The sequence below is a fragment of the Corynebacterium sp. ACRPJ genome, from assembly GCF_022347345.1.
Classification (GTDB): Bacteria; Actinomycetota; Actinomycetes; order Mycobacteriales; family Mycobacteriaceae; genus Corynebacterium; species Corynebacterium tuberculostearicum_D.
In genome coordinates this window covers 1-56,621 of sequence record NZ_JAKRNC010000010.1, presented here as the reverse complement: position 1 = coordinate 56,621, position 56,621 = coordinate 1, and the positions used below count along the sequence as shown (strand labels likewise).

50 protein-coding genes, 5 tRNA genes and 1 pseudogene are annotated in these 56,621 nt (G+C 60.3%); 22 read left to right on the top strand and 34 right to left on the bottom strand.

What is annotated here, in order from left to right; translation table 11 throughout:
• The first annotated feature begins 66 nt into the window (after nt 1-66).
• Nucleotides 67-648: an NADPH-dependent FMN reductase gene (locus tag MHY08_RS08090; protein WP_239236231.1), complete on the top strand. Its 582-nt coding sequence runs from the start codon at nt 67-69 to the stop codon at nt 646-648.
• Nucleotides 649-821: 173 nt separating this feature from the next.
• Here the strand turns inward: MHY08_RS08090 and tig are convergent, their stop codons facing one another.
• The 3 genes from tig to MHY08_RS08075 form a co-directional block, all read right to left on the bottom strand.
• Entirely contained in the window at nt 822-2,180 is a 1,359-nt protein-coding gene (gene tig, locus MHY08_RS08085) for a trigger factor (protein WP_239236230.1), read from the bottom strand.
• A 90-nt stretch (nt 2,181-2,270) separates the two neighbouring features.
• Nucleotides 2,271-2,344, bottom strand: a tRNA-Pro gene (locus tag MHY08_RS08080).
• 134 nt (nt 2,345-2,478) lie between these two features.
• Nucleotides 2,479-3,303, bottom strand: coding sequence for a DUF1542 domain-containing protein (locus MHY08_RS08075; protein ID WP_239236229.1), 825 nt, complete (start codon nt 3,301-3,303; stop codon nt 2,479-2,481).
• 122 nt (nt 3,304-3,425) lie between these two features.
• Here MHY08_RS08075 and MHY08_RS08070 point away from each other — a divergent pair.
• The 5 genes from MHY08_RS08070 (at nt 3,426) to MHY08_RS08050 (ending at nt 5,863) form a co-directional block, all read left to right on the top strand.
• Nucleotides 3,426-3,500, top strand: a tRNA-Gly gene (locus MHY08_RS08070).
• Between the two features lie 118 nt (nt 3,501-3,618).
• Nucleotides 3,619-4,128, top strand: a complete 510-nt coding sequence (locus MHY08_RS08065; protein ID WP_239236228.1) for a nitroreductase family protein — start codon at nt 3,619-3,621, stop codon at nt 4,126-4,128.
• The gene (locus MHY08_RS08060; protein ID WP_239236227.1) at nt 4,026-4,310 is read left to right on the top strand and encodes a nitroreductase family protein; all 285 of its coding nucleotides are present in this window, start codon (nt 4,026-4,028) and stop codon (nt 4,308-4,310) included. The genes MHY08_RS08065 and MHY08_RS08060 overlap by 103 nt, the downstream gene beginning before the upstream one ends.
• Before the next feature lie 68 nt (nt 4,311-4,378).
• Nucleotides 4,379-5,011: a hypothetical protein gene (locus MHY08_RS08055; protein ID WP_239236226.1), complete on the top strand. Its 633-nt coding sequence runs from the start codon at nt 4,379-4,381 to the stop codon at nt 5,009-5,011.
• 18 nt (nt 5,012-5,029) lie between these two features.
• On the top strand, nt 5,030-5,863 hold the full coding sequence (locus tag MHY08_RS08050) for an aldo/keto reductase (RefSeq protein WP_239236224.1): 834 nt from the start codon (nt 5,030-5,032) through the stop codon (nt 5,861-5,863).
• A gap of 90 nt (nt 5,864-5,953) precedes the next feature.
• Here the strand turns inward: MHY08_RS08050 and MHY08_RS08045 are convergent, their stop codons facing one another.
• Nucleotides 5,954-6,427 (bottom strand): ribose-5-phosphate isomerase, encoded by a 474-nt coding sequence (locus MHY08_RS08045; RefSeq protein WP_239236221.1) that lies wholly within the window; start codon nt 6,425-6,427, stop codon nt 5,954-5,956.
• A gap of 116 nt (nt 6,428-6,543) precedes the next feature.
• Between MHY08_RS08045 and MHY08_RS08040 the strand changes: the two genes are divergently transcribed.
• Nucleotides 6,544-6,948, top strand: a complete 405-nt coding sequence (locus MHY08_RS08040) for an MFS transporter (protein ID WP_239236219.1) — start codon at nt 6,544-6,546, stop codon at nt 6,946-6,948.
• Here MHY08_RS08040 and MHY08_RS08035 read toward each other — a convergent pair.
• The gene (locus MHY08_RS08035; protein WP_204611136.1) at nt 6,945-7,568 is read right to left on the bottom strand and encodes a disulfide bond formation protein DsbA; all 624 of its coding nucleotides are present in this window, start codon (nt 7,566-7,568) and stop codon (nt 6,945-6,947) included. The genes MHY08_RS08040 and MHY08_RS08035 overlap by 4 nt on opposite strands.
• Nucleotides 7,569-7,665: 97 nt before the next feature.
• On the opposite strand from MHY08_RS08035, the gene pepN reads away from it, so the two are divergent.
• Nucleotides 7,666-10,182 (top strand): aminopeptidase N, encoded by a 2,517-nt coding sequence (gene pepN / locus MHY08_RS08030; RefSeq protein WP_239236218.1) that lies wholly within the window; start codon nt 7,666-7,668, stop codon nt 10,180-10,182.
• Here the strand turns inward: pepN and MHY08_RS11800 are convergent.
• The 7 genes from MHY08_RS11800 to MHY08_RS07995 all read right to left on the bottom strand — a co-directional run bounded on the left by MHY08_RS11800 (nt 10,179) and on the right by MHY08_RS07995 (nt 18,151).
• On the bottom strand, nt 10,179-10,958 hold the full coding sequence (locus tag MHY08_RS11800) for a GntR family transcriptional regulator (RefSeq protein ID WP_239236217.1): 780 nt from the start codon (nt 10,956-10,958) through the stop codon (nt 10,179-10,181). The genes pepN and MHY08_RS11800 overlap by 4 nt on opposite strands.
• Before the next feature lie 75 nt (nt 10,959-11,033).
• A complete protein-coding gene (locus MHY08_RS08020; RefSeq protein WP_204611133.1) occupies nt 11,034-11,750 on the bottom strand; it encodes an SDR family oxidoreductase in 717 nt (238 codons plus the stop codon).
• Between the two features lie 65 nt (nt 11,751-11,815).
• On the bottom strand, nt 11,816-13,030 hold the full coding sequence (locus MHY08_RS08015) for an alkylhydroperoxidase domain protein (protein ID WP_239236216.1): 1,215 nt from the start codon (nt 13,028-13,030) through the stop codon (nt 11,816-11,818).
• A gap of 29 nt (nt 13,031-13,059) precedes the next feature.
• On the bottom strand, nt 13,060-14,682 hold the full coding sequence (locus MHY08_RS08010) for an ABC transporter ATP-binding protein (protein ID WP_239236215.1): 1,623 nt from the start codon (nt 14,680-14,682) through the stop codon (nt 13,060-13,062).
• Complete coding sequence (locus MHY08_RS08005) at nt 14,682-15,494, bottom strand: ABC transporter permease (RefSeq protein ID WP_005324024.1); 813 nt, start codon at nt 15,492-15,494, stop codon at nt 14,682-14,684. The genes MHY08_RS08010 and MHY08_RS08005 overlap by 1 nt, the downstream gene beginning before the upstream one ends.
• Nucleotides 15,491-16,492, bottom strand: coding sequence for an ABC transporter permease (locus MHY08_RS08000; protein ID WP_239236214.1), 1,002 nt, complete (start codon nt 16,490-16,492; stop codon nt 15,491-15,493). The genes MHY08_RS08005 and MHY08_RS08000 overlap by 4 nt, the downstream gene beginning before the upstream one ends.
• Before the next feature lie 3 nt (nt 16,493-16,495).
• Nucleotides 16,496-18,151, bottom strand: coding sequence for a TIGR04028 family ABC transporter substrate-binding protein (locus MHY08_RS07995; RefSeq protein ID WP_239236213.1), 1,656 nt, complete (start codon nt 18,149-18,151; stop codon nt 16,496-16,498).
• 202 nt (nt 18,152-18,353) lie between these two features.
• Here MHY08_RS07995 and MHY08_RS07990 point away from each other — a divergent pair, with 202 nt between their 5' ends.
• Nucleotides 18,354-20,222 (top strand): FAD/NAD(P)-binding protein, encoded by a 1,869-nt coding sequence (locus MHY08_RS07990; RefSeq protein ID WP_204611126.1) that lies wholly within the window; start codon nt 18,354-18,356, stop codon nt 20,220-20,222.
• 35 nt (nt 20,223-20,257) lie between these two features.
• Here the strand turns inward: MHY08_RS07990 and MHY08_RS07985 are convergent, their stop codons facing one another.
• On the bottom strand, nt 20,258-21,415 hold the full coding sequence (locus MHY08_RS07985; RefSeq protein WP_239236212.1) for a cystathionine gamma-synthase: 1,158 nt from the start codon (nt 21,413-21,415) through the stop codon (nt 20,258-20,260).
• A 142-nt stretch (nt 21,416-21,557) separates the two neighbouring features.
• Between MHY08_RS07985 and MHY08_RS07980 the strand changes: the two genes are divergently transcribed.
• On the top strand, nt 21,558-22,568 hold the full coding sequence (locus MHY08_RS07980) for a mechanosensitive ion channel family protein (RefSeq protein ID WP_204611122.1): 1,011 nt from the start codon (nt 21,558-21,560) through the stop codon (nt 22,566-22,568).
• The gene (locus MHY08_RS07975) at nt 22,569-22,952 is read left to right on the top strand and encodes a globin (protein WP_204611121.1); all 384 of its coding nucleotides are present in this window, start codon (nt 22,569-22,571) and stop codon (nt 22,950-22,952) included. It abuts the gene before it with no gap.
• Nucleotides 22,953-23,047: 95 nt separating this feature from the next.
• On the opposite strand, the gene ald is transcribed toward MHY08_RS07975, so the two are convergent.
• The 6 genes from ald to MHY08_RS07945 all read right to left on the bottom strand — a co-directional run bounded on the left by ald (nt 23,048) and on the right by MHY08_RS07945 (nt 30,187).
• On the bottom strand, nt 23,048-24,139 hold the full coding sequence (gene ald / locus MHY08_RS07970) for an alanine dehydrogenase (protein ID WP_204611120.1): 1,092 nt from the start codon (nt 24,137-24,139) through the stop codon (nt 23,048-23,050).
• 256 nt (nt 24,140-24,395) lie between these two features.
• Complete coding sequence (locus MHY08_RS07965) at nt 24,396-25,034, bottom strand: hypothetical protein (protein WP_204611119.1); 639 nt, start codon at nt 25,032-25,034, stop codon at nt 24,396-24,398.
• Nucleotides 25,035-25,076: 42 nt separating this feature from the next.
• Nucleotides 25,077-25,493, bottom strand: a complete 417-nt coding sequence (locus tag MHY08_RS07960; protein WP_204611118.1) for an acyl-CoA thioesterase — start codon at nt 25,491-25,493, stop codon at nt 25,077-25,079.
• A 25-nt stretch (nt 25,494-25,518) separates the two neighbouring features.
• The gene (ettA, locus tag MHY08_RS07955; protein WP_204611117.1) at nt 25,519-27,189 is read right to left on the bottom strand and encodes an energy-dependent translational throttle protein EttA; all 1,671 of its coding nucleotides are present in this window, start codon (nt 27,187-27,189) and stop codon (nt 25,519-25,521) included.
• Nucleotides 27,190-27,308: 119 nt separating this feature from the next.
• Complete coding sequence (locus MHY08_RS07950) at nt 27,309-27,953, bottom strand: single-stranded DNA-binding protein (RefSeq protein ID WP_198491965.1); 645 nt, start codon at nt 27,951-27,953, stop codon at nt 27,309-27,311.
• Nucleotides 27,954-28,135: 182 nt separating this feature from the next.
• On the bottom strand, nt 28,136-30,187 hold the full coding sequence (locus MHY08_RS07945; RefSeq protein WP_239236210.1) for a cytochrome c oxidase assembly protein: 2,052 nt from the start codon (nt 30,185-30,187) through the stop codon (nt 28,136-28,138).
• Nucleotides 30,188-30,253: 66 nt separating this feature from the next.
• On the opposite strand from MHY08_RS07945, the gene MHY08_RS07940 reads away from it, so the two are divergent.
• The 3 genes from MHY08_RS07940 to cmrA all read left to right on the top strand — a co-directional run bounded on the left by MHY08_RS07940 (nt 30,254) and on the right by cmrA (nt 32,180).
• Entirely contained in the window at nt 30,254-31,171 is a 918-nt protein-coding gene (locus MHY08_RS07940; protein WP_239236208.1) for a LysR family transcriptional regulator, read from the top strand.
• 39 nt (nt 31,172-31,210) lie between these two features.
• Nucleotides 31,211-31,284, top strand: a tRNA-Arg gene (locus MHY08_RS07935).
• A 95-nt stretch (nt 31,285-31,379) separates the two neighbouring features.
• Nucleotides 31,380-32,180, top strand: a complete 801-nt coding sequence (cmrA, locus tag MHY08_RS07930) for a mycolate reductase (RefSeq protein WP_239236206.1) — start codon at nt 31,380-31,382, stop codon at nt 32,178-32,180.
• Here cmrA and MHY08_RS07925 read toward each other — a convergent pair.
• Entirely contained in the window at nt 32,177-33,724 is a 1,548-nt protein-coding gene (locus MHY08_RS07925; protein ID WP_239236204.1) for a sodium:alanine symporter family protein, read from the bottom strand. The genes cmrA and MHY08_RS07925 overlap by 4 nt on opposite strands.
• Nucleotides 33,725-33,935: 211 nt before the next feature.
• Between MHY08_RS07925 and orn the strand changes: the two genes are divergently transcribed.
• Together orn and MHY08_RS07915 are read left to right on the top strand one after the other, a co-directional pair.
• Nucleotides 33,936-34,583, top strand: coding sequence for an oligoribonuclease (orn, locus tag MHY08_RS07920; RefSeq protein ID WP_005327280.1), 648 nt, complete (start codon nt 33,936-33,938; stop codon nt 34,581-34,583).
• Nucleotides 34,584-34,632: 49 nt separating this feature from the next.
• A tRNA-His gene (locus tag MHY08_RS07915) sits at nt 34,633-34,708 on the top strand.
• A 28-nt stretch (nt 34,709-34,736) separates the two neighbouring features.
• Here MHY08_RS07915 and MHY08_RS07910 read toward each other — a convergent pair.
• Both MHY08_RS07910 and MHY08_RS07905 read right to left on the bottom strand, forming a co-directional pair.
• Nucleotides 34,737-35,693 (bottom strand): MsnO8 family LLM class oxidoreductase, encoded by a 957-nt coding sequence (locus tag MHY08_RS07910; protein WP_239236202.1) that lies wholly within the window; start codon nt 35,691-35,693, stop codon nt 34,737-34,739.
• A 29-nt stretch (nt 35,694-35,722) separates the two neighbouring features.
• Nucleotides 35,723-36,952 carry an Ig-like domain-containing protein gene (locus MHY08_RS07905; protein ID WP_239236200.1) on the bottom strand — a complete coding sequence of 410 codons (1,230 nt, stop codon included), beginning with the start codon at nt 36,950-36,952 and terminating at the stop codon, nt 35,723-35,725.
• 212 nt (nt 36,953-37,164) lie between these two features.
• On the opposite strand from MHY08_RS07905, the gene MHY08_RS07900 reads away from it, so the two are divergent.
• Nucleotides 37,165-37,240: transfer RNA gene (locus tag MHY08_RS07900), tRNA-Lys, on the top strand.
• Nucleotides 37,241-37,291: 51 nt separating this feature from the next.
• Here MHY08_RS07900 and MHY08_RS07895 read toward each other — a convergent pair.
• The 5 genes from MHY08_RS07895 to MHY08_RS07875 all read right to left on the bottom strand — a co-directional run bounded on the left by MHY08_RS07895 (nt 37,292) and on the right by MHY08_RS07875 (nt 41,959).
• The gene (locus MHY08_RS07895; protein ID WP_239236197.1) at nt 37,292-38,053 is read right to left on the bottom strand and encodes an ABC transporter ATP-binding protein; all 762 of its coding nucleotides are present in this window, start codon (nt 38,051-38,053) and stop codon (nt 37,292-37,294) included.
• Nucleotides 38,044-39,099: an iron ABC transporter permease gene (locus tag MHY08_RS07890; protein WP_239236195.1), complete on the bottom strand. Its 1,056-nt coding sequence runs from the start codon at nt 39,097-39,099 to the stop codon at nt 38,044-38,046. Before MHY08_RS07890 ends, MHY08_RS07895 begins: the two co-directional genes overlap by 10 nt.
• Entirely contained in the window at nt 39,099-40,262 is a 1,164-nt protein-coding gene (locus tag MHY08_RS07885) for an ABC transporter substrate-binding protein (RefSeq protein WP_204611102.1), read from the bottom strand. The genes MHY08_RS07890 and MHY08_RS07885 overlap by 1 nt, the downstream gene beginning before the upstream one ends.
• Nucleotides 40,263-40,352: 90 nt before the next feature.
• Nucleotides 40,353-41,630 (bottom strand): glutaminase, encoded by a 1,278-nt coding sequence (locus MHY08_RS07880; RefSeq protein WP_204611101.1) that lies wholly within the window; start codon nt 41,628-41,630, stop codon nt 40,353-40,355.
• Nucleotides 41,631-41,680: 50 nt separating this feature from the next.
• Entirely contained in the window at nt 41,681-41,959 is a 279-nt protein-coding gene (locus MHY08_RS07875) for a DUF3618 domain-containing protein (protein ID WP_005323988.1), read from the bottom strand.
• 96 nt (nt 41,960-42,055) lie between these two features.
• On the opposite strand from MHY08_RS07875, the gene bcp reads away from it, so the two are divergent.
• The 3 genes from bcp to MHY08_RS07860 all read left to right on the top strand — a co-directional run bounded on the left by bcp (nt 42,056) and on the right by MHY08_RS07860 (nt 44,215).
• Entirely contained in the window at nt 42,056-42,523 is a 468-nt protein-coding gene (bcp, locus tag MHY08_RS07870; protein ID WP_005327287.1) for a thioredoxin-dependent thiol peroxidase, read from the top strand.
• A 3-nt stretch (nt 42,524-42,526) separates the two neighbouring features.
• Nucleotides 42,527-43,153 carry a TetR/AcrR family transcriptional regulator gene (locus tag MHY08_RS07865; protein ID WP_239236192.1) on the top strand — a complete coding sequence of 209 codons (627 nt, stop codon included), beginning with the start codon at nt 42,527-42,529 and terminating at the stop codon, nt 43,151-43,153.
• Nucleotides 43,154-43,228: 75 nt separating this feature from the next.
• Nucleotides 43,229-44,215: an HNH endonuclease signature motif containing protein gene (locus tag MHY08_RS07860; protein ID WP_239236190.1), complete on the top strand. Its 987-nt coding sequence runs from the start codon at nt 43,229-43,231 to the stop codon at nt 44,213-44,215.
• Nucleotides 44,216-44,236: 21 nt separating this feature from the next.
• On the opposite strand, the gene bioD is transcribed toward MHY08_RS07860, so the two are convergent.
• Together bioD and MHY08_RS07850 are read right to left on the bottom strand one after the other, a co-directional pair.
• Nucleotides 44,237-44,896 (bottom strand): dethiobiotin synthase, encoded by a 660-nt coding sequence (gene bioD, locus MHY08_RS07855; RefSeq protein WP_239192248.1) that lies wholly within the window; start codon nt 44,894-44,896, stop codon nt 44,237-44,239.
• Entirely contained in the window at nt 44,893-46,164 is a 1,272-nt protein-coding gene (locus MHY08_RS07850) for an adenosylmethionine--8-amino-7-oxononanoate transaminase (RefSeq protein ID WP_239236187.1), read from the bottom strand. Before MHY08_RS07850 ends, bioD begins: the two co-directional genes overlap by 4 nt.
• Before the next feature lie 43 nt (nt 46,165-46,207).
• Between MHY08_RS07850 and MHY08_RS07845 the strand changes: the two genes are divergently transcribed.
• Nucleotides 46,208-47,638: a peptide MFS transporter gene (locus tag MHY08_RS07845; protein WP_239192244.1), complete on the top strand. Its 1,431-nt coding sequence runs from the start codon at nt 46,208-46,210 to the stop codon at nt 47,636-47,638.
• 131 nt (nt 47,639-47,769) lie between these two features.
• On the opposite strand, the gene MHY08_RS07840 is transcribed toward MHY08_RS07845, so the two are convergent.
• From MHY08_RS07840 to pflB, 4 genes and pseudogenes are all read right to left on the bottom strand, one after another.
• On the bottom strand, nt 47,770-48,918 hold the full coding sequence (locus MHY08_RS07840; RefSeq protein ID WP_204611096.1) for an SPFH domain-containing protein: 1,149 nt from the start codon (nt 48,916-48,918) through the stop codon (nt 47,770-47,772).
• 59 nt (nt 48,919-48,977) lie between these two features.
• Nucleotides 48,978-50,216: an alpha/beta fold hydrolase gene (locus MHY08_RS07835; protein ID WP_239236184.1), complete on the bottom strand. Its 1,239-nt coding sequence runs from the start codon at nt 50,214-50,216 to the stop codon at nt 48,978-48,980.
• A gap of 11 nt (nt 50,217-50,227) precedes the next feature.
• Nucleotides 50,228-51,097: a pyruvate formate-lyase-activating protein gene (pflA, locus tag MHY08_RS07830; RefSeq protein WP_204611092.1), complete on the bottom strand. Its 870-nt coding sequence runs from the start codon at nt 51,095-51,097 to the stop codon at nt 50,228-50,230.
• Nucleotides 51,098-51,099: 2 nt separating this feature from the next.
• A pseudogene (gene pflB, locus MHY08_RS07825) lies at nt 51,100-53,478 on the bottom strand (formate C-acetyltransferase).
• A gap of 316 nt (nt 53,479-53,794) precedes the next feature.
• Here pflB and MHY08_RS07820 point away from each other — a divergent pair.
• Nucleotides 53,795-55,705 (top strand): solute carrier family 23 protein, encoded by a 1,911-nt coding sequence (locus tag MHY08_RS07820; protein ID WP_239236182.1) that lies wholly within the window; start codon nt 53,795-53,797, stop codon nt 55,703-55,705.
• Here MHY08_RS07820 and MHY08_RS07815 read toward each other — a convergent pair whose 3' ends face one another.
• Nucleotides 55,706-56,248, bottom strand: coding sequence for a hypothetical protein (locus tag MHY08_RS07815; RefSeq protein ID WP_239236179.1), 543 nt, complete (start codon nt 56,246-56,248; stop codon nt 55,706-55,708).
• Nucleotides 56,249-56,621 lie beyond the last annotated feature (373 nt).

Below are 56,621 nucleotides of genomic sequence, written 5' to 3'. Positions count from 1 at the left end.
TTTGGCTGCAAGCCTTTTCTCCCTTGACCACGTCTCCCTACACCCAACTAAGAAAGAAGGTTTACCATGACCACCCCACGTATCAGCGTTATCGTCGGCAGCCTGCGCCGAGAGTCATTTGCCCGCAAGATTGCACACGAGGTGCTCACGATGATCCCTGAAGGCTACGAGGCAAACATCGTGGAAATCCGTGACTTGCCGCTCTATGACTTCGACTACGATGACCCCGCCGTCACGGACAAGCCCACTCCGGCTGAGTACACCACCTTTCGCGAGACCATCAAGAACTCGAGCGGGATCCTCTTCATTACGCCAGAGAACAACCGCACTATCCCTGCCTGCCTCAAAAACGCAGTGGACATCGGCTCTAAACCCAACTCAGATGTGGCGTGGAAGAACCTTCCCGCAGGTATCATTAGCCACTCTGTAGGCCGCATGGGCGGCTACAGTTCACAGAAGAACCTTCGCCTCGCTCTGTCCTACTTCGACATGCCGCTCCCTGGTCAGCCCGAAGTATTTCTGGGCCAATCCCCCACCCTTTTCGAAGAGTCCGGACATCTCAATCAACGTACCGCAGACTTTGTCAAGGATTACGTTATGCGCTTCCTGCAGTTGACCGACGAGGTCTTTAGAGCCAAGAACGGCTAGCGGTATCCCCAGCCAACACACATCACGCCCTCTTCGAAGTACTCAAAGACTCCTAGAGGGCGTTCACAATGACACAAACCCCGGATTCAGGCTCATCCTTGAGTTACCTGAATCCGGGGTTTCATGCGCGCTCGCCACCACACATGTGGCAGCAGCGCGTTACAAGCGGGAGATTACTTCTCCTCGGAAGCTTCTGCAGCGTCCTCTTCTTCGATTTCACCGAAGTACTGGTCAACGTCCACGTCGTTGCCTTCTTCATCCTTGACGGTGGTGCGGCAGATAGCGGCAGCCAGTGCCTTGCCACGGCGCACGTCAGAGAAGAGGTTAGCGATCTGGCCGTTGGACTGCAGCTGCTGGATGAACTGGTTCGGGTCCATGCCGTAGGACTGAGCAGTGAACAGGATGTGGTCGGTCAGCTCCTGCTGGGAAACTTCCGGCTCTTCCTTCTCTGCTACAGCGTCGAGGAACAGCTGGGTGCGGACGGACTCTTCTGCCTGCTCGCGAGTCTGCTTATCAAACTCCTCGCGAGAGGTGCCCTGCGCCTCAAGCAGCTGAGCCAGTGCCTTCTCGTCGTGAGCCAGCTGGCCCAGGATCTGGTGCAGCTGGGAGTGAGCCTGCTCGTCAACTACGGACTGCGGCAGCTCGAATTCAACCTCGGACAGTGCGGACTTCAGAACCTCATCGCGGATCTGTGCAGCCTGCTCAGCCTTCTTGGTCTCCTCCACCTGGGTCTTGGTGGATTCACGCAGCTCGTCCATCGTGTCGAACTCAGAAGCCATCTGAGCGAACTCATCGTCCATAGCCGGCAGCTTGCGCTCCTTGGACTGCTGGACGTGGACCTTGATGGTGGCCTCTTCATCCTTGTGCTCACCGGACTGGATGGTGGAGGTGAACTCGTTATCCTCACCGGTCTTCATGCCGCGCAGGGCGGTATCCAGACCCTTGATGAGGTCATCGTCACCGATGCGGTAGGAAAGACCCTCGGTGGAAGCGTCTTCAATCTTCTCGCCGTCGATCTCAGCGGTGATGTCGATGATGGCGTAGTCGCCGGTCTTCATCTTGCGCTTGGTGTCCTTGAGCTCACCGAAGCGCTCTGCCAGTTCCTCCAGAGCCTTGTCGACGTCCTTTTCGTCAGCCTTCAGGGCCGGGACGGTAACGGAGATCTTGGAGAAGTCCGGGATCTCGAACTCAGGGCGGATATCAACCTCGGCGGTGAACTCCACGAAGTCCTTGTCTTCGATCTTGGAAATGTCAACGTCCGGCTGGCCAATGACCTTCAGATCGTTTTCCTTGACTGCCTGCTCGTAGCGGGAAGGCAGCATGTCGTTGACAACCTGCTCCAGGATGGGGCCGCGGCCGAAGCGTGCGTCAATAAGCTGGCGCGGTGCCTTGCCCTTACGGAAACCTGGAATAGAAACCTGCTGCGCGATTGCCGCGTAAGCTTGATCGATTTCCTGGTCCAGCTCCGCAAACGGAACGTTGACGGTGAGCTTAACGCGGGTATCGCTCAGCTTGTCTACGGTGGTCTTCACGAGTGAATCTCCCTGGCTTCATTGTTTTACGTACATAAACTTAAAGGGGGTCCGGAAATCCTTATTAGGGCATTTCCAGACCCCCATACGTCGGGGCGACAGGATTTGAACCTGCGACCCCCTGCTCCCAAAGCAGGTGCGCTACCAAACTGCGCCACGCCCCGTATGTAGGCCACCAAGTTGCCTTGGCTGCGTTGCATACCTGAGACAGTGTACCGTGTCCGTTTTAAATCTCCTAAACGGACCCCCACTTAATGGAATCAACGCAGCACAGAGGCCACTTTTGACAGTCTAGCGGCTAGAAATCGAAATCAAACATTCCGTCAAAGAATCCGCCGCCATCGCCATCGCCAAGGCCATCAAACAGGCCGCCGCCGTCATCGCCGCCGCCCATGTCACCGGCGTCGCCAGCATCGCCAGCGTCACCGCCCATGTCGCCGGCATCGCCCATGCCATCACCGCCACCCCAGTCGCCGCTTTCAGCAGCGGCCGCGGAATAGCCAATGCCAGACATACCGGAGAACAGGGCATTAAACATCATGGAGTAGCCAACCATCCACACGCCGGTCTGCAATGCATCAGCCCACCACGGACGCGAGTACCACCCTGCCGGAACTGGGCGCCCTGCGACGGTTCCGCCTGGGTAGTAGTTCGGGGTATCCGCGGAAGCATACGGCGAGGCAGTAATCTGCTGGCCATTCGCTTCCACCGTGCGCTTTTCCGTCACCTTGCCGGCGGCGCGCTGCCCCTCGAGCGGCGGCAGCTCTGGGCCTGGGTTCATGCCCATAATCTCGCGCGCGGCATCCACATAGTGCATGCCTTCCAAGGCCGACTCGCGCGCTAGGTTCGCCTGCTTTGCGGTGGTGGCGCGCGAAATCGCCGAGTTAGCTGCCGTGAAACGCTCGGACGCATCGGCCATTGCCTGCTGGGAGGCAGAGTCTGTGCCAGAAATCTGCATTACTTGGCCGCCCAGGCGTTCAATCCACCGGCGAGCGTCAGCTTGTGCATCGGCCAATTGCTGTGCTTCTCGTTCCTCGCGGCGTTTTTGGGAGTTGTGCGAAGACATAAACCACGCGCCTCCGCCGACTGCCAGCACAAGGAGCAAAATTCCCACTACGATCATCGCTTTCTATTGGTAGGGCCATTCCTCTTATAACAACGGCTCAAGCGCCACCCTAGTTCCCTATTTTCATTTTTGCCCCCGCGTGCGCTAAAGTATGGCGCAGCGTTTCAATAGCGCGCTGTGGGAATGTCGTATAGTGGCTAATACCTCAGCCTTCCAAGCTGAAGACGCGGGTTCGATTCCCGTCATTCCCTCCATTTTTCGCCCATCGTTCAGATGGGCGATTTTTCGTTTTACCTACCCCAGACCCGCTCACCCGCGCTGGCCACGCTTGGTGTAAGGCGGACACATGCGGCGATGTGTATGGTGGCGCGCATGACTTCATCCAATAAGTATTCCGAATTCATCCGCAGTCGCCATTCTCCTCGCGCGTTCCTGCCGGAGCCCATGCCGGTAGAAGACATCAAACAGGTCTTGGAGGACGCTCAATCCGCACCGTCCAACTCCAATACCCAGCCGTGGAACGTGCACGTAGTGGGCGGAGAAGAGCTCAAGGAGCTTAGCGCCGCACTGATCAAGGAATTCGATACCAACGGCCTTAGCCCAGACTTCACCACCGATTATGGTGAGGGCATCCATCCCCAGCGTTCCCAGGAACTGGCCGCCAAAATGTACGGTCTGCTTGGCATTAAGCGCGAGGATAAAGAAGGCCGCATGGAGTTCATTCGGGAAACCTGCGCTTCTTTGGTGCGCCCCATGCGGTGCTGCTTTTTATCCCGCCGATGGGAGACCGCATCCGCGCCGCCTTTGACCAGGGAACTTACACCGAAAACTTCCTGCTTTCCCTCGAGGCACATGGTTATCACGGCATTCCACAGGGCATGATTTCCCTGATTGCGCCAACCGCACGTGAATTCCTCGGCGTGGACGAGGACTACAAGCTGGTCACCGCCATTACCTTTGGTACGGCCGATGAATCTAGCCCAGTCTTTAACACAGCTCCAGGCCGCGCGCCGCTCTCAGAGACCGTAACGGTGCACGGCATCGAGGGTCTTGAGCTCAACTAGAACCGCGGCGGTGATTTCTGTGGGCAAAGTTGGCCGAAGGGGGCGTCGGCAAGCCTAGAATTGAGTCCATGGATATCACTCTTGCGACCTTTGACCATGCGCCGGAAACCGCACTGCGCGGCGTTCGTTTTAAAAACACGTGGGTGCCTTCGGAAACCTATGCGGACTCCCGCCGCGGCACCCTGACCGGCCAGTACCCGCAGCGACAGGCCACCACGCGCATCAACGAGGTTTTTGCTGGGGTGGGCTATGAGGTCCGCGAAGACACGCAACCGGCCGGTGAAGACGTCTTTCGCTTGCTAGAACAGCCCAGCCTGGAGGAACTCGACCAGGTTGAAGGCGTCATTGCCGTCTGCTCCCTGCTAGGTGGAAATGCCCCGATGTCGGTGCTATGGCCGGGCGTGGCGGAAAGCGGGGAGAATAACGAGCTGGTCTCCCCTATTGACTTGGCTCCTACCCTCGCCGCCATTGCCGGGCTGGATGTGCGGCCTAATGCGCGCCTGTCCTTCGATGGGTTGAACTTGGTTCCGGTACTGCGCCATGGCGCTTCGGGGCACGCCGCGTTGTTCTTTGACAATGGCGTGCGCATGATTGACGCCGCGCTTATCGACGACACCGCTACCCCACCCCACGAACGCGCCCGCCTGCAAGATGAGTGGGATACGTGGAATAAATTCATCACGCTCGGCCCACTGCAGTAGGCAGGTAGTCTGGGGCGCATGAGCGTACCTAACATCACCCTTAATGACGGCAATACCATCCCGCAGCTGGGCTTTGGCGTATTCCAGATGGATCCGGATAAGACCGAAGAGCTGGTAGCCGAGGCCCTGCGCGTGGGCTATCGCCATATCGATACCGCCGCTATCTATGGCAATGAAGAAGGCGTAGGTAAGGCTATTGCGAAGTCCGGCATCCCGCGCGAGGAACTTTTTGTCACCACCAAGCTGTGGAATGACCGCCAGACCGATGCCGCCGCAGCTCTTGATGAGTCTTTGGACAAGCTCGGCCTAGAGTATGTGGATCTCTACCTCATCCATTGGCCGACCCCGGCGAAGGGAACCTACGTCGAGGCCTGGCAGCAGCTCATCGAGTTGCAGAAGCAGGGCAAGGCAAAGTCCATCGGCGTCTCCAACTTCGAGCTCGAGCACCTGGACCAGCTGGAGCTCAAGACCGACGTTAAGCCGGCGGTCAATCAGGTCGAGCTTCACCCTTACCTGCAGCGCTGGCGCGAGCTGGATGCCTTCCGCGCCCACACCGTAGCTATTGAGGCATGGGGGCCTTTGGGCCAGGGCAAGAGCGATATTTTGGATGCCCCCGAGGTCACCGACGCCGCTGCGGCGCACGATGTCAGCCCAGCGCAGGTCGTCATCCGTTGGCACCTGCAAAATGGCGTCATCCTCTTCCCTAAGTCCGCCACGCCATCGCGCATCGCGGAGAATTTCGACGTCTTCGGCTTTGAGCTCACCGAGGACGAGATGTCTGCCATCACCGCCTTGGATGAAGGCGAAGAGGGACGCGGCGGTCCGCACCCGAATGACATGAATGACGCCTAAGGCTTAGCGCCCGTCTCGGCCGACCCGGCCGGTGCGCACACAGAAACGCCGCGAAACCAACTTTGGTCCGCGGCGTTTCTTCTGCTGGGCTTAAGCCTCCGGCAGCTCTGGGGCGATGCCGGTGCGCTCGTATTCCGCCAAGATGTCGATGCGGCGCTGGTGGCGCTCCGCGCGGGACCATTCTTGGTCCAGGAAGGCGTCGACGATTTCCAGTGCTTGCTCCTCGGTGTGCATGCGGCCACCGATGCCGATGAGCTGGGCATTGTTGTGCTCGCGGGCAAGGCGGGCGGTCTCTGCGGACCACGCCAGTGCGCAGCGAGCACCCTTGACCTTATTGGCGGCAATCTGCTCGCCGTTGCCGGAGCCGCCCAGCACGATGCCCAGGGAGCCTGGGTCATTGATGGTGCGTTGTGCCGCTTCGATGCAAAATGCCGGATAGTCATCCTCGGCATCGTAGATATGGGCGCCGCAGTCAATGACTTCGTGGCCCTGCTTGGTGAGGTGTTCAGCGATCAGGTTCTTGGTTTCGAAACCTGCGTGGTCTGCTCCTAGATATACGCGCATGGCCCACATCCTACCGGCCCGGCGCGCCTTGAGGAGGCTTAGCGCCCACCCTGTTTCGTATTACATTGTCCTGATAAGCTCGCGGGCAACCACTATCGCTATAAAGGAGGAAAGCCATGCCTATAACCAAACCAGTCCTCGCGCTCTACGGCGGGAGCCTTCTCGCCTGCATCATTATGCTTGGTGTTCAGGTTTCCGGCAGCGGGGGCTTCCTCCTCCCGCTTATCGCGAGCATTCTCGCCACTTTGGCTCACCTGGGCCTGGGAGTCTGGTGGATTGCGCAAAAGGTGCGCGGGAATCCGCGGGCCAACGGGGGCGCAATTGCGGCCGGCATTATCGCGCTTCTTGCCGGTGCCTCGTGGGCATCCTGGGCACTGGTCGCGTGGGACGACTTTCGGGCTGGCATGGAACTTCCCTCTATCAATATCGCAGGTCTGCCGGCATTCATCTTGACCCCGCTGACCATCGCACTGTGCGTCGGCGCTGCGATTCAGCTGCGCCGACGTAAAAAGACCGTTTAGTTTTCCTCCACCTGGGGCATCTCAGTGCGGGAGCGCTTGAGCTCGAAGAAGTAGGGGTACTGGGCAAGGCGCAGGGAGGCGTCGAAAAGCTCGCCTGCTTCTTCACCGGTAGGGATGCGGGTAATAACTGGGCCAAAGAAGGCGGTCTCGCCCAGCTTGATAACCGGGGTGCCTACCTCATCGCCCACAGCGGAAATGCCGTTGTGGTGGTACTCGCGCAGCTTCTCGTCATAGTCCTCGGTATTAGCTACCTCGGCGAACTCGGCTGGGAGGTCTACCTCCGCTAGGGCTTGGGCGATGATGTCATCATAAGCGCCAAAACCGGTGCGCATACCGTTGCCCTTGGCGTGAATCAGGGTGCCCATTGCGGTGTAGAGCTCGTCTACTTTTTCCGGGCGCTCGGCCTTGACCTTGGCAAAGACGCGGGCTGGGCCCCAGTTAGCCTTCATCATGTCCATATAGGTGGAGTCAAGATCGCGGCCGTCATTGAGCACGGACAGGGACATAGGCTCGAACTCGACCTCAATGTCGCGCACCTTTTCTACTTCCTTAATCCAGCGCGAGGTGGCCCACGCGAAGGGGCAAGATACGTCGAACCAGAACTTTACTGCGTCAGCCATAAATACTCCTTTGATTGAAAAAGTTTGCCCCACCAGCCTAGGTGCACGACTACTGTGGATGCAGAACTATTTTCGGCTTAGAAGGAGAATATAGGCCATGACCTCTATAAACCTGACTCGCGAGGAAGCGGTTCAGCGCTCCCGAATGATCGAGGTGGACCACTACGATGTCACTTTAGACCTCAAGTATTCGGACACCCACTTCCTGTCCACCACGAAGGTGAGCTTTACCTCGCAGGAGATCGGCTCCACCTTTATTGATCTGCGCGCCGAGGAAATCCAGGAGGTACGCCTCAACGGCAATCCCCTGCCCACTGAGTCCTATAACCCCACCTACGGCATTCCACTGTCTGGCCTTCAGGTAGCCGATTACACGCTGGAAGTCACCGCCAAAATCCCGTACTCCCGCACCGGTGAGGGCCTGCACCGCTTTGTCGACCCCGCCGATGACAAGGTCTACCTTTATACCCAGTTTGAAACTGCCGATGCCAAGCGCGTCTTCGCCTGCTTTGACCAGCCGGATATGAAGGCCACCTACGCGCTGCATTTCAAGGCGCCCGAAGAGTGGACCATCATTAGCAATGGCCCGGTGAGCTGGGAGGGCGATGTGGCCAGCACGACTATTGACTACCCGTTGTCCACCTACCTGGTAGCCCTCTGCGCCGGCCCGTACCACGAGGTCACCGATACCTGGCGCGGCGAGCTGACCGCACACCCAGAGGGCAAGCCGGCCCAAAAGCTCGAGGTGCCACTCGGCATCTACTGCCGCGCTTCGCTCGCCCACGCGCTGGATGCCGAGCGCCTATTTACTGAGACCAAGCAGGGCTTTGATTTCTACCACCGCAACTTCGGCTTCCCCTACCCCTTTGGCAAGTATGACCAAATTTTCGTGCCGGAGTTCAACGCCGGCGCGATGGAAAATGCCGGCTGCGTCACCATCCGCGATGAGTACGTCTTTACTTCCCAGGCCACGCACTATAAATATGAGCTCCGCGCCGATACCGTCCTGCACGAGTTGGCCCATATGTGGTTCGGTGACCTGGTCACCATGCAGTGGTGGGACGATCTGTGGCTCAATGAGTCCTTCGCCACCTGGTCCGCCGCCATCTCCCAGGCAGAGGAAACCGAATACGATACCGCGTGGGTCACCTTTGCCAATGTGGAAAAGTCCTGGGCGTATCAGCAGGATCAGCTACCGACCACCCACCCGATTTCCACCGATGCCAGCGATATCGAAACGGTGGAGCAAAACTTCGATGGCATCACTTACGCCAAGGGCGCTTCAGTGCTGAAGCAGCTGCAGGCTTATGTCGGCCGCGAGAACTTCCTGGCCGGTGTGCGCCGCCACTTCGCCGCCCATGCATGGGGCAATGCCACCTTTGATGATCTGTTGCGCCACCTGGAAGAGGCCTCCGGCCGCGACCTTTCCTTCTGGGCGCAGCAGTGGCTCAAGACCTCCGGCATCAATACGCTCAGCGTAGCGCTCAACGCGGATGAGTCCGGCACGATTACCCATGCTTACCTCACCCAGGCCGGCGATACCCTGCGCACCCACCGCGTGGCGGTAGGCCTGTATAACCTGCAGGATGGCAAGGTGGTGCGCACCGATCGCATCGAGATGGATATCGATGGCGCGTCTACCGAGATTCCAGAGCTCATCGGCCGCCAGTTGGCAGACATTGACTTCCTGCTACCCAACGACGATGACCTGACCTATTGCCTCATCGAGCTGGACGCGGGTTCCCTGCAATTCCTGCTGGATAATATTGATAAGTTCGCCGATCCCATGGCCCGCACCCTGTGCTGGTCTACCGCTTGGGAGATGACCCGCGCCGGTATTATGCGCGCCCGCGATTTCATCCAGCTGGTTGCCCGCGGCATGCAGGCGGAGACGGAGCTCGCCGTCCTCGAACGCATTGTCCTGCAGGCCTCTAGCGCGCTGAAGAACTATGCCGATCCACAGTGGGCGGCTCAGAGCACCCTGCTTGCCGACGCCCTCCTCGACGGCGCCCACAGCCCCGATGCCCAGCGCTCCATCATCTGCACCCAGGCCCTGGCGAAGATTCGCCTGCACGATAGCGCGCGCGACTATCTGCGCGGCGTGCTCGAGTCCTCCGCGGATGCGGGGCTGCGCTGGTCCGCACTGGCGGCACTTGCCGCCGATGGCGCGGTAGAGGACGTCCCTGCTGCCGCGGATGCGCAACTCGAGCGCGATAACTCCGCCACCGGCTACTACTCTTCCCTGCGTGCCCGCGCAGCCGTGGCAACCGCCGAGAACAAACGCGCGGTATGGGAAGAAATCGTGGCGGGTAATCTCACCAACCGCGAGCTCACCTCCAAGCTGGAAGGCCTGCTCTACCCACATAGCGATGAATTCCTGCCCACCGCGGAGTTCTTCGATATCGCAGAAAAGGTATGGACTTCCCAATCCTCCGAGGTGGCACTGACCACCGTGACGGGTCTCTTCCCTTCCTGGGATATCACGCACAAGGGCCTGGACCGCGCCGATGCCTTTTTGAAGAAGGATCTGCCGGGTGGTCTGCGCCGCACGGTCACCGAGCAGCGTGACCGCGTGGCCCGCGCGCTGCGCAATCGCCAGGTAGACGCTAGCTAAGCCGGCTTTCCCGCGCCGTTGCCCTTGCCCGGTAGGGGTTGCGGCGCGGGATCCTCTCCCAGGATAACCTCGACGTTGGCGATATCAGAGCGCAGCGACTCTTCAACATAGGCAAAGACCGCGCCCGACTTAGTCTTTAGCAGCCGCACGAACCGAAGCAGCGGGTGCGATCGGCTCACGTGCAAAAGTTTCTGCTCTTCGGTGCGAGCGGTAGCGGCACGCATGCTCTCGCGCTTAAAGACGGGCTTGAGGTTGTAGCCAGCCAGGATTTCCATAATGGGCTCGCGCAGATCGTGCTGATTGAGATCGGGAGCCATATCTACCGGGATGGTGTAGCGCGAAAGGATGACGGGCTTGCCATCGACGGTATAGAGGCGCTTGATATCCCACGCAAAGGTGGAATCGCTAACACCCAGTACCGCTGCCACATGCTTGGGCACGTGGGCCTTGTTCACGGAGACCACGCGCACGGCGGTGTCGTGCCCGCGCTCGCGCAGCTGGGTGACAATATTGTCCTTGTTGGTCAGGCTCAGTGTAGGGGGAACCGTGCGCACATAGGTGCCGCCACTGCGCCCGCGGCGGCGGTCAATGAGGCCTTCTACTTCCAAAATGTCTAAGGCATGGCGCACGGTCATGCGCGCGACATGGAATTCCCGGACCAATTCGCGTTCGGTAGGAAATTTCTGACCGGGTTCTAGTTCGTTGCGTTCGATCTTGTCGCGTAGGGCATCCGAGATACGGAGATAGGCGGGCCGTTTTCGGCTTTGGGAAGTCACAGCCCCCGAGTGTAATGGACACCCCTGGAGACCAACCCCATTAATGTGTGATGTCCATTACCACAACTTGCGTTCCTACTTGCGCAGATGTAACTCGATTCGCGGCCTGACCTGGATTTCCGTCAGCTGGGTGGTGGGGCCTGCCTCTACCACGGTACGAATGGCACGAGCCACCTCAGCCGGGGCAATGACCTGGGAGGGATCATAATCCTGCAGACCCTTCAGCATCGGGGTATCGGTAGGCCCCGGAGCCACCGTGGATACGCGGATACCCGGCTCAGAGATGCGCAGTCCATCGGCGAGTGCATACAACGCGTGCTTGGTCGCCGCGTAGATGACGTTATCGCCGTAGCTGTGGCGTCCAGCGCCAGAGTTGATAAAGACCACGGTGCCTTCCGCTTTGCGTAGCTGCGGCAGCAAGGCGCGGGTCAGTTCAGCAGGGGCATGCACGTTGAGGTCCATGTGCGCGCGCCAATTTTCCGGCGTGGCTTCCTCCACGGAGTACTTGGTAGCTCGTGCAGCAGCGTGGACGAGTACGTCCACGCGGTCTAGCTCCGGCAGCTTCATACCTTCATCGAGGCCGGCGACGAGGTCGATGGCCACCGGCGTAATGGAGTCCGATTCGGGCAGTTCCGCCGCGCTACGGCCCAGTGCATACACGTGGTAATCACCGGCCAGGTCAGCGATGATTTCGCGGCCCATGCCGCCGGTAGCGCCGGTGACGACGGCGACCTTCTGCGGGGCTTCGCTCTCCGAGAGTGCTGGTGCGGTGGCGTTCTTTGTATCAGTCATGCCGCCCCATCATAGGGATCCTTTGCTCTAAGCGTCGCACCGAACCAGTCACCGGCGGTAGCCGATTAACGGAAGCGCTTAGGCACGTCCGGCTGGCCCAGGGTGAGCATCAAACGATTAGCCCAGTTGAAGAAGGAGGAAGCATAAATCAGGTCCAGGATGGACTGATCATCGAATCCGGCCGCACGCAGGTCTGCGCATAGGGCCGCATCGAAGGCAAACGGGGTTTCCGTCAGCGCCACTGCGGCGCGACGGATAAGGTCCCATTCCTTTGAGCCAAGGTCGGTGTCGATGCCCTCGTCCAAGAGGCGGTCTACGATTTCACGGTCGCCGCCTTCCTGGACGCACCGCGCCTGGTGCACGGAGGCACAGTACTCGCAGCCGTTGTAGCGCGAAGCCACAGTAGCGGCGAGCTCGCGGTCCGCACGGGAGAGGCCGCCCTCGGTGTTATAGAAGATGTCCAGGTCAGTCAGCGTGCGCGCCTTCAAGGCCGCAGGGTCGCGGGCAAGCAAGCGGAAGTACTCGGAATCGATGCGCTCTGGATTAATGAGGGCATCGGTATGCACCGCGGTGAAATCCTCCTTCGCCAGCGCCTCTACCCAGGGCTTCCAGCCCAGGGAGTGGTTGGCAAAGCGATCAGGCAGCACGGTATCGGGCTGCAACGTAGTCGCAGTAACCTCCCAACCCGGATCGGCCACGCCGGCGGCGCGCTCGGCTGCGGGGTGGGATGCGGGATCCTCGCCAGAAAGTACACGCAGGCCGTGGACCACGCGCAGCTGGAAGGCCAAAAATGCCACCAGCTGGGACAGGCTGACGATATCCGTGGCGGACCATCCTGCGGCATCGAGGTGCCCGATGGCCTGCGGGGAGGCATCCTTGGGGTGGAAGGCCAGAAGGTGCGCCCAATCAAAGGCCGCAGCTAGGCGCGTGCCCAGCGCGGCTTCCGCTGAGGTATCGCCGAAGATAAGGAAATCACCCTGGTGATACGGGCCGGTGGACACGCCGCGCTGGCTCGCGGCGCGCACGGCGGCAACAAGGTCCTCGTCGGCCTCATCTTCCAGCAAGTCGAAGTAGAAATCCGCAGCCTCGCTCGCTTGGTAGATTGCAGCGGTAAAAGCCGCAACGGCATAGCGCTCCGTATAGGAGAACTCGCCTGGTTCTGCAGGCTCGAGCAAAGCGCTAAAGCTCAGTTGCGCATTGTCCTGCGCATCATGGCGCGCACGGCGCAGCTGTTGCACCTCGGCGCTGGCGTGGGAGAGCTCATTAATAATGTCAGTCATATTTTCAGTCCAACCTTTCTGGGGCGCGGTTATAGCCCCAAGTTTAGGTCTCCGGCACGATAGCGGGAGCCGGGGATGGCGTCAATTAGCTGGCGCGTGTACTCGGTTTCCGGATGCGCAAAGACCTGCGCGGTAGGTCCGGATTCCACTTGCGTGCCGTGGGAGAGCACGGAAACGGTATCGGAAATTTGATTAACTACCGCCAGATCGTGGGAGATGAAGATATAGGTAAGCTCCAGCTCGCGCTGCAGCTCGTCGAGCAGCCGCAGGATCTGCGCCTGCACGGTGACGTCGAGCGCGGACACGGCCTCATCGAGCACCACGAGATCGGGTTCGATGATCATGGCGCGGGCGATGGCCACGCGCTGGCGTTGACCACCGGAGAGCTCGCGGGGGCGCCGGGAAGCCATGGAAGAATCCAAGGCCACCAAATCAAGAAAGTCGCGTGCTTTGGCACGCGCATCACGTTTGGAAGCGCCGGTGAAATTGCGCACCGGTTCGGCGATGGTATCGCCGATGCTCAAGCGCGGATCCAGCGAGCCAAACGGATTTTGGTAAACCATCTGGATAGAACGGCGCAGCTCACGACGGCGCTTGCCACGGGCAGAGCTAATGTCTTCCCCGCCCAAGCGAATGCTGCTGGAGGTGGGCGTGCTCAACAAGGAAATGGCGCGGCCGGTGGTGGTCTTACCGGAGCCAGACTCCCCCACCAATGCATGGGTGGTTCCGCGGGCCACGGAAAAGTTGATGTCTTCCACCGCGGTGAAATCCCCGAAGCGTTGGCTCAGCCCCTCCACCTCGAGCAAGGTTTCGCGTTGTGCGGGCGCGGCGGCCCGCACAGGAGATGCGGCCTGGGAGGAAGTGGGGGCGGTGAGCGAGGGGGCGTCGGCAAGCAGGCGCTTGGAGTAGGCGTGCTGGGGGTCGGTGAGGACGCGGGCAGCAACGCCCGACTCGCGGACGGTACCCTTTTCCATCACCACGATGTTATTGGCACGGTCGCCCGCCACGGCCAGATCATGGGTAATGAAAAGGATGCCCATGGTGAGCTCTTCGCGCATCTCATCCAGGAGGTCCAGGATGATCTTCTGCACGGTGACATCGAGCGCGGAGGTGGGCTCATCGGCGATGATGAGCTCCGGCTCCAATGCCACGGCCGCGGCAATGAGCACGCGCTGCTTCATGCCGCCGGATAGCTCATGCGGGTACTGGTGATAGCGGCGCTGCGGATCATCAATGCCCACGCGCTCCAAAAGCTCCAGTGCACGCTTCTTCCGGGAGGCCTTATTGCCCTGCCCGTGGATGGCCATGCCTTCCTCCACCGAGGCACCGATGGTCTTGAGCGGGTTAAGCGAGTTATTGGGATCCTGCGGAATCAGACCGATGCGGCGACCGCGCAGCTCCCGCCATTGCTTTTGAGAATATTGGGTCACGTCCCGGCCGTCGAAAGTAATGGTGCCGGAAACGATCGACGCATTGTCTGGCAGCAGGCCAATGGCGGCCATGGCGGAAGTGGACTTGCCGGAACCGGACTCGCCCACGATGGCGGTCATTTCGCCAGGGTTTACCTCGAGCTCAATGCCGCTGACCGCTTCTACCTCACCGTGCGCGGTGCGGTAGGTAATGGATAAATCACTAATGCTAAGCAGGGACATTAGGCCGCCTTTCGCAGTGTCTGGCTGAGGTGGTTGGCCGCGAGGACCACGGCGACGATCACAATGCCCGGGGCGATGGTCAACCAGCCGGCCGTGGCGATGTAATCGCGCGATTCAGAGATGAGAAGACCCCATTCCGGAGTTGGGGGCGGTGCGCCATAGCCCAGGAAGCCTAGGGTGGCTAGCTGCAAAATGGCCAGGCCAAATTGCAGGGCTGCTACGGCGAAGACCGCGGTGAGTGAATTGGGAAGAATATGGCGCACGAGCACCTGGAAGGAAGAACCGCCGGAGCCATAGGCGGCCTCGACGAAATCGGAGCCGGCAACGCTAAGCACCTGGGAGCGTGCAAGGCGCGCAAAGGTGGCCACGGAGGTGATACCTACGGCGATGGCGGCATTGAAGATGCCGTGGCCCAGCACGATGATGACGGACAGGGAGAGCAAGAGTCCGGGGATGGACAGCAGCACGTCCACGATGCGCATGATGACGGCATCGACCCAGCCGCGGCGCACGCCGGCGATGATGCCCAAGATGGTGCCGACGATGAGGCCGAAAAGAACGGCCAGGAGCGCGCCGAGTAGGGATTGGCGCGCGCCATAGACCACGCGGGTATAGAGATCGCGGCCAACGGCATCGGTGCCGAACCAGTGTTGGAAGCTGGGTTGCAAGAGCGCCGTGGTGTCCCCGCCCTGGTTAGGGTCCTGGGAGGTAAATAGTTGGGGGAACAGCGCGCAGAGCACCGCCAGGCCCAGCACAATCAGCGAGATGATGGTGCCCGGGGTGAGCTTCAGCTGTGTGGATTTAAGCTTCATGCTTGGACCTTCTTCTCGTTCGTTGCGGTGGTATCGGCGGTGGCGGAGCTAGATACGGTCTCGTGCTCGCGCTCGCGCAGGCGCACGTCAAGCACTGGGTAGAGCAGGTCCACAATCAGGTTGATAAGGACAAAGACGGCGGCGGCCAGCACCACAATGGCCAGCAGCACCGAGGTATCGCGGTTAGCCACCGCATCTACGGTCAGCGCACCGATGCCGTGGCGGGCGAAGACCGCCTCCGTCACCACGGAACCGCCGACGAGCTCACCAAAGGTAAGGCCGGCCATGGTCAGCGCCGGCAGCAGCGCATTGCGCAGGACGTTGCGCCACAACAACCAGGCACCGCTAGCACCCTTGGCACGCACAACCTGCACGAAGGACATATCCATGACCTCATCGATGGAGCGCAGCAGCACCTGCGCCAGCGGTGCGGCCACGAAGATGGCCAGGGTAATTACCGGCAGGATGAGGCTTTGGGCATCGCTTGCGCCGATGACCGGCACCCAGCCCAAGCCAAAGGAGAAAATCTGGATCAAAATGATGCCGATCCAGAAGGTGGGCAGGGAAACCATCACGGAAGGCAGGCTGCGGAAAAAGCTGCGCAGCCAAGAAAATGGGCCAAAGGTGGAGACAATAGCCACCAGGAAGGCCAGGACCACGCCTACAAGGAAGGCGAAGACCGCCAGCGCCAGCGTGGAGGGAAGGGCATCTGCCAGCATCTCCGATACGGCGGTACCGGTGGCGACGGAAAAGCCAAAATCACCGGTGAGGAATCCGCCGAGCGCGCTGAAGTAGCGGCTTAAGATCGGCTCATCGGCACCATAAACCTCGCGGATGGCGGCCAGCTGCTCGGCGTTGAGCCCCAAGTTGGGGTTGTCATAGCGGGTCGCGACGGCGTCACCAGGCAGTGCCGCCAAGAGGATGAAAGAAAGGGTAAAAGTTGCCCAGATAACGAGCACGGCTTGGCCGATGCGCAGGGCAATAGTTTTCAGGCTCATGGTTTAGTCCTCCCCTTCTGCGGGGTTGATGTCTACCGCATAGAACGATGGGCGGCCGATGGCCTCGGTGCTAAAGCCCTCGATATAGGGCTGGAAGCCATAGACCTGCGGCTCTTCAAACATGGGCAGGATATAGGCCTGTTCGGACAGATAGTCCTGCATGCGGCCGGTCATGGCTAGGCGATCCTTTTCACTGCTGAGGTCGAAGTAATCCTCCACCAGTTTCTGCAGTTTCTCATCACCAAAGCTATCGGTCTTCTCGTCGTAGTTGAGGAAAGAATTGCGCCCGGTGCCATCCAGCCACGTGGCCAAGGTGTCCACATTGGCACGGCCGGTCATGGTATGGCGTACCTGCACGGTGTCTTGGTCCTTCATGGCCTTTTGCTGCGCAGAGCGGTCACCCGGGTTGAGGTTGGCCTCGATACCGACGTTCTTGAGCATCTCTTGAGCCTTGGTGAACATCTCTTTAGAGCGCGGCTGTGGGACGGCTTCATTGAAGGTCACGGACAGGCGCTTGCCGTCCTTTTCGCGAATGCCATCTTCACCTGGGCGCCAGCCGGCCTCATCGAGCAGGCGCTTGGATTCTTCCGGATCGAAGGCATAGTTCGCGGACTGATCCTTATAGCCAATAGCCGTCTTGGCCAGGATCGATGTTCCCTTGGGGTAGGAATCAGAAAAGAGGGTGTCCAGGATGTTATCGCGGTCAATGGCATGGATGATGGCCTGGCGCACGCGCTTGTCTTCCAAGAGTGGATGGCGGAAGTGGAAGTGGAAGCTATTGTTCACGCCACGAGTGGGGGCGGCAAAAATCTGCAGGTTTTGATCCTTCAGGTGCTTCTCATCGGGGGCTTCGATCTGGCGCGCGACATCGGACTGGCCGGCTACAAGCGAGCCCACACGCACGGAGTCTTCGGCCGCAAGCACGATTTTGATGCCCTCGATATCGGCCGGGCCTTGGTGATCCTTTCGGGCCGGGGGCGCCCAGTCATAGTCCTCGCGCTTCTTGAGCACCAGCTTGGTGCCCAGCTCTTCTTCCTCAATGACGAAGGGACCAGAACCGGAAATCGCGGTGGCATTGCCCGGCGCGAAGCCGGTGTCATCCAAATCCAGGGTGGCATTAGAAAGCAGGCCCTGGTTCATCACGGAGGTGGACTGCGGGAAGCCCGGGGAAGGCTCGCTGAAGTAGAACTTCACCGTGTAGTCGTCGATGACCTCGGATTTTTCATAATTGGGCAGCTGCTCCGATGGAGTGAGCATGCGATCTTCGTCGCCCAGGGCATAAAGGTCATAGTTCTTCTTCACGTTCGCGGCATCCAGGCGGGAACCATCGGAGTAGGTCACGCCCTTGCGAATCTTGAAGGTGAACTCAGTATTGTCCTTGTTTGCCTTGGGCATCTCCTCCGCAATCCACGGGTGCAGCTCGAGGGTATCCGGGTCCTGCCAGAGCAGGCGGTCCGTGATGTTATTGAGCACACCACCGTTGGGGTAATAGCCGCCGGAGGGCGGATAGAGGTTGTTGAACATATTGGGCTCGACATAGGTGACCATGCCATCTTCCGCGGCGTGGGAAGTAGAGGCGCACGAGGTAAGCGAGAGAGCTAGCGCGCCGCTGGCCAGGACCGCGGCCACGGGCCGCAGGAGCCGAGAAAGTTGCTTCATAAAAGCTCGAGTTCCTTTAAGTCTTAAGTAGTACTCGCCCATTAGACCACACTCATACCCCCAATTACAAGACTGGACAGTCTACCGCATTACCTGCCAAAACGGCGCCATGACAAGAATACCGTAGACCGACTAGTCTATTTTATTCTAACTGCCAGGTCCGATGATCCTGAAAGGGCCTGAATGTGGCACGATAGGAGGTATGTCTACTCCAGCAATCGCGATCGTCGGCATGGGCCCACGCGGCATTTCCATCTTGGAACGCCTCTCCGCCCGCATGGACGATTCCAGCGACCCCATTACCGTCCACCTCATCGATGATGCCCAACACGGCGCCGGCCGCATCTGGGAAACGGATCAAACCAAGACTCTGTGCATGAATACTCGCGCCGGCGCGGTCACCCTCTTTACCGAGCCCGGCTCCACCGTTGATGCCCCGGTGCTCGAGGGACCCATCCAGTACGAATGGATTCAGCTCCTGCGCGGCGATGGTGAGAATATCTCCGCCGCCAAGCGCGAGCTTTTCGAGCAGCACCCACCGGCCGCACATATTGCCCAGGACTACCGCGAAGAGCTCGCGGCAACCCGCCCCGAGTCCAACCCTTCGCGCGCACTGTATGGCGAGTACCTGCGCTGGGTCTATGACGTGGTCATTGCGCGCCTGCCCAAGAGCATTTCCACCGTGAATCACTTCAGCCGGTTGGAAACCATCGCCGAGGACGGTCACCAAGACGTCCTCCACCTGGCTGATGGCTCCGAGGTGCACGCCGATGCCACGGTACTGGCCTATGGCTGGATGATTCCGGAATACACCGAACAAGAAAAGCAGTTGGCCGCTTCCGGTTTGAACTGGATCGCCCCTAATAACCCGGTAGAGCAGGACTACGCCGCCATTCCGGGCGGCGAGGACGTGCTGGTGCGCGGTCTGGGCATGGGCTTTTATGACATCCTGGCGCTGACCACCATCGAGCGCGGCGGCACATTCGTGGAGGATCCTTCCGCGCGTTCCGGCCTGCGCTATGAGCCTTGCGGCCAGGAGCCCCACTTCATCATTTCCTCCGGCCGCGGCTACCCCTACCACCCCAAGTCCGAATACGGTGAGCTGCCGCCTACCATGCCGCGCCGCCGCCTGAAGAATGTCATTGCGGAGCTCAGTGGCACCCAGGACATCGACTTTGACGCCCAGGTTTGGCCCGCCATCGCGCGCGATAGCTACGAGGCCTATATCACCACCTTGGAACGCGTGCGCCCGGATTCCCTCCTGCGCCCGCGCGCGGAAATCCTCGAGGTCATCGATGCCACCGCCCCCGATGAGCTGGGCGCAGCCATTGCGCCCATGGTCACCGAACCATGGGACATGAACGATCTCATGTACCAGATTGCCGGGTTTACCGGGGACATCGCTGAGCTCACCGAGCACATTGCCCAATCCATGGAAGGCGATATTCGGGAGGCCGCCGCCGGCCACGACTCCCCCATCAAAGCCGCGCTGTGGTCGCTTTCGCAATCGCGCAAGCCGGCCTCCATCCTCGGCGCAGAGGGCCGCTACACCCGCGAGTCTCGCACCGGCCGCTACGGCCAGGTCATGTCCTTTGGCCAGATGATCGGCTCCGGCCCGCCGCTCTTCCGCGTGCGCCAGTTGCTCGCGCTTGTCGATGCCGGCCTGGCCCACTTCCTAGGCGATCACCCCACCGTGTCCATCGAGGCTGATCACTTCACCTTGACCTCCGGCCCGCGCTCGGCTTCGGCGCCCACGCTTGTCGACGCCTTTATGCACCGCCCCGACATCCGCACCGCCGGCGATGCCATGACGCGCTGCTTGGTGGATTCCGGCCGCGTGCGCCCCTTCCCCGATCACGGCCAGCCCACCGGTTCGCCGGAAACGGATGGGGCCACCCGCCGCACCGTCCACCCAGACGGCGAGTTGGATGCACGCCTGCATATCGTGGGCATCCCCACCTATTCCCAGTGGCCGGACACCACCATTTCCCCCATGCCGGGCACGGACCCGCTCATGCTGCAGGAAACCGACAAGGCCGCCGGTTCCCTCCTTGCCGTGGTGCGCTCCTAGCCACCGCACCTGCGCTATGGGCCCAGTGCCGCGGCCTATAGAGCGTCGAGGGCCTGCTCCAAGTCCGCGAGCAGGTCATCGATGTCTTCGATACCGATGGAGATACGCACCAGATCCTCCGGCGGCACCAGCTCGGACCCTTCCGCGGATACGTGTGTCATATTCTTTGGGTGCTCGATGAGCGATTCCACCCCGCCCAGCGATTCTGCCAGGCAGATAAGCCGCGTATTGAGGCAGATCTGCTTGGCATGCTCCGCGCTGTGGAAGCGCACGGACATCATGCCGCCGAAGCCACGCATCTGCTGTGCCGCCAGTTCATGCCCCGGGTGCTCCTTGAGGCCCGGGTAGAGCACCTGCTTGACCTCGGGTCGCGCCTGCAAGAATTCCGCTACTCGCTGCGCATTCGCGCAGTGGCGGTCCATGCGCACGGACAGCGTCTTAATACCGCGGGCGGTTAAGTAGGCGTCGAAAGGCGAGCTCACCGCGCCCACATTGCCCTGGAAGTAGAGCAGGCGCTCGTCCACGTGGGCGTCATTAGTAACTACCGCGCCACCGAGCACATCGGAATGGCCGCCTAAGTACTTGGTGGTCGAGTGCAGCACGTGGTCGGCGCCGAGTTCCAGCGGGTTCTGCAGGTAGGGCGTAGCAAAAGTATTGTCCACCAGTACCTGCGCGTTGCCCTTAATCTTGGCCACCGCGGCAATATCGGTGATATTTAGCGCCGGATTAGTGGGCGTTTCTAGCCAGATGAGCTTGGTATTTTCTTGAACCGCGGCCGCAACCGCTGCGGTATCGCTGGTGTTCACGATGGACATCTCCACGCCCCACTCGGTGAAATCATTGAGCAGGCGGTAGGAACCACCGTAGGCGTCATTGCCTAAAATGACGTGGTCCCCTGGGCGCACCAGGATGCGGATCAAGGTATCGGCGGCGGCCATGCCGGAAGAAAACACGCGTGCATACTCCGCGCCTTCCAGTGCCGCTAGAGTGCGCTCCAGCGAGCGCACGGTCGGATTGGCCACTCGGCCGTATTCGAATCCGCCGCGCAGGTGCGCCAAACCGTCTTGCGCAAACGTGGTCGAGGCATAGATGGGCACGTTGATAGAGCCCATGTGCGGATCCGGGTGATAGCCGCCGTGGATGGAACGGGACGTAAAGCCTTGAGCGAGGTTCTGCGTGCTGCCTTCTGTCATAGCCACACAGTCTAGACCAAGCTGTTCATTTCCTACGGGCAGATGAGTATTTATTTTCACAAACCTTAGCCTGGGGCCCGTCGAACTTTCAGGAGCAACCCCTACAATGGGCGTGGTTCCCATTGTCCACGACTAAGAAAGAATGATGAATACGCAATTCTTAGCCTCCGCCGCTTCCACCACGGACTCGGCCGTCGAGTCCGTGTCCAATTTTTGGAATGACGAGAAGGTGCAAAGCTGGCTTATCGAGCGCCCCATTCGCATCGCCATCATCCTTATTCTGACCATTATCGCCCACTGGCTCCTCCGCCGAGTCATCAACAAAGTGGCCGAAAATAGCATTAAATCCTCCGGACTAGATAAGCAGCGCCTGCGCGGGAAATTCAAGGACCGCGCCAATCGCCCCGAGCTCAGCCAACAAGAAGAGGCCATGCGCCAAACCCGCGAGACCCGGCGCGCCTCCCGCATCAAGACACTTGCCGGCGTAGCCCGTTCTGCCGCCGCCATCTTCGTCTGGGTGTGGGCGATTATCGCCATCCTGGATGAGTTAGAGGTCAACGTAGCACCGCTTATCGCCTCCGCCGGTGTCATTGGCGTTGCCCTCGGCTTTGGCGCACAGGCGCTGGTGAAGGACTTCCTTTCCGGCATCTTCATGCTCATTGAGGACCAGTACGGCATTGGTGACGTGGTTGATTTGGGCAATGGCGTCTTTGGCGATGTCGAGTCCATCTCCCTGCGCATCACCACGGTCCGCGATATCGATGGCGCCCTGTGGTACGTGCGGAATGGTGAAATTCTCCAGGTGGCCAACCACTCTGATGAGTACTCCGTTGCCCGCATCCAGATTCCGGTAGGTCTTTCTAATGACCCAGAGGTTGCTGGCGAAGTCATTGAGAAGGCAGTGAAAGAAGCCGCACAGGACGATAAGGTGCGCAAGCTCATCCTCAGCACGCCACGTGTGGACGGCATGTCTGGCTTTGAGCCGGATTATGTATCCTTCCGCGTCTCGACCAAGACCTTGCCAGGCAAGCAGTGGGACGTTCAGCGTTTCCTGCAGTCCCGCGTGCTCAATGTCATGCACACTAAAGGTATTACTACCCCCTACCCTCACGGCATCGGCATTCCCGATCCCCGCAAGGAAGAAGAAGAGTAAATGGATTCTGTTTATGAGGCCATTGGCGGCATGAAAACCTTTGAGCGCCTCGTCCACGGCTTTTATTCCCAAGTCAAAGAGGACGATATCATCGGCCCAATGTACCCCGATAATGACTGGGAAGGCGCCGAGCAGCGCCTTACCTGGTTCTTGGCACAGTATTGGGGTGGCCCGCAGCTCTTCTCTGAAAACCGCGGCCACCCGCGCCTGCGCATGCGCCACGCCCCTTACCCCATCGATATAACCGCGCATGACCGGTGGTTAGAGCTTATGGGTAACTCCCTCGCCAAGATCGACGAGGAAACCATCCCACCGGCCTACCGCGAGATGATCTGGGATCATATGCAGCGCGTAGCAGCCATGATGATCAACAAAGCGCCCTAGCCGCCCGTTGTCGCCCGCGCACAACATGAGCCCGGCCCCCTTTGACGGAGAGCCGGGCTCATGGTTTATCTAGCGCGCGGGATGCAACGCGGTGCTTAGTCGTCCCAGTCAAAAGCCTTACGCACAGGCTCGGACACCAGACGACCGCCTCGGGTCATCACACCGCCTTCTAGGCCTGGGAAGCGCTTGATGGCGGCATCCAAGTTGTCCTTGGCTACCGCGCGGATATACGGCAACGTCGCAGACGATAGCGCGCGGGTCGAGGTATTAGCCACCGCGCCTGGCATATTAGCCACGCAGTAGAACAAGGTGTCGTGCACCTTAAAGGTGGGATCATCGTGGGAGGTCTTCTTCGAGTTTTCGAAGCAACCGCCCTGGTCGATGGCCACGTCCACGAGAACAGCGCCCTTCTTCATCTTCTTCACGGTCTCCTCGCGCACCAGTTTCGGCGCAGCGGAACCTGGAATGAGCACGGCACCGATGACAAGGTCAGCTTCCTGTAGCTCCTTTTCGATGGTGGCCGGATCCGAGATCAGAGTGCGCACGCCACCGGCGTACTGGTCATCGAAGCGCTGCAAGACGTGTGGATCAAGGTCCAGCACGGTGACTTCGGCGCGCAGGCCGTGGGCCATCGCAACGGCGGAGGCGCCAACTTGGCCGCCGCCGATCACGACGACACGTGCCGGCTGGGTGCCCGGAACGCCAGAGACCAGCAAACCGCGACCGCCCTGGGTGGACAGCAGGTGGTGGGTGCCTTCGATAACGGCAAGGCGACCAGCCACCTGGGACATTGGAGTCAGCAGAGGCAAAGTACCGTGGCGATCGGTGACCGTTTCATAGGCAATCGAGGTGGTATCGGCCTCCACCAGTGCCTCCGCCAGCGGGCGGTCCGCAGCGAGGTGAAGGTAGGTAAAGACGGTAAGGTCCGAGCGCAGGTACTTGTACTCGGACTCGAGTGGCTCCTTGACTTTGAGCAGCAGTTCCGCTTGCGACCACGTCTCTTCCGCTGAGTCCACAATTGTGGTACCGGCATCCTTGTAGGCAGAATCGGGGAAGGATGCGCCTTCACCGGCACCGGTTTCAACGTACACTTCATGGCCATCAGCAACGAGGGTTTGCGCTCCCATAGGAGTGAGAGCCACGCGGTTCTCGTTATTCATGATTTCTTTTGGTACCGCAATACGCATTACACCGTCTCCTTGTAGGTGCAGGAAATTACTTTTACAGTTCCAGAGTAACGCAGCACACGTTTAGCTGGATGTCTAATCTAAAACTCACATAGCCGAAAAAGCACGAACCTATATGACTACCGTTATTGTCCTGCTAGACGAGGGTTTTGCGAGATAAGCACCACTCCTCACCCTCCCAAAGGTGGACCGCTTTTGGGGGTCCATGTTCTCCGAGGAGGAGGCCCTCGCCGAGTCTTGCGGTAGATGGATGGGCTTAAAACAGCGAGAGTCGGGTGGACCGATAAATGCTGCCGAAGGGGGCGTCGAGACGCACCCAGCGGCCCAGCTGAGCCACGCGCAAGTGGCGCGGCACGTCCATCGGGGCGGAAAATCCAGGGATAAGGCCCAGATTGGTACACGCAAAGATCATGCGCATAGGGATTTCCACTGTGGCGCCATCGTCTTCTACAGTAACGACGGTTTGATTCAAGAGGCTGGACGGCGGGCCCATGGGCCCAGAAAATTGTCGCGTCAGTTGTTGGCCTTTATCGGAGAGCTCGCGCACCACAGTGACCGGCAATGTATCGACCACGCTATAACCAGTGGCCGGCGGCAGGGCTCCTGGCCATGACGGATCACGGGCGGGGCCCAAATCGAGAGTCCCGGTTGACTCATGTTCCTTGAGTTGCTCGGCCAGCGTGCCGGCAGAAACCACCGCCCCATCGCGGGAAGCAACGCCTTGGACGCGGCGGGAGGCAACCACCTCGAAGGGGGTGGTGACAAAGACATCGACGACGTCGCCAGTCAGCTGGCGCAGCCGTACCGAGGCACCCGCGTCCAAGCCGACTGCGCGCGTGACAAGGGCCCGAAGGCCAGGTCCACCGCTTCCAATTTCTAGAGTCTCGGTGACCATACCTTCGGGCCCTGCCTTTCTTTTCTTTGCTCTGCGCCGCAGTTAGTTGGCTGCGGTATTTTGCAGAATATCCTTTTCCTGTTCCGTCAGCGGGCGCGGGGTCTGCTGCTGGCGGTCGACGACTACCTGCACGCACTCCACAGTTGCCGCGACTTCCCCTTGGTCATCCTTGACCTGCTGGGTAGTGGTAAACGAGGTGGTGCCAATCTGCGAAATGGTAGTTTCTACCTCCACCGTAGTGGTGTCCTTAAACTCCATCGGGCGCAGGAAATCCACATCGAGGTGGCGCACGAACGCAATGAAATCGAGGCCTTTGGAATAGATATGTTCCTTCGCAAAAGCCAGGCGCGCTTCCTGGGCAAGCTCGATGTAGTTTGCGTTCATCATGTGGCCGTACATATCAAAGTCCGACCAGCGGGTCTGAATACGATACGTGTGCACACTTGGGGTTGCCATCATTCTCCTCAATAAAGGCTTCAGCTACTTAGCGGGTCAGCTTGCGGTGGGTCACGCGAGAAGGACGAGCTGCCTCTTCACCGAGGCGGTCGACCTTGTTCTTCTCGTAATCGCCGAAGTTACCCTCAAACCAGAACCACTGGCCTTCTTCCACGTTGCCCTCCCAGGCCAAGATGTGGGTACAGGTGCGGTCCAGGAACCAGCGGTCGTGGGAAATGACCACGGCGCAGCCCGGGAACTTCTCCAGCGCGTTTTCCAGCGAGCCGAGGGTTTCCACGTCCAAGTCGTTGGTCGGCTCGTCAAGGAGGATCAGGTTGCCGCCCTCCTTCAGGGTCAGCGCCAAGTTCAGGCGGTTGCGCTCACCACCAGAAAGCACCTTGGATGGCTTCTGCTGATCCGGGCCCTTGAAGCCGAACGCGGACAGGTAAGCACGCGAAGGCATCTCGTTTTGGCCAACGTGAATGTAATCTAGGCCGCCGGAGACAACCTCCCAGACGGTTGCTTCAGGGTCGATGTTCTCACGGTTCTGGTCCACGTAGGACAGCTTGACGGTATCGCCCACCTCGACGGAACCGGCATCCGGCTGCTCCAGGCCAACGATGGTCTTAAACAGGGTGGTCTTACCCACACCGTTCGGGCCGATAACGCCCACGATGCCGTTGCGCGGCAGGGTAAAGGAGAGGTCCTTAATCAGGACGCGGTCATCGAAGCCCTTCTGCAGGTCCTTGACTTCCACGACCTTATTGCCCAAGCGCGGCGGGGTAGGAATCTGGATCTCTTCGAAGTCGAGCTTCTTGTACTTCTCGGCCTCAGCAGCCATCTCTTCGTAGCGCTCCAGACGAGCCTTATTCTTGGCTTGGCGAGCCTTCGCACCGGAGCGTACCCACTCCAGCTCGTCCTTCAAGCGCTTGCGCAGCTTCGCATCCTTCTTGCCGGCGACCTCTAGGCGCTCTTGCTTCTTATCCAGGTAGGTGGAGTAGTTACCCTCATACGGGTAGAGCTTGCCGCGGTCAACCTCACAAATCCAGCCCGCGACGTGGTCGAGGAAGTAGCGGTCGTGGGTCACGGCCAAAACGGCACCCGGGTAATCGGCCAAGTGCTTCTCCAGCCACTGCACGGACTCGGCGTCCAAGTGGTTCGTAGGCTCGTCGAGCAGCAGCAGGTCCGGCTCGGTGAGCAGGAGCTTAGCCAGCGCTACACGACGGCGCTCGCCACCAGAAAGGTTGGTCACTGGGGCGTCCGAAGGCGGGCAGCGCAAAGCTTCCATGGCCTGCTCGATCTTGGAATCAACCTCCCAAGCATCGGCGGCGTCCAGCTCTTCTTGCAGCTTGCCCATCTCTTCCATGAGCTCATCGCTATAGTTGGTGGCCATTTCCTCGGCGATCTGCTCGAAGCGCTGCTTCTTTTCAAAGATATCGCCCAAGCCCTCTTCGACGTTGCCGCGCACGGTCTTCTCGTCATTGAGTGGCGGCTCCTGCTGCAGGATGCCCACGGTGGCACCCGGATCCAGGAAAGCCTCGCCGTTGGAAGGCTGGTCCAGGCCGGCCATAATCTTCAGAATGGAGGACTTACCGGCACCGTTAGGGCCGACCACACCAATCTTGGCACCTGGGTAGAACGCCATTGTTACATCGTCAAGGATGACTTTATCGCCAATTGCCTTGCGCACGTTTTTCATCGTGTAGATGAATTCGCCCACTTTTACCCCTTTGCAAAAATTTGGGAGACGTATTTATCTACACAAACACTACATCAGAACCACCGCCCAAGTGCCTCGGGTCAGGTACACCCGAGGCGATCAAGCCGGTGGGGAAACGCTTAAGCGTTCACTGGGGCGGATTCTGCCTCGGCAGCCTCCTCTTCCACCTCGGCGTCGTCGAAGGAATCTTCTTCCCCACCACGTGCGGCTGCGGCGCGCTCGGCTAGATAGCGGTCCGCCGCGGTATCGGCAGCGGTATCTCCCTGCCCCGCCTGCTGCGGTGGGAGGCTGTGGTCCACATCCGGTTCGATGGCGTTGTCCCCCAGTTCTGGGACCGCAATATTTTCCTGGTTGTACTGCGGAGCGAGACGCTTGGTACCGATAACGTGGCGGTTCAGGTCCAGGCCCACATACTGTGCCTTAATGAACGTGCGGAAGTGATCGGTGCCCTGGTCATCGCGCCATTGTTCGGTAACTAAGGATCCCACGATGACCAGTGGCATGCCTTTAGCCAAGGATTTGCGCACATTGATGGCGAATTGATTCCACATTTCGACGTCGATGTAGAGGTGGTCCACGTCGCGCCACTGCGGGGCCTTGGGGTTGTTGCCTTCCGGGTCATTAGCGCCGGCATCGACCTGACGGTCCGGAATTCGGCGGGAAGAGGCGACGCGCAGCTTAGCCTTATAGGCCCCAGTTGAGGTCTTGGTCAGGATGGGATCGCGAGTAAGGCGACCGGTCAAAGTAATTGGGTATTGGGACATGGTGCTAGAAAATCCTTTGCTGGATAGTTGGATAGGCGAGTTCGGTTTTCCTCGCTCGCTTCCATATCCTGATGCCGGCGCGCAAGCTGCACCATGCCGGCGACCCCTACCCTGTGAATAACTTGTTGTACCCGTCAACAAAGCTCGGGTTTGGGGGCAATTTTGGGCCGGTTATCCACAGGCTAGCGCCCGCGGAAGCTCGATTCATCGCCGTGGCCCATATCCTGGAGCATCGCGTTATAGCGTTCCAATTCGGCATCATCGTCCGCATCCGCCTGCATATCGTGGCGGCGAGCCGTAGCGCGATCATCGCTGAGCCAATCCAGGAAGAGTTTGCCAAAGACGATAACCAGCGGGAACTGGCCAAAGCCCCACGCGATGCCGCCGCCCACGCGTTGATCTTGGAGCAGATCCTGATCCCAGGGCAGTTCCAAATACTGGTAGAAGTCTGCACCCAGCACACTTTGCAGCTGCATCAGGTACACGCCGGCAAAGAGGTGGAATGGCATGGAAAGGAACAGCACAGCCAATCGGAACGGGGTGGAGTGCCGCTTGGGCAGCGGATCCGGCCCGATGATTTCCCAGAAATAGAAGCAGCCGGAGATGATGAACGTAAAGTTCATAATGAGGTGGCCGGCGTGCTCGGAGATAGCGAATTGATATAGACCCGGGAACAAATACAGCACGTAGAGGAAAAATAGGTACTGCACGAGGTTGACAAACGGATTGGTAATAAACGCGACGATCTTGGACTGGGTGGCCGCCAGTGCATAGTCGTGCAGGCTGGGCTTCCCCTTCGGTCCTGCCTCAAAGGCCTCCATAAGCAGGGTCAGTGGCGCACCCAGAACGAGCAGGAGCGGGACCGCCATCGACAAAATCATGTGCACCAACATGTGCATGGAGTACATCGCCGGCATGTAGAGACCCATGCCGGTAGACATCACAAGGGTCAGGCCCAGCGCACCGCACATAAACCATGCGGTACGCCCCTTGCTCCAAGTCAGGCCGCGCTTGTGTACACGGTAGACGCAGTAGCCATAGGCCGCAGCCAAAAGCAGGCCAATGGTGCCAAACATGATGTCAAAGCGGAACATGGTCCATACGTTGAGCACCGTGGGCTTTTCAAACAGCTCATAGCCCATCAGAATCTGCATCGAGTTGAGGTTGGGATCCCGCGGTGCGGGCGGCACAGTGCGGCCCAGCGTGATGGCTACGCCAATGGTGGCGGCCATCACCGCTACTTCCACGATGGCAATGCGAATAAAAAGGCGCGGGTTCTTGCCCAGCTGCGGGATGGTGAGCTCGCGGTGAGCGAGGCCGAAAATGCCCAGCAAAATCGTCAGCACGAATTTGGTAATCAAAATGATTCCGTACGCAGAATCCACCAGATCGGAGATATTCATGCGGATGAGCGTGTTTATCAAGCCCGATACTGCCAAGACAACAATCGCCATAAAGGCGATACCGGAGTAGCGCTTCACCGCAAAGGCGAGGTTGGGGCCAAGGCGCCGACCATGGGCGATTAGCGCCATAAGCCCGCCTACCCAAAGCATGACAAAGACCAAGTGCCACAGGAGCGAATTGGTGCCGTAATCATGGTCGCCGCCCGCCGCGGAGTGGCCTTCCATGCCAATGGGTACGACCTGCATTATGGACAAGAAAAGCAGGACCGGCTGCATGGACCAGCCTCGGCCCACGAGACCGAGAACGCCCACTACTAGAGCGATGAGCACGGAGATTGCCCACACGATGGTGGTGGAAATTTCCGTCAGCGCCATTTTCATGATGGAAGGCTCGAATACCTGGGAAAAGGGCGCGCCGGTGAGGTCGGACATAATGAGCGGGATTTCCACGAGACCTACGGCCGCCATACCAAAGGAGGCCCAGGTGCCGGTGCGGGCGGCGATGTGGCCGTCGACGGACAAGGGGGCATCGATAAGCGTGGCATTGTCACCGCGCGGAGCGATGAGGAAGGACGAGGCCAAGAATGAGCCCACGGACAAAGCCATGAGAATCCACGCCACACCTCGAAAGAGCGGCAGGCCAAAGGTGGTTATGCGGCCGGGGTCCGGGATGCCCAGGGCCGCCAGGGAATCGGCCAGGAGGAACAGGGAAATAAAACCGGCAAGCAGGCCGGCAATAAGCATCGCTGCGATATAAATTCCCCAGGAAGAGCGGGGCTTCTTACCCGCTACGTTCACACTGTTAACCTGCTCATTTGCCATAGTGCGCATTGTATAGCGCGACCTAGTTTCTCACCTAACACACATTTTGTCTTTACATGTGTCATTATGGAGCTTATGGACACCCGTCAACTTCTTTATTTTCGCGCCGTTGTAGACAATGGCTCCTTCACGCACGCTGCCGAATCACTCGATATGACCCAGCCATCTCTGAGCCTTTCCATCCGGAAGCTAGAAAAGGAGCTCAACGCCCAGCTGCTTTCGCGCGGTCGCTCCGGTGTCTCCACCACTGAGGCTGGCGATTATGTCTACGAAACGGCCGTTAAGGTTGATGCGCTGCTGAGCGAAACCCAGCGCCATATCAGCGAAATCACCGGCGACAAGGCCAGCACCGTGTCGCTAACCTCCGGCGCCATTTTGAACTGGGAATTTACCCCTTCCGCCCTGGCCGAGCTCAAGCGGATTTACCCCACCGCCAATATCTCGCTGGACGACGCCGAACCGGCCACCGCCATCAAACACCTACTGGATGGCCAGGTGGACCTAGCGCTCTTGCCGACGTCCGATCCGAAGGCCTTCATTCGCCGCTACTCCCCCGAACTCACCGTCCACCAGGTGGCCACGTTCGATTACTCCGTCGCCCTTCCCCAGCGCCTCGCCGAGTTGGAATCCCCCGTCTCCCTCGCCGAACTGAAGAAGGAAACATGGCTTGTCCCACCGCGCAGCCGCGAACTTCCTGAACTGGCCGAGTTCTACCATGACCTGTGGAATAGCCGGCCGGGCCTCAAGCCGGAAAAGGCCCAGGAGGTCGCCAGCCTCAATAGCGCGATCCCTATGGTCTCCAGTGGCCTCGGCGTCAGCATCGTGCCCAATTGCGCACCTACTGTGCAGCCGCACGGCATCGTCACCCGCCCCATTGCTGATGACCTGCCGCGCTACTACGCCATCGTGGCCTACCGCACGGATCGCGAGCTGACCGCAGCTGCCCAAGACTTGGTGGACATCCTGCGCACGCCGCAGCGCACCCTGGCTTAGGTTTCCCCGCCCTCGTGGGCTACTATGAGTGCGTTGTAAGCCCCCATAGCTCAGTGGATTAGAGCAGTGGGTTTCTACCCCATGTGTCGCGGGTTCGAATCCTGCTGGGGGCACCGCGCGAAAGCCTTGAGGCGCCGAGTTTCTCGCCGCTTCAAGGCTTTTTGTTTACGCTAGGACTCACCATGCCCCACCCAGGAAAGGCTTAACCATGTCACTTCCCGTCCCTTCCCGCACGTCCTACGCCCTCGTTACGGGCGCCAGCCAAGGCATTGGCAAGGCCATGGCGCAGGATTTCGCAGCCCTGGGCTATAACGTCATCCTTGTGGCCCGCCGCCGCGAGGTCCTGGAGTCCATCGCCGCCGAGCTCGAGCAGCGCCATAATATCGAGGCCATTGCTCTACCGGCGGATCTAGCGGTAGCTGACGACGTCGCCCGTGTGGCCGAGACCATCGCCACCCGCGAGGTATCGATTTTGGTCAACTCCGCCGGCATCGCCAGCTTCGGCCCCTTCATGGACCAGGACTGGTCATACGAGACGACTCAGTTCGAGCTCAACGGAACTGCCGTCCACCACCTCACGCGAGCCGCCTTGGAACAGATGCTGCCTCGCCGCAGCGGCGCTATCTGTAATGTCGGCTCTGCCGCGGGCAATATCCCCATCCCCAATAACGCCACCTACGTTTTCACCAAGGCGGGCGTTAATGCGTTTACGGAGGCCCTGCACTATGAGCTGAAGGGCTCTGGCGTCTCGTGCACCCTGCTCGCCCCCGGCCCCGTGCGCGAGGCCACCATCGCAGAGGAAGACCAGTCGATCGTGGATAAGGTGGTACCTGACTTCTTGTGGACCACCTACGAGTCATGCTCCCAAGAAACCATCGAGGCCATGCGCCGCAATCAGCGCCGCGTGGTGCCCGGCCCGCTATCTAAGGCGATGAATACCCTCAGCCAGGTGCTGCCCACCCCGGTGATTGCACCGCTGGTAGGCAGCTTCTACGCCAAGATGGGCTAGGCCCCGGCGCCTTCTAAGTCCTTGTCTTTGTCTTTGAGCACGCTGCCCTCGCCGCGTGCTCGTTTGCGCTCTACCCAGAAGTCCGCATTCTTAATGCCCAAAGCTTCTGGGTCGAACTGCGGATCCTTGCCGGCCTTCTTCTGCTTTTCGTAGTCCTTGAGTGCCTTAAGCGCAGGGACCTGCAGGAAGAGGATGGCGATGATATTAAGCCATGCCGTCGTGCCGACACCGATATCGCCCAGCGCCCACGCCGCACCCGGAGTGGTGGTGGCGCCAACCACGACGGAAACAATAATCAGCGCGCGCAGCACCCAAATCAGGCCACGGCGGGCCGTGCGGGAGCGGACCCAACGGTTGAAGTAGGTCAGGTTGACTTCGGACATGTAGTAGTACGCCAGGACCGTGGTAAAGGCGAAGAAGGCAATGGAGACGGCGATGAAGGTTGGGCCCCAACCGGCAAAGACGCTATCGAGGCCGGACTGCACGTAGCCAGGGCCAACCTCGACGCCATCAGGAAGCGAGCCGTTGTAGACCACCTCACCGTCCTCGGAGCTGCCGCGGAAAACGGTGTACATGTCCGTAGAAATAATCATGAACGCGGTGGCCGAGCAGACAAAGAGCGTATCGACGTACACCGCGAAGGACTGCACAAAGCCCTGCTTAGCGGGGTGGGAGACCTCGGCGGCTGCAGCGGACTGCGGGCCGGTACCCTGGCCGGCCTCATTGGAGTAGATGCCGCGCTTAACACCCCACATGATGGCCGCGCCCAGCATGCCGGAGAATCCGGCTTCCATATTGAATGCGGACCTGAAGATGAGCCCGAAGACCTCCGGAATCTGCGAGAAGTTCATACACATGACCACCACGGAAATCACGATATAAATGACCGCCATGAATGGCACGACAATGGTGGCGAAGGTCGCAATGCGCTTCACGCCGCCAATAATGATGATGGCCAGAATGCCCGCCAAGACGACGGCTGCCCAGGTGGAGTTGATGCCCCAGGCGGTATCGGCCGCGGCGGCCACCGCATTGGCCTGGATGGCAGGCAAGAAGTAGCTGGTAGCCAAGATCATGGCGACGGCAAACACGATGCCGTAGACCACCATGAACGGCGCCGCCTTAGTGTGCTTGTAGGCCTTTTCGATGTAATAGGCGGGCCCGCCGCGGTACTCACCGGTGTCCTGGTCCTTCCCCTTGTAAATCTGCGCCAACGTACTTTCGATGAACGAGGTGGACGAGCCCAACAGCGCCACTGCCCACATCCAGAACACGGCGCCAGGCCCACCGAAGGCGATGGCTGTGGCCACGCCGGCGATATTGCCCACGCCCACGCGGCCGGAGAGCGAAACCATCAAGGATTGGAAGGAAGACACGCCATCGGCGGACCTTTCTCCGTTAACGATCTGCTTGAGCATGTCCGGTATGCAGCGCACCTGCAGGCCGCGTGTCACCACGGTGAAATAAATACCCGCGCCGAGGCATAAAAACACCAAGACGGGGGACCAAATTACGGTATTGAGGGCATCGAGGAAGTTTGCCATCTAGTCTCTCCTAAGTCTGTCGCACCTCCCGAATGAAGAGCGATTAACCAGAGTGTGACCTAACTCACATCTGCGAGTGAGGCAAATCACCGATTAATTTTATGCAGTACGGTGCCACACTTTCTAAAAGGTTGCGCTGCCCAGTAGTAATCGCCCCTCCAGGGCAGCCCGGCTCGTACCCCATACAGGGGTAAAAGCACGCGGGCGTAGAATGGGCCGCATGCCACATTCCGAGATAGCCGCAAAACACGACCGCCTCGTCTGGATCGATTTGGAGATGACGGGCCTCGACCCCGAGCGCCACGTCATTGTTGAGGTCGCCGCCGTCATCACCGATGGCAACCTCAATATCCTGGGCGAAGGCATCGACCTCGTCGTCCACGCCACCGAGGATGAGCTGGCACAGATGGATTCCTTTGTTACACAGATGCACGCTAAGTCCGGGCTGGATAAGGAAATCCGCGAGTCCACCACCTCCATCGGAGAAGCCGAGGATGCCGTACTCGCGCTCATCAATGAGCATTGCGATCCCGAGCACCCCGCTCCCCTGGCCGGCAATTCCATCGCCACGGATCGCACCTTCATCCGCACTTATATGCCGCGGCTCGATAGCGCCCTGCACTACCGCATGATCGACGTCTCCACCATCAAGGAGCTTGCCCGCCGGTGGCACCCGCGTGCTTACTTCAACCAGCCCGATAAGGGCATGGCCCACCGCGCACTGCAGGACATCATCGAATCCATCCGCGAGTTGGACTTCTACCGCCGCAGCGTCTTCCGCACCGACGAGGGCCCCACCTCCCCCGAGGCGGAGGAGATCAAGGCCGAAACCACCGCAGATTACCAGGCGTTTTTGTAATTTAGGCGGCGTGAGTTAACCTATATCTCGTTGCTTTCACGCAGCGATGGTGGCTGTAGTTCAGCTGGTAGAGCACCAGGTTGTGATCCTGGGTGTCGCGGGTTCGAGTCCCGTCAGCCACCCCAAGTGCCCGAGCCTTGCGCTCGGGCTTTTTCAGTTTTCCACCTGCATGCTCGCCAGCAGCTCCTCCGAGCGTGCCCGACCGGCCACATCTGGCATATCTCCGGTCACCACAAACTCACTCACGCCCAGCCGCTTGCCGACGTCCCTTAGTTCCTCCCCCACCTCCTCTACCGTTCCCCACACGTCATGGGCCAGGGCCTCCTCAATGCGCCGGCGCTGCTGCCCCGTCAGCGCATCCATATCCAGCTCTCCTGCAGGCCGCAGGGCCGCGAACTCGCCGTTGGATTGCGCGAGTACCTTGGCATAGGCCTCCGGTAACAACAGATCACGGGCGGCCGCGGACGTATCGGCAACGGCGATATTGAGCGAGGAGATGATAGGTGGGGCGTCGGCAAGCGCATGCTCCCGATACACCCGCGCGGCTGCCTCCTGTATGGCCACTGGGCCGCCTAGGATGACGCCGAGCCCCATCTTGGCCGCAACCATGGCCGATCGAAAGCCCGCCAACACGTAGATCGGCGTGCCCGCATACTCCGGCCGCACCGTCACCGCTTCCTCGCCGCGCAGGTAGCGCAACAGCGTCGCCAGCTCCGCCTCAAAGCGCTGCTTCACCTCGGCCGGGTCGCCCTGGCGCAGCGCCCGCCGCACCGGGCCGGTAAAGCCGACAGAGGAACCAATTCCAATATCGATGCGCCCAGGATACAGCGCCTCGAGGAGATTAATCTGCTCGGCCACCAGAAACGGCGGATGATTCAGCAGCATGATGCCGGCCGTGCCCACCCGAATGCGCTGCGTGTGCGCCGCCACGTGCGCCGCCAGCATGCCCGGCTGGCCCGCTGGAATGCCCGGCACGCCGTGGTGCTCGGCCACGAGAAATCGTCGGAAACCAAGCCGCTCTACATGCCGGGCGTGCTCAGCCACCTGGTCCAACGGCCCTGCCGCCGCGCGGTCTAAAACAGAAAAGCGCATGGCCACCACTGTAGCCATGCGCTCATCGCCTGCGCCGCTCTTGGGCGCTACTGATTGGCATCCGCGTTGCCCTTGGACCACTCGTCCCAGGACATATTCCAGTCACCCAGGCCGTCCATCGCATTAAGCGTTTCACCGTAGGTATTGAACACGCGCACCACGTCGCCGCGCTTCATCGTCTCCTGGAACCACTGGGCGGCCTCCGGCGTCACGTTAATGCAGCCGTGCGAGGTATTGGTATTGCCCTGCGCCCCTACGGACCACGGAGCGGAGTGAACATAGATGCCGGAATAGGACATCTGGGTAGCCCAGTCCACGGTCGTGCGGTAGCCGCCTGCCTCATGGGCTAGGCCAAAGGTCTCGGAGTCCATCAGCAGCTGCGGGTGCTCATCGCCAATGATGTAGCGCCCGTTTGGCGTATCGTACTGATAATCGCGGCCGAGCGAGACCGGGATGGCGCGCAAGAACTTCTTATTCTTAAAGACCTTCATGGTCTTGGTGGCGTTATCGATAATCGCCACGGTGCGGTCACCGATGGTGAAATTGGTCTTGGCGTTCTCGCCGCCGTAGATTCCACCACCCAGGTCCTTGCCGTACTGGTCCACCTTTACCTCAACCTTGGTGCCTGGCTCCCAGTATTCCTTTGGACGCCAGCGCACCTCCTGGTTGTTGACCCAGTAGAAAGCGCCCTTAACCTCAGGGTTGGTGGTCACAGTAATGGTCTTCTCGGCCGCCTTGCGGTCCGTAATCGGCACGCCGAAGTTCACGCCAATGACCTGGCCTACGCCAACCTCAGAATCCGGGATTGGGCTAAGCGAGACCTCGGCAACGCCCGCTGCTTGCGGGGTGGAAAAGCTGAGGTGCTTCTTGTTGCCATCCACATCGGAGGCCACGATGGAATAGGTGTGGTTATAGCCCAAGTCCTCCGCGGTAGACCACGTCTTGGCATCCTTGGAGAGCTTTTCTTTGACTTCCACGCCCATTTCATTGGTCATGGTGACGCTCTTGAGCTTGCCGGTGGTCTTCACGGTGACGGGCTGGGACGGATCCACGTTCTGCGCCCCGTCTTTCACGGAAGCCTTCAGACCATCCTTTTTCTTTTCGGACTCTTTGCCACCATCCTTCGCGCCGTTCGCGCTTGCGGCGGCGGTGGATTCTTGGTCAGCGGCCTGATTCTCGGCAGAGGAATCGGAGGAGCAGGAGGCGGCGGCTAGGGAAATGCACGCAACACCCGCGGCCGCGATGAGGCGGCGCGCACTAGGGAGGGAATGTTTCACTGAGTTGCCCTTAGACACGTTATTGCTGCTTTCAAAGACCAATTTAGATTAGCGTCTCGCTCCAGCAATTACCAGAAGCCACTTCAGGCATTAACCAATTCGTTATACACTCCTAAAAACATGCGATGACCAGGCGATTTTACACTTTTCAAGAATGGCTGCTAGAGTATCTACTCGTTGCACAGAGAGCCACACGGCAGGAAGTCAACAATGCGCCATTAGCTCAATTGGCAGAGCAACTGACTCTTAATCAGTGGGTTCGGGGTTCGATTCCCTGATGGCGCACCACTTAAAAATTTAAATTAAAAAATTAGGCCGGGCAATCGCCCGGCCTTTTTGCTATCTCACCCGCAGCGGCGCAATGAGTGGAGCGCCGCCATGCTGGACGACGTCCGCCTCTACCCCATACACGCCTTCCACGAGTTCCCCCGTGAGAACGTCCGACGGCGCGCCCTGAGCGCGAATATGGCCCTTCTTAAGCACCACCAGCTGGTCGCACATGCGCGCAGCCAGGTTGATGTCGTGGATGGCCACTAGGCCTAGGCTGCCGTCGCGCTTCGCCTTCACACGCACCTCATCCAATACAAAGATCTGGTGGTGCAGGTCGAGGGCGGACGTAGGTTCGTCGAGAAGCATCAGGCCTGGGTTGCCCACCAACATCTGCGCCACCGCCACCAGCTGGCGCTGGCCGCCGGAAAGCTCATTGAGGTAGCGCGAGGCAATCGCGTCCAGGCCCAGCGAGTGCAGCACCTCACCGGTGCGCGTAATCGGGTCCTCGCAGGCCTCACGGCGCGCAGAGATCAGCACGGCCTCAAATGCCCGCAGCGCGGCTGTGCTCGTGAGATCCTGCGGCACGTAGCCGATGAGCTGCCGGCGACGCTTGCCGCGCGGGGCCGTGCCATCGACGCGGAAATCCACCTCACCATCGCAGCCGCGGTGCACGCCGGCCAGGGACTTGATAAGCGTGGTCTTGCCGGAGGCATTCGGACCCAACAGGCCCACCAACTGCCCGCCGTGGAGTTTTTCCACATCCACGGACTCCAGCACGCGGTGCTTGCCATAGGCCGCACTCAGCCCGGAAATAGTCAGTTCTACGTCCACAATGCCCTCCTTCGGGTCATAACGATGGCAATGAAGAATGGCACGCCCAGAAGCGAGGTAACAATGCCAATGGGAATAGCCAGGCCCGGCTTAATCATCAGGCTCACCGCATGCGCGGCACACATCACGGCCGCGCCCGCCGCCATGGAGGCCGGCAAGAAGTAGCGCTGGTCCTCGCCCACCAACATGCGGGCGATGTGCGGGCCTACCAAGCCAATGAAGCCGATGATGCCCGCGAAGGCCACGGTGGTCGCCGCAACGAGCGAAACCACGATGAGCACTACAACGCGCAGGCGGGAGGTATTGATGCCCATGGCGGTAGCGCGGGCGTCGCCAAGCCGCAAGGCAGTAAGGCGCCAGCCCAGCGCCCACAAAATGGGCAGGGCGATAATCAGCACGGCCGCCAGCACGCCGTTGGCCGCCCAATTGGCGCGGGTAAGCGAGCCCATGGACCAAAAGACGATCTGCTGCAGCGCCTCGGCCGAGGACTGGTACTGGATAAGCGCCAGCATGGCCTGGAAGAAGAACACCAAGCCGATGCCCAGCAGCACCATAGTCTCCGCCTTCGCGCCCCGGATGACGGCCGCAACCACGATGATGGCCGTCGCCACTGCGGCCGCGAGCCACGCCACCAGCGCTAGGTTGAACTGCGGCTGCGCAATCAGCTGCCACTTGAGCACGATGGAGGTCGCGCCGCCAAACGCGGCGGCCGCCGAAATGCCGAGCGTAAAGGGCTCGGCCAGCGGATTATTGAGGATGGTCTGCATTTCCGCGCCGGCCAAAGACAGGGCCATGCCGATGAGCACGGCCATCACGGCCATAGGCAGGCGCAGCTGCCACAGCACCGTGCGCGTCTGGTCATCCAGCCCCGCGGGATTCACGATGCCCTTCATGACCTCGCCCGGGCTGATATCAATCGCGCCCACAAAGTTGCTGATGATAAAAGCCACGGCCGCAATCAGCGTCAGGCCCGCCACAATACCGATGCGTTGCCACGTTAACTTCTTATGCTGCCGCGCTAGCGCGGCTACCTCTGCGCCCTCCATTAGTTGGTGCTAAAGAAGGTTCCCTCGCCAGAGACCGGCGAGTACTTTTCTTGCGCGTCCATCCACTGCTTGGCGACGTCCATATCGGCATACGCCTCCGGATCAATCCACTCGGCGACCTGCAGCAGCGCCAGGTAATTAAACGGCGAATCATAGAACTGGTGCCACATGCTGTGGAAGTGGTGCTCCTTGACCGCACGCAGCTTATCGAAGCCGGCCTGCTTGCCCGGCAGCTTAGCCACACTGCCCTTGGCTTCCTTTTCATCGATGCCATAACCGACGGCCGCATAGCCGACTGGGTGACCCTCATCGTCCTTCATATCGGACCAATCGCCACCGGTAGCAATGATCATGTCCGGGTCGGCTTCTAGGACCTTTTCCGGGGTGATTGTGCCGGACTCGCCCGGGATGATTTCATCGGCAATATTCTCGCCGCCGGCCGCGTTGACCAGCTGGGAGATATTGGAATCGTTCCACGAACCGCAGCAATCGGAAACGCCGGCCGCACGCCAGACGAAGGTCCGCGGCTTATCCTTAACCTTCTCCGCGCGTTCCTCCACCAAGTCCACGGTCTTTTGCCAATCCGCGTTGAATTCCTCCGCGCGGTCCTCTTGGCCGAAGATTTCGCCGAAGATGTCCATGGTCTTAGGCGTATTCTCCAGCGGGTCGCGGCGGAAGTCGGTCACCGCGTACTTCAGGCCGGCCTGCTCCATCTTGTCGGTCAGGCCCGCTTCGCGGGAGGCATCGTATTGATCCAGCGACAGCACGATGAGATCCGGATCCAAGCTCACAAGCTTCTCCACGGTGACATCGCCTTTGGTGAAGCCGCCAATCTCCGGAACCTCGTTAACGGAGGGCAGCTCCTTTTCCAGCGCGTTGTAGTAATCCGGCACGTTTTGCTTCAAGTCCGTGCCAATGCCGACGACCTTATCCAGCGGATTATCGGTATTGAGCACGCCGGTGGCAAAAATCGATCGACCCTCCCCCAAAATCACGCGATCGGGAGCCTTATCCAGTTCCACATCACGGCCGGTGATATCGGTGAAGGAGAACTCAGCATCGCCGCTGGAGCCGCCAGCTACTTCCTCAGCCGCGCCGCAGCCGACGAGCGCGGTTGCCGACGCCGCCACAACCGCCATCACCTTGAAGGGGGTATGAGCCATTTTTAGTCCTTGGTTGTTGGATGCCCTCGCGGCAGCCGCGAGGAGCCTTACATAGGACATCCTAACCTGACTAAGTAAGGTAACCCAAACCTAAACGGGTTCACCGTTGATCGTGTAGTCTTCCGGCTCTCCCTTGGGCACCTCGGTGCCGTCCGACATGGTGCGATCTTCCAGCTCCCCATCCGGATCCACGATGGCAATATCGAAGCCAGACTCGCGAATTCGGCGCAGCCCCTCCTTCAGCATGCGTCGGCCCATGCGGTTCGTGCCCGTAATATGCGATAGCTCGAGCACCACCGTGCCCTCGCCAAAATCCGACTCCATCAACTCGTACAAGATAGTCTCGGCCGCGTTGAAGTTGATCAGGCCCTGCAGGTAGATCACGGTCAGCTCCGCGTCCTGCTCCACCTTGCGCACCGGGTTCACGCCATAGCGCTCGTCCGTAGACATCAGGTGCAGGCCCATGTCCTTCGACAACAGCTTGAACGCATCCACCCCGCGCACCGAGTTGCCTTCCTTGTTCAGTCGCGGCGAGAATGTCGCCACGCCCAGCTGGCCCGGCAGCGTGCCCAGCAGGCCGCCCGAAACACCCGACTTCGCCGGGATACCCACCTCGGCCATCCATCGGCCGGCGCCGTCGTACATGCCAGCCGAGCTCATTACCGATAGCGTCAACCGGCACACGTCCGCATCGAGAATCTTGTCCCCCGTCACCGGCTGCACGCCACCATTCGCCAACGTTGCCGACATCACGGCCAAATCCCGCACCGTCACCACAATCGAGCACTGCTCAATATAGGTCGACACCGCATCGTGCGCCTCGTCCTGGATGATGTCGTAGTTGCGCAACATGTGCGCCAGCGAGAGGTTGCGTTCGCTGACTTCCAGCTCGGAGGAACGCATGGCGTCGTCGATAAGCAAATCGCGCCCCGCCAGCCGCGAAAAATAGGTGCGCAGGCGCTCCACGCGCGCGGCAGGCTCCGAATCCACGCCATTAATCAGCTGCGTGACCGCAATCGCGCCCGCATTAATCATCGGGTTGACCGGCCGATGGTCATCTCGGTTGAGCGAAAGCTCGTTGAAGGCCTCGCCCGAAGGCTCCATACCCACAATCTCGCGCACCGCGGAAAGACCAAGCTCCTGGAGAGCCAGCGCATAAACAAAAGGCTTGGACAAGGACTGAAGGGTAAATTCCACCTCATCATCGCCCGCAGAATAAACGTGGCCGGTGGTGGTGCACATCGCGGCGCCGAGGTATTCAGGCTCCGCCTTAGCCAGCTCCGGAATATAGTCCGCCACGGCGCCGTCGCGATTATCGCGCACCTTGGTGAGGATTTCCTGCAAATAAAAAGGGATTGGTGTCTTCATCCCAACCCAGCCTACGAAAAAAGTCCCCGCGGTGTGCGGGGACTTCACAATTAGTGGCGCTCGGACAGCAGGCGCTGCAGCTCCTTCAGGTCGCTCTTGCGGCGGCGAGAGCGGAAGACCGAGAAAGCAATCAGGCCAACCACAGCGGCGCCGACGCCACCCAGGGCCATCTGCACGTTGCGGTCCTGCAGCTTATCGGTGGCCGCGGTCTTAGCCTCGTTGGCAAAGTTCTGCGGCTTGCTGCGCTGTGCCAGCTCGTCCAGGGTGCCGGCCAGCTGGCGGCGGGTGCGCTCGATATCGCGCTGAATGTCTTCAATATTGCGTGCCACGAAGTTCTCCTCTTAACTTAGGTTCGCTCTTAACGGGGTCATTCTACCCCGCCGCCCCAAAAGCGTGCAGCCCGGGCGGTAAGTAAGGTGGAAACCATGACTGAAAACCGTTTGAACGTTGGAGATACCGCCCCTGCTTTTGCGCTTGCCGACGACGCCGGAAACACCGTTTCCCTCGCCGATTACGCAGGCCAGCGCGTACTGGTCTACTTCTACCCCCGCGCCAATACCCCGGGCTGCACCAAGGAAGCCTGCGATTTCCGCGATTCCCTGGAACAGCTCAATGATCTCAATATTGCCGTCGTAGGCATCTCGCCAGATAAGCCGGAGGCGCTGGCGAAGTTCCGCGCGGACCACGAGCTGAACTTCCCGCTGCTTTCGGATCCGGATAAGTCCGTCATGACCGCCTACGGCGCGTTTGGGGAAAAGAAGAACTACGGCAAGGTCGTCCAGGGCGTTATCCGCTCCACCTTCCTGGTCGAGCCGGATGGCACCATCGGCCAGACGCACTACAACGTCAAGGCCACCGGCCACGTCGCCCGCGTGATGAAGGGACTTAGCTAGCGCGTGGGAGAGATTCTGCTACCGCGGCGTCGGCCAGCGCAGGCGCGCAGTCGCGAGCGCTTCGAGCGCATTCTGCAGGCCGCCCGCGCCGTGCTTGTCGACGTCGGCTTTGAATCCTTCACCGTCGACGAAGTCGCCCACCGCGCCGGGGTGCCCATCGGCACGCTGTATCAGTTCTTTGCCAATAAATACGTGCTCGTCTGCGAGCTCGACCGCCAAGACACGGCCGCCAGCCGGGCCGAAATCGAGCGCTTCTCCCGCCGTGCCCCGGACGTGCAGTGGCCCGATGTGCTGGATGAAACCATCGATCACCTGGCGCGCATGTGGCGCGACGATCCCTCCCGGCGCGCCGTGTGGCATGCCGTGCAATCCACCCCCGCCACCCGCGCGACGGCCGCAGATACCGAGCGTCAGCTGCTTTTCCCCTTGTCAGAAATCCTCTCCCCGCTCGCGCCGTCCATGAGCGATGACGAACGCATTGACCTGGCCGGCTTCCTTATCCACAACGTCGTCTCGCAGCTCAATTACGCAACTGCGGGCGACCCCAGTGGCTTTGATGCCGTGGTCGTAGAGATTAAGCGCATGCTCGTTTCGTATCTCTTTGCCATTGCGGCCCACTGGGGCAGTTGACGCTTAAACAAGTTATCCACAGCTGCGGACGTCTTCGCCTCGGCTTACCCACCGGCTCTGCTTAAAGTTGCAGCCATGAGCGCACTTAAGGCCTATGCCACCCATATTGCCTCGGCGATGGACATCCTCGCCGAGGCCCACGGCATGTCTGAGCGCGCCCTTCTCGAGATGGGCTTGCCGGACGTCGAGGCCCGCGACCTCCGCGCGCTGGCCGCGGTCTACTTCGGACCGACCGGATTCAGCCGCAAGCAACGCCACGCAGCCGCGGCCGCCCGCCACCACGACCTCGTAACGCTCAAGCTGATTGAAAAGTACGTCTCCCGGGTGCGCACGAAGCGTGAGGCGTGGAACCTACGCGTGGAGCTGTGCCGCCTGCGTGGGCCGGCTTCTGAAATCGCCCGCCGCGCCAAGCAGCGCCTGCGCGAACTTCGCCCGCGCCGCATGCCACCCCGCGAAGGCGTGCAACTCCTTCGCCGGCCGAACGGCCCGTGGACTATGCGGATTACCGCGCCCTCGGCCTTCCTTGCTGAATTCGACGCCGCGCTCGACCCCGACCGTCCACTCGATTCCCTCCGCGACCTACTTCGCGGCACCGGCGCGCCTTCCGCGCGCACCACCACCAACGTCACCATCCCGCTCAACGCCCTAGACCAAATCCTGGACGGCGACGGCGAGGAAGTCACGCTGCGCCTTAGCAATGGCGCCACCATTTCCGGCGCCGAGCTCGTCGAACGCACCTTCACCGAGCACGGCCTCGCCACCCTTATCCACCCCGTCAAGGGCCCAGTCAACCTGTATCGCACATCACGTTACGCCACCGAGAAACAGCGGCAGATGGCCGCGGCCGAAAATCCCACCTGCCCGTGGCCGCCGTGCAACCATCCGGCGGACAAGGCCCAGATCCATCACCTCAAGGCGTGGAAGCACGGCGGGTTGACCAATATGGAGAACCTGACCGTGTGCTGCCCCTACCACAACGGGGTCAACCAGGATGATCCGAATGCCCCGCCGCTGCGCGGGCGCCTTGCCCGGGTCAATGGCAAGGTCCGCTGGGTTCGTTAGCGCTGCCTCTGCGAGGTAGCGCTACTCGGCGTGCTCTAAAAAGTCCGCGTAGACTTCGGCGGCTACCCGCGCGAATTCGGCGGGCGTCATGCGGGCCATGCCCTCCGGCAGGCTGCCCCACAGCGGGCAGCCGGTCACCTGCGGCATCTCCTCGAGGTTCAGTCGGGTAGCTAAATCCGGATCGGCCGGCAGCGAGCCACCAATCAGCCCGAGCACCTCGATTCCGTGGCGTTGCGCCTCGCGCACAGTCAGCTCGGCCGCGTTGAGGCTTCCTAGGCTGAGGGAGGTGACGATGAGGAGCCTATCGGCGACGTCGGCAAGCGTATAGGCGTCCGTCAGACGCACGAGCAGCCCGCCGGCGCCTTCAACAAGCACCACGCGGCCGGGCGCGTCAAGGGCGGCAATCCACTCCTTGAGTTCCTGCAGGCCGGGTTGGTCCATGCCGGCCCGGCGCGCAGAAAGGTTTGGCGCCAGCGGCTCCGGGAAGCGCACCATCTCGGTGACCTCCACGCCTGCCAGCTTGCCGACGGTCACCGCATCCCCCTTCCCCTCCGGCTCCCCCGTCTGCAGTGGCTTAGCGTAGACAACCTCACGGCCGCGCTGCTTGAAGGCACTGGCGAGCGCGGCCGTGGCCACCGTCTTGCCGACGTCCGTGTTCGTCCCCGTCACGTAAATAATCACTGTCGTCCTCCTGCTACCGCGGCGCGCACGCCGCGGCACATCTGGGTTACTTCGTCGGCGGTGCTGATAAACGGCGGCATGATATAAATCAGTCGGCCGAACGGGCGCAACCACACGCCCTGTTCCACGGCCGCGGCCGTCGCAGCGGCCATATTTACTTCGCGTTCCATTTCCACCACGCCGATGGCACCAAGCACGCGCACATCCGCTACCCCCGGCTCCTCGGCTAGGTCTGCAAGCCCGCGCTGCAGCTGCTTTTCGATGCCCGCTACCTGCTCGCGCCAGTGCCCTTCCACAATGAGCGCAGTCGCCTCGGCCGACACGGCGCAAGCGAGCGGATTAGCCATAAACGTCGGCCCATGCATCAACGCGCGCGGGCGCATTCTCTCGGACACTTTCGCGGTAGCGAGCGTGGCGGCCATGGTCATAAACCCACCGGTCATCGCCTTGCCAACGCACATAATATCCGGCACGACGCCGGCTGCTTGGGTAGCAAAAAGGTCGCCAGTTCGGCCGAATCCGGTGGCGATTTCGTCGGCGATGAGCACGATACCGTGGCGGTCACAGATATCCCGGGCCCCGCGCACCAGCTCGTGGTCATGAAAGCGCATGCCTCCCGCACCTTGGACTACAGGTTCAATGACTAGGGCCGCGACCTCCTCAGTGATGCACGCTTCCAGCTCGTGCAGATAGGTTGCGCGCTCGGCCGGGCTAGCTCCGCGGGTAGGCGGCGCTGGGGCGAAAATCTGGCGCGCTAAGGTGCCAGTCCACATCGAGTGCATGCCGCCTTCAGGATCGCACACGCTCATCGCCGCGAAGGTATCGCCGTGATACCCCGATCGCCACGTCAGCATTTTGGTGCGCTCGGGGTGCCCTAGGCCACGGGCGTACTGTAGCGCCATTTTGATGGCTACTTCTACCGATACAGATCCGGAGTCCGAATAAAAGACCTGTTCGAAATCACCCCGGGTCAGTTCCATGAGGTTGCGGGTAAGCCGCGCGGCAGGTTCGTGGGTGAGCCCGCCGAACATGACGTGGCTCATTCGCTCGATTTGTGCGGCCGCTGCTGCCTTGAGTCGCGGGTGTCCGTGGCCGTGGGCGGCGGCCCACCAGGAAGACATGGCGTCGATAAGCGTGGTGCCATCCGCAAGCGTTAGATGGACGCCGGTGGCCGAGTCCACCACAAGCGTTGGCTCGCCTGGCTCGGCGTAGGGGTGCCAAATGTGTCGCGCATCGAGAGCGGCAATATCCTCCGCTGAAATATCCATGATTTTAGGTCTATCACAGACTTTCGGCCGTTATAGTGCTTTTATGACAATTATTAAACAGCGTTCAATCCGGCGTCTACCGGCGGCTTTACCAGCAGTCGCCGGAATTGAAATGTGGGAGCGCTTTAGCTTCTACGGCATGCAAGCCATCCTCGCCTACTACCTCTATTCCACCTCCGGCGGGCCCGGCATGGACCAAGCACAGGCCACCGCGCTTGTCGGCGCATACGGTAGCCTGCTCTATCTGTGCACGTTCGTCGGCGGGTGGGTCAGCGACCGGCTCTTGGGCGCCGAACGCACGCTCCTTGCCGGCGCGGTTCTGCTCATTTGCGGGCACTTTTCGTTGTCCTTGGTGCCTGGCGCGGCAGGTCTCGTAGCCGGGCTTTTGCCGCTTGCACTGGGCTCAGGCCTGCTCAAGACAGCAGCAATCACCATTCTGGGTGCGGCTTTTCCTCCCGCGGCCGGCGCACGAGATGGCGCCTTCCAGATCTTTTATCTAGGGATTAATATCGGCGCCCTACTCGGGCCGATGCTTACTGGCTGGCTGGCACAAGAATACGGTTACCACGCTGGCTTCCTCGCGGCCGCGATCCTCATGTGTTGCGGGTGCGCCCTCTACGGCACGCTGCGCCGGCGGGTAGTTGCGGAATTCGATTCGCGGCCGCCCAACCCCACCACCACACCGGGCAGGGCCGCGGCGATAGCGTTGGCGGCCGTCGTGGGCGGCGTCGTCGTTGCGGTGACTGTCTCGCCAGATAAGCTGGCCATGCTTTTGCTCCTTACCACGATCACGGCCGCCCTCGCTCTCTTCGCCAGCATGCTGCGGTCGCCGCGGGTCAGCGCGCCGGAGCGGCGGAAGGTCGTGGCATATATTCCGCTGTTTTTCTGCTCTACGGCCTATTGGACCCTCCAACCGCAGATTTACGGCGTGCTAGCCGTGTACTCGGATCAGCGTGTAAACCGCATGGTAGGCGGATTTGAGATTCCAGCGGCGTGGACGCAATCGCTCAACCCCCTGTTCATCTTGGTGTTGTCCCTCCCATTGGCTGCTGGCATGGCCCGATGGGCTCGCTCGCGACGTCTATTAATGGCCGTAGGCATCATGGTGGCTGGTTCCGGAATGTTTGTGCTGTTGCCGTTCGTCGGGGGCGGAGAAAACTCAACGCCGTTCGCGGCTTTGGCCTTGACCATCTTCTTGATGTCGCTCGGCGAGCTATTCATCGGACCAGTGGGCATGGCGGCATCGGCCGCGCACGCACCACGGGCCTACGCGACGCGCTTTTCAGCACTGTACTTTCTCACCATGGCCATCGGCACCTCGCTGGCGGGAACACTATCGACGCTCTATGACCCTTCCTCGGCAGATGCGGAGCGGAACTACCTACTTATTGTCGGAATCGTCCCCGTCGCACTGGGACTCATGCTCTTGGTCGGCCGAAAGGACGTCGTGGACGAGGTGTCGGGCGGCGTCTAAGGTATCGGCTCCTGAGGTAGCTTGGGTGTCAGTGGAGAAAATCTGACACTCGTGATCGGGGATCACCTCCGCGCGGCGGGTTATGCCACGCTGCGCGGTATAGGCATCAAAGAGGTTATCGATGCTCAGGGCTACTCCTCGTTTTTTAGTTGCTCGCGCAGCTGCTGGAAATACTCGCGGGCAGCCTGGGGCTGCGCAGTGGAGTGCGGGCCCTGCTGCGGCTGCGGCTCTGCCTGCTGGTGCTCGGAGCGTTGCTGCTCAGCGCGCTGGGAAGCGGCGATGGCTTCGCGCTTGGCGCGTTCGGCCTGTCGCTTAGATTCGCGCTCGATTTCTTCAGCGCGGGAAGGCTTCTTAGGCTGCAGGCGACGGCGCTGCGACGGCTCCTCGGCAGAGTCGAGGGCGCGATTGGCCATGAGGACATCGCGCATACCGCTGAAAAGATCGCCCATCCCCTGCGGGTTAGAGGGCATGTAAAGAACGGACGCCTGGCCGTTGTGGGAGACGTCGACCATTGCGTCGAGGTACTGGGAGACCAGCATGAGGGCTTCGGGGGATTCTTCCACGCCGGCGTCGCGAAGCATCTCGTACTGCTGGGCAATGCCCTCGACGATTTCCTTACGCTGGTCGGCGACGCCGCGGCCCTGCAGCTTCTTCGCCTCGGCTGCACCCTCAGCTTCCTTGACCACGCGGATCTTTTCAGCCTCCGCCTGGGCGACGGCCGCCTCGCGCTCGCGCTGCGCCGCGTTAATGGAGTTCATGGACTCGCGCACCCGGGAATCGGGGCGAATATCGGTGACCAAGGTGTTGACAAAATTCCAGCCATACTCGGCCATGTTGTCGCGCAGGGAGGCCGCAACATTGCGGGCGATGGTGTCCTTGGAGGAGAAGGAATCATCTAGGTTCATATTCGCTACGGAGGAACGAACATTGTCCTGGACGTAGGCCACAATCTGCTGCTCGTGATTGGAGAGCATGTAGTACGCCTCGCGCTCGCGCCCCTGGACTACCTCGTACTGCACGGCAACAGGGATTTGGACGAAGACATTGTCCTTCGTCTTGGTCTCCACCATCACATCCAGCTGGCGCACCTGCAGCGAAATCTTATCGCGTACACGGTCCACCCACGGCATCTTAAAGTGCAGGCCAGCATGCGCCACCTTTTGGAATTTGCCCAAACGCTCCAAAATGGCAGCTTCGCGAGTGCGAACGATGAAATAGCCATCGAAAAGCGTTCCCAAGATAATCAGCAGGATAAAAACTATTACTATGGTGGCAATCATTGAATCTCCCTAAATGTCGTGATGATCACTAATATTTTCGCATAGGAAATAGCGAAATGCTAGTGATCGTCAATAAGCGAAAAGAGCTTCCCCAAGATGGTCGCACCATCCTCGCGGATGCCGTTGTGCTGGAATTCATTGTTAATCCACGGCCGCAGGTCTCCCAGGTGCGCGGCCGTAGCCAAGGACTCCTCGAGCGGGACGAAAATATCATCGACGTAGATGGCCGCGGCCGTGGTGGGCACCTCGCCCAACGCATAGGGCGGGGAGAATTCGTGGCGGGCAAGACCATGGGCGGCGTCGGCAAACGCTTGCAAGGCTGGGTCCTCGTCGAACTGCCAGGGGAAAATGTGCTCGCCGGTCAGCCAGGTGCCGCCCTCAGCAAACTCCGGAAATTCCTCGCGCACGCGGTGCGCCGCCCAGTTCGTAGCGGCCTGGCCACCGGCGCCGCCATAAATCGACTCATGGATTGCGGCGTACAACGGAGCGTCTGCAAAGCTCACGCGCTGGCCGACGTCCGCCAGGAAATCACCCCGCAACCGCTTCTCCCCCGCCTCGGTGCGGAAGGGCTCCTCCAGCAGATAGGCCAGCGAATCAAAGCCGGTGCCACGGCCGAGCTCAATGCCGATGGTACGAAAGCGCAGCGCGGACAGGCGCTCACCGGTAGGAAGCCGCTCATCTGAATTGTCCAGGTGGGAAATGATCTCCTCGATCCGGCCTTGTGCCCACGGGAATTCGCGGTAGAAACGCTGCTGGCGGGCCTTGAGTTTGCTGAAGGTAGCGCGGTAGAGCTCGTCCGCGCCCTTCAGCGTGGGGATGCCGCCGGTGAAGAAAGCATGCTCGACGCGCTCGGGTGCCTGGGATAGGTAGGCGGTGATGCAAAAACCGCCGAAAGACTGCCCGAACAGCGACCATTTCTCGAGTCCGAGGTGCTCGCGCAGGCGCTCGGCATCGCGGACGATATTGTCTTGGCGCAGCAACGCCAAGTGCTCTGCAGTGCGCTCTGCGGCCGGGCTAAGCGCATCAATGCGGTGCGAGCGGCCGGTGCCGCGCTGATCCATGAGGATAACGCGGTAGCGCTCCAGTGCCTTGCCAATCAGCCCCGTAGGCGCCAATGGCCGAGGCGCCGGGAAACCAGGACCGCCCTGCAGGTAGAGCAATGCGGGCAGGCCCTCGCCGCCGGGCGGGATTATTTCGCGGGCGTAAAGCCCAAAAGTCCCGTGGGGATTGGAATAATCCCACGGGACTTCTAGGTGGTGCTCTTTAATTGTGTGGCCGAAGCGGCGATAGGAGGTCATGTCCTCCCAGGCTAGTAGACTTCCAAGCCCTTCGAGCGGAAGACGTCACGGATTTTCTCCACATCCTCCGGCTTTGGTGGCTTCGTGTCAGCTAGCTGGTAGTTCATGCCCAAGCTATCCCACTTGTCCTTGCCCATATTGTGGAAAGGCAGGACCTCAACGCGCTCAACGTTGGATTTCCAACGCGCCACGATATTGGCCACATTTTCCACGTTCTCTGGCGAGTCCGTGAGGTCTGGCACCACCACGAAGCGGATCCACACCGACTTGCCCATCTTGTTTAGCCTGTCGCCGAAGTCCAGCGTGGGCTGGAGTTCGCGCTGAGTGACCTTGCGATAGGTTTCCTCGTCGCCCGACTTGACGTCGAGAAGCACGAGGTCGATATTGTCCAGGTCCTCGTCACGCAAACGCGCACCGAGGTAACCGGCAGTATCGATGGTGGTGTGAATGCCCGCATCGTGAACTTCCTTGAGCACGCGGCGCGTGAAAGAAAGTTGGAAGAGGGGTTCACCACCGGAGATGGTGAGACCGCCACCGGAAGCGTTGAAGATTGGCTTATAACGCTTAATGCGCTTGACCACATCCTCGACCCGCTCCAGCGTGCCGGTCTTCATCTCCCAGGTGTCTGGGTTATGGCAGTACTGGCAGCGCAGTGGGCAGCCGGACATGAACATCGTCATGCGGGTACCCGGGCCATCGACGGCGGTCACGAGCTCCCAAGAGTGCACGAGGGCAATATCGCCGGTACGGCGCGCCTCCATGAGTTCGGGGCGGGTAATGTCATCGAATTGAGCGTCATTTCCCAGGCCCGCGGCCGCGCCGCGGACTCGCTCTCCTTCTTCAGGAGAGAGGGTAACGACACCAGTAACGCCATCTGCCATGATTAGGAACCCTGGTGGAAGGTGCGGGAGATAACGTCGAGCTGCTGCTCCTTGGTCAGCTTGACAAAGTTGACAGCGTAGCCAGAGACGCGAACGGTGAGGTTCGGGTACTTCTCTGGGTGCTCAACGGCGTCCTCGAGGGTGGACTTGTCCAGCACGTTGATGTTTGCGTGGTACAGACCAGAGTTCATCTGGTGTGCATCGCGGTTTGCCTTCATTGCTGACATGCGGTCTTCGAAAGTTGGGGTTGCCATGATTTTCTCCTTTTCGAGATGGTTGAGGGTTGGTGGTTTTTACTTCTCCATGATGAAGCCGGCATCCAGAACGCCCACCAAGTTATTGATGCGCTCTTCTGGGGTGCGGCCCAATCCGGAAGGAGTAATGGTGTTGGTCAGCGAGATGCCGTCCAAGGCGTCCTTGTAATCCAGCTTGCCGACGGACAGCATGGAAGCAACCATGCCGTGGCTGTCAGCACCGTTTTCAGGGTTAGCGCCTGGGGAGAACGGCGTGCCGGCCTTGTGGCCCGACGGGAAGGCGCCTGTTGCCTTGCCGTAGACCACGTTCGAGGTAATGGTCAGCACGGACTGGGTTGGGATGGCATTGCGGTACATCGGGATGGCCTTAATCTTTTCCATCACGGTGTGGACAATGGTAGCGGCGATATCATCGGCGCGGTCGTCATCGTTGCCGTAGAACGGGAACTCACCTTCGGTGATGTAGTCCGTAATCAGGCCGGTCTCGTCGCGTACCGGGGTGACCTTAGCGTACTTGATAGCAGCCAGGGAGTCGGCGACGATGGACAGGCCGGCGATGCCGCAGCCCATGGAGCGGACGATATTGGAATCGTGCAGCGCCATCTCGACTGCCTCGTAGGCGTACTTGTCGTGGGAGTAGTGGATGATGTTTAGGGCCTCAACGTAGGTGCCAACAACCCAGTCCAGCATCTCCTCGTACTTCTGCCAGACCTCGTCGAAGTCCAGCGGGCCGTCGCCCTTGATGGGCTCGTAGCCTTCGACAACCTGCTTGCCGGATACCTCATCGCGGCCACCGTTGATGGCGTAGAGCAGAGCCTTTGCGGCGTTCACACGAGCGCCGAAGAACTGCATCTGCTTGCCAACTTCCATCGGGGAGACACAGCAAGCAATTGCGGCGTCATCGCCCCACTGCTCACGAATCTGGCGGTCAGACTCGTACTGGATGGAGGAGGTCTCAATGGAGATGTGGGCGCAGAATTCCTTGTAGCCCTCTGGCAGCTTCGGATCCCAGAAGATGGTGATGTTCGGCTCAGGTGATGGGCCAAGGTTCACCAGGGTCTGCAGCAGACGGAAGGAGGTCTTGGTGACCATGTGGCGGCCGTCGTTGCCAAAGCCAGCGTCGGACCAGGTTGCCCAGTATGGGTCGCCAGAGAAGATCTGGTCGTAGTCGATGGTGCGCAGGAAGCGAACGATACGCAGCTTGAGAACCAGGGAGTCAATGATCTCCTGGGCGTCTTCCTCGGTGATGATGCCAGCGGCGAGGTCGCGCTCGAAGTAGCAATCGAAGAAGGCGGACAGGCGGCCGATGGACATTGCGGCGCCATCCTGGGACTTAATGGAAGCCAGGTAGCCGAAGTAGGTCCACTGCACTGCCTCGTGAGCGGTCTTGGCCGGCTGGGAGATGTCGAAGCCGTAGGACTCGGCCATCTTCTTGAGCTTCTTCAGGGCCTTGATCTGCTCGGAGTGCTCCTCGCGGAAGCGTGCCCAGTGCTCAGAGAAGCCAGCATCTGCGACGGAATCGCGGGAAGCCTGCTTTTCCTCGATCAGGTAATCCACACCATAAAGTGCAACACGGCGGTAGTCGCCGATGATGCGGCCACGGCCGTAAGCATCCGGCAGGCCGGTGATGATGTGTGATGAACGAGCAGCGCGGATGCGCGGGGTGTAGATATCGAAGACCGCATCGTTGTGGGTCTTGCGGTAACGGGTGAAGATCTTCTCCACCTCAGGGTCTACTTCCTTGCCCGCTTCGCCGATAGCCTGCTTGACCATGCGCCAGCCACCGAACGGCATCATGGCGCGCTTCAGCGGGGTATCAGTCTGCAGACCGACGATAACGTCGTCGTCCTCTGAGATGTAGCCGGCCGGGAAGGCGTCGATGTCGGTCGGGGTGTGGGTGTCAACGTCGTAGACGCGCTGCTTGCGCTCGACGGACAGGTACTTCTTTTCCAGGGTGTCCCAGACGCGCTTGGTCTTCTCGGTCGGGCCTGCCAGGAAGCTGGAGTCGCCGTCGTACGGCGTGTAGTTGCGCTGGATGAAGTCGCGGACGTTGATGCCCTCGGTCCATGGACCGGACTCAAATCCCTTCCAAGCTTCAAACTGTTGAGGCTGCGTTGCGGTAGTCATAATTCCCTTCTTTCGGGCGAATTTCTAGCAGGGGATAAATGCCGCTTTCTTCGAGCCACAGCACCAAGCCCCTCTGGCCTCAATTGTTGACCAATTGCCTGGTAATAACAAGTCTCGCAAACGTTTGAAAGCCAAGTAATAAACCGGTCGTGTTGTTTAGCTGGTTAGTGGTTTCATGCAGAACGCACGTACGTCTTTTATCGGGGGTGAACTAGCCCCGAACGTGTTCCTCATCACCGCTAGATTTTGGTCGCTACCTGCACGAACCTCTACTGTTAATCCCGTTCAGCTTCGCTTCCGCACAAAGGAGGACTTCGTGGCTTCCCAGCCCAAGCATCCAGTAGATATCGTCCCACCCGCCCCCAAACTAGCCGCCTTGGGTTTACAACATGTGCTGGCGTTTTATGCCGGCGCAGTCATCGTCCCGCTGCTCATTGCCGGCTCGCTCAATCTGGATGCGGAAACCACCATCCACCTCATTAATGCGGATCTGTTGACCTGTGGCATTGCGACGATCATTCAGTCCCTGGGCGTCGGCAAGCGCATTGGCGTGCGCCTGCCCATCGTGCAGGGCGTGACTACTACGGCCGTCTCCCCGATTATTGCCATCGGCTTGGGCGCAACCGACGGCGCGGGTGGGGTGGCCTCGCTGCCTACCATCTATGGCGCCATTATTGTCGCCGGCCTTTTTACCTTCTTTGCGGCGCCGGTCTTTGGCAAGGTGCTGCGCTTCTTCCCGCCGGTGGTTACCGGTTCGGTCCTGCTGGTTATGGGTACGTCACTGTTGGGGGTGTCGGCCAATGACTTTGTCAATTACGCCGAGGGCGTGCCGGCCACCCGCGACTTGCTCTATGGCTTTGGCACGCTCGCGGTCATCATCTTGGTGCAGCGTTTTTCCTCGGGATTCCTGGGCACTCTGGCCGTGCTCATCGGCCTAGTCTTAGGCACTGGCGTGGCGCTCGTGCTTGGCGACACCTCCTTTGACGAGGTCTCCTCCGCCCCCGCCCTCGGCATTACTACCCCGTTCTACTTCGGTATGCCGAAGTTTGACCTGGTAGCGATTTTCTCGCTCATCATCGTCATGATTATCACCATGATGGAGACCACCGGTGACGTCTTTGCCACCGGCGAGATTGTAAAAAAGCGCATCCGCCGCGATGACGTCGTGCGTGCGATTCGCGCCGATGGCCTGTCCACCCTGGTGGGCGGCGTGATGAATTCCTTCCCCTATACCTGCTTTGCCCAAAACGTTGGCCTGGTGCGCCTGACCAGCGTCAAGTCGCGGTGGGTGGCCGTTGCCGCCGCCGGGTTCATGATGGTGCTGGGCATTTTGCCTAAGGCCGGCGCGGTCGTGGCCTCCATCCCCTCCCCCGTTCTCGGCGGCGCCTCCCTGGCGCTTTTCGCCAACGTGGCGTGGGTGGGCCTGCAGACCATCGCCAAGGCCGATCTTTCCGATGGCCGCAACTCCGTCATCGTTACCTCCGCGCTGGGGCTGGCCATGCTGGTGACCTTCAAGCCGGATATCGCCACCGCCTTCCCGGAGTGGGCGCAAACCTTCGTCTCTTCTGGCATGTCCATCGGCGCGATTACCGCCATCGTGCTCAACCTTTTGTTCTTCCACACCGGGGGTAAGCAGGGAACGCAGGTGTCTCGGGCCGTCGGCAAGAGCGTGAGCCTGCAACAGCTCAACGGCGCCTCCCGCGAAGAGTTTGTCTCCGCGCTGCGCCCGCTGTTTAACAATGAAACCTGGCCGCTGGAGCTGGCGTGGGAGTCGCGGCCCTTCGGCGATGTCAATGAGCTGCGCGCGGCCATTCAGGTGGCCGTGCTGACCGCGGATGATTCCCGCCGCGCCGCCCTCATCCACGATTACCCGGCCATGGATGAGCTGCTGCTTGCCGACGCCGACGAAGCCGCCACCATCTCCGCCGACCGCGGCTCCCTCGGCCTGACCGACCTAGATGATGTGCAGACCGAGCGCATCACCGAACTTTCCGCCGCCTACCGCGAGCGCTTTGATATGCCATTTGTGGCTTATTTGGATACCAATGACACCGTCGACCGCGTTATTGATGCCGGTGTGCGCCGCCTAGCCAACTCCCCGGAGCAGGAGTACCGCACCGCGTTGGGCGAAATCGTAGAAATTGCCAACGACCGCTTCGATATCCTGCTGGCCGATGCCAACCCGGTCCGCTCCTCGTGGGACCGCAAGTTCACCGAGGTGGACTAGTTAGCGAAAAGAAAAGTCCACCTCGGCTTCTGGGTCCACTCCGGAAATAATGCCGGTGTAGAACTGCTTGGCCTGGGATTGGAGGACATCGCGATTATCCGCGATGTCCTCTTTCTTTTTATCCTCATTGAGGATTTTGGTGATGGTTTCCGCCTTATCGATATCCGGGGTAATCCAGCTCAACGCGCCGTTGTCCTCCACCGCGGTTTCGAAATTCTCATCCGAGTGCCCGATGAAAATGAACTCTGGGATCTGCACGCGGAAGTGGTGCGGGGATTCTTCTTCCACCTGAACCTGCGAACCTTCGATGCCGATCTTCGCGCGGTAGGAGTACTTGATGTACTGGGTGCGCTCGCTGCCCGGGACCTGCCAATTCCACAGCTTGCTGGTGGCGGATTCCTCCGATAGGCCCTCGATACCCAGCGAGACGAGCACCACCTGCTCTTCACGCTCCACGGCCTTGATGACCTTGGTATTACTCGATTCGGTCTCCACCTCCACCGGTTCCCGCACCTGCCAAATGAACACCGCGGCGGCAGCCACGGCGGCAATGAGAATGACGGCGACTAGGGTGGAAAGCAGCTTTTTCGGCCTAAACGACAGGATGTGTTGGTGAGGTTGTACGGCTAGCCGGTCTGGCGTGCTGATATTAGGAATATTTCACTTATCCAGAGGGATATTCCAGCTTCGACCATGAAATACCGCCAAAGGCATGCCGGTGTGCTAGGCACCTAGGTTCACGATGAGAGGATGAGTAAAAATCATCCTCGATGCCCCGTCTGCGGCGGGGCATGCACGAAACACGGAACAACGAGTGCTGGGCGCCAACGATGGCGATGCCGCACCTGCAAGGCCACCTTCACCCGCGTGAATAACGATGCCGTGCAAGCCAAATGGTTCCGCCTTTTCATTTCCT

Excerpts from the sequence above, each read along its gene's own strand:
- MHY08_RS08090 (WP_239236231.1), top strand. The coding sequence starts at position 67 with ATGACCACCCCACGTATCAGCGTTATCGTCGGCAGCCTGCGCCGAGAG.
- MHY08_RS08075 (WP_239236229.1), bottom strand. The coding sequence starts at position 3,303 with ATGATCGTAGTGGGAATTTTGCTCCTTGTGCTGGCAGTCGGCGGAGGC.
- MHY08_RS08065 (WP_239236228.1), top strand. The coding sequence starts at position 3,619 with ATGACTTCATCCAATAAGTATTCCGAATTCATCCGCAGTCGCCATTCT.
- MHY08_RS08060 (WP_239236227.1), top strand. The coding sequence starts at position 4,026 with ATGGGAGACCGCATCCGCGCCGCCTTTGACCAGGGAACTTACACCGAA.
- MHY08_RS08055 (WP_239236226.1), top strand. The coding sequence starts at position 4,379 with ATGGATATCACTCTTGCGACCTTTGACCATGCGCCGGAAACCGCACTG.
- MHY08_RS08050 (WP_239236224.1), top strand. The coding sequence starts at position 5,030 with ATGAGCGTACCTAACATCACCCTTAATGACGGCAATACCATCCCGCAG.
- MHY08_RS08045 (WP_239236221.1), bottom strand. The coding sequence starts at position 6,427 with ATGCGCGTATATCTAGGAGCAGACCACGCAGGTTTCGAAACCAAGAAC.
- MHY08_RS08040 (WP_239236219.1), top strand. The coding sequence starts at position 6,544 with ATGCCTATAACCAAACCAGTCCTCGCGCTCTACGGCGGGAGCCTTCTC.
- MHY08_RS08035 (WP_204611136.1), bottom strand. The coding sequence starts at position 7,568 with ATGGCTGACGCAGTAAAGTTCTGGTTCGACGTATCTTGCCCCTTCGCG.
- pepN (WP_239236218.1), top strand. The coding sequence starts at position 7,666 with ATGACCTCTATAAACCTGACTCGCGAGGAAGCGGTTCAGCGCTCCCGA.
- MHY08_RS08020 (WP_204611133.1), bottom strand. The coding sequence starts at position 11,750 with ATGACTGATACAAAGAACGCCACCGCACCAGCACTCTCGGAGAGCGAA.
- MHY08_RS08015 (WP_239236216.1), bottom strand. The coding sequence starts at position 13,030 with ATGACTGACATTATTAATGAGCTCTCCCACGCCAGCGCCGAGGTGCAA.
- MHY08_RS08010 (WP_239236215.1), bottom strand. The coding sequence starts at position 14,682 with ATGTCCCTGCTTAGCATTAGTGATTTATCCATTACCTACCGCACCGCG.
- MHY08_RS08005 (WP_005324024.1), bottom strand. The coding sequence starts at position 15,494 with ATGAAGCTTAAATCCACACAGCTGAAGCTCACCCCGGGCACCATCATC.
- MHY08_RS08000 (WP_239236214.1), bottom strand. The coding sequence starts at position 16,492 with ATGAGCCTGAAAACTATTGCCCTGCGCATCGGCCAAGCCGTGCTCGTT.
- MHY08_RS07995 (WP_239236213.1), bottom strand. The coding sequence starts at position 18,151 with ATGAAGCAACTTTCTCGGCTCCTGCGGCCCGTGGCCGCGGTCCTGGCC.
- MHY08_RS07990 (WP_204611126.1), top strand. The coding sequence starts at position 18,354 with ATGTCTACTCCAGCAATCGCGATCGTCGGCATGGGCCCACGCGGCATT.
- MHY08_RS07985 (WP_239236212.1), bottom strand. The coding sequence starts at position 21,415 with ATGACAGAAGGCAGCACGCAGAACCTCGCTCAAGGCTTTACGTCCCGT.
- MHY08_RS07980 (WP_204611122.1), top strand. The coding sequence starts at position 21,558 with ATGATGAATACGCAATTCTTAGCCTCCGCCGCTTCCACCACGGACTCG.
- MHY08_RS07975 (WP_204611121.1), top strand. The coding sequence starts at position 22,569 with ATGGATTCTGTTTATGAGGCCATTGGCGGCATGAAAACCTTTGAGCGC.
- ald (WP_204611120.1), bottom strand. The coding sequence starts at position 24,139 with ATGCGTATTGCGGTACCAAAAGAAATCATGAATAACGAGAACCGCGTG.
- MHY08_RS07965 (WP_204611119.1), bottom strand. The coding sequence starts at position 25,034 with ATGGTCACCGAGACTCTAGAAATTGGAAGCGGTGGACCTGGCCTTCGG.
- MHY08_RS07960 (WP_204611118.1), bottom strand. The coding sequence starts at position 25,493 with ATGATGGCAACCCCAAGTGTGCACACGTATCGTATTCAGACCCGCTGG.
- MHY08_RS07950 (WP_198491965.1), bottom strand. The coding sequence starts at position 27,953 with ATGTCCCAATACCCAATTACTTTGACCGGTCGCCTTACTCGCGATCCC.
- MHY08_RS07945 (WP_239236210.1), bottom strand. The coding sequence starts at position 30,187 with ATGCGCACTATGGCAAATGAGCAGGTTAACAGTGTGAACGTAGCGGGT.
- MHY08_RS07940 (WP_239236208.1), top strand. The coding sequence starts at position 30,254 with ATGGACACCCGTCAACTTCTTTATTTTCGCGCCGTTGTAGACAATGGC.
- cmrA (WP_239236206.1), top strand. The coding sequence starts at position 31,380 with ATGTCACTTCCCGTCCCTTCCCGCACGTCCTACGCCCTCGTTACGGGC.
- MHY08_RS07925 (WP_239236204.1), bottom strand. The coding sequence starts at position 33,724 with ATGGCAAACTTCCTCGATGCCCTCAATACCGTAATTTGGTCCCCCGTC.
- orn (WP_005327280.1), top strand. The coding sequence starts at position 33,936 with ATGGGCCGCATGCCACATTCCGAGATAGCCGCAAAACACGACCGCCTC.
- MHY08_RS07910 (WP_239236202.1), bottom strand. The coding sequence starts at position 35,693 with ATGGCTACAGTGGTGGCCATGCGCTTTTCTGTTTTAGACCGCGCGGCG.
- MHY08_RS07890 (WP_239236195.1), bottom strand. The coding sequence starts at position 39,099 with ATGGAGGGCGCAGAGGTAGCCGCGCTAGCGCGGCAGCATAAGAAGTTA.
- MHY08_RS07885 (WP_204611102.1), bottom strand. The coding sequence starts at position 40,262 with ATGGCTCATACCCCCTTCAAGGTGATGGCGGTTGTGGCGGCGTCGGCA.
- MHY08_RS07880 (WP_204611101.1), bottom strand. The coding sequence starts at position 41,630 with ATGAAGACACCAATCCCTTTTTATTTGCAGGAAATCCTCACCAAGGTG.
- bcp (WP_005327287.1), top strand. The coding sequence starts at position 42,056 with ATGACTGAAAACCGTTTGAACGTTGGAGATACCGCCCCTGCTTTTGCG.
- MHY08_RS07860 (WP_239236190.1), top strand. The coding sequence starts at position 43,229 with ATGAGCGCACTTAAGGCCTATGCCACCCATATTGCCTCGGCGATGGAC.
- MHY08_RS07850 (WP_239236187.1), bottom strand. The coding sequence starts at position 46,164 with ATGGATATTTCAGCGGAGGATATTGCCGCTCTCGATGCGCGACACATT.
- MHY08_RS07845 (WP_239192244.1), top strand. The coding sequence starts at position 46,208 with ATGACAATTATTAAACAGCGTTCAATCCGGCGTCTACCGGCGGCTTTA.
- MHY08_RS07840 (WP_204611096.1), bottom strand. The coding sequence starts at position 48,918 with ATGATTGCCACCATAGTAATAGTTTTTATCCTGCTGATTATCTTGGGA.
- MHY08_RS07835 (WP_239236184.1), bottom strand. The coding sequence starts at position 50,216 with ATGACCTCCTATCGCCGCTTCGGCCACACAATTAAAGAGCACCACCTA.
- pflA (WP_204611092.1), bottom strand. The coding sequence starts at position 51,097 with ATGGCAGATGGCGTTACTGGTGTCGTTACCCTCTCTCCTGAAGAAGGA.